Annotated in this window: 43 protein-coding genes (1 of these 43 running past the window's edge); 21 read left to right on the forward strand and 22 right to left on the reverse strand. The window is 63.6% G+C overall.

The genetic code is table 11. The features are described 5' to 3' along the window. On the reverse strand, nucleotides 1-375 hold the 5' portion of the coding sequence (gene pta / locus BUA41_RS02345) for a phosphate acetyltransferase (RefSeq protein ID WP_072819310.1). The gene continues 636 nt to the left of window position 1, outside the view; only the first 375 of its 1,011 coding nucleotides appear in the window; its start codon is at nucleotides 373-375; its stop codon lies off the left edge, out of view. 164 nt (nucleotides 376-539) lie between these two features. Further along, nucleotides 540-2,360: a sulfoacetaldehyde acetyltransferase gene (gene xsc / locus BUA41_RS02350; RefSeq protein WP_072819311.1), complete on the reverse strand. Its 1,821-nt coding sequence runs from the start codon at nucleotides 2,358-2,360 to the stop codon at nucleotides 540-542. A gap of 199 nt (nucleotides 2,361-2,559) precedes the next feature. On the opposite strand from xsc, the gene BUA41_RS02355 reads away from it, so the two are divergent. From BUA41_RS02355 to BUA41_RS02370, 4 genes are all read left to right on the forward strand, one after another. Beyond that, nucleotides 2,560-3,360, forward strand: coding sequence for an IclR family transcriptional regulator (locus BUA41_RS02355; protein WP_139249028.1), 801 nt, complete (start codon nucleotides 2,560-2,562; stop codon nucleotides 3,358-3,360). A gap of 253 nt (nucleotides 3,361-3,613) precedes the next feature. Then, the gene (locus BUA41_RS02360) at nucleotides 3,614-5,182 is read left to right on the forward strand and encodes an alanine/glycine:cation symporter family protein (protein ID WP_139249029.1); all 1,569 of its coding nucleotides are present in this window, start codon (nucleotides 3,614-3,616) and stop codon (nucleotides 5,180-5,182) included. A gap of 194 nt (nucleotides 5,183-5,376) precedes the next feature. After that, nucleotides 5,377-5,874, forward strand: coding sequence for a hypothetical protein (locus BUA41_RS02365; protein WP_139249030.1), 498 nt, complete (start codon nucleotides 5,377-5,379; stop codon nucleotides 5,872-5,874). A 190-nt stretch (nucleotides 5,875-6,064) separates the two neighbouring features. After that, complete coding sequence (locus BUA41_RS02370) at nucleotides 6,065-7,168, forward strand: malate dehydrogenase (RefSeq protein ID WP_072819314.1); 1,104 nt, start codon at nucleotides 6,065-6,067, stop codon at nucleotides 7,166-7,168. Nucleotides 7,169-7,180: 12 nt separating this feature from the next. On the opposite strand, the gene BUA41_RS02375 is transcribed toward BUA41_RS02370, so the two are convergent. Then, nucleotides 7,181-8,350: a hypothetical protein gene (locus BUA41_RS02375; RefSeq protein ID WP_084671052.1), complete on the reverse strand. Its 1,170-nt coding sequence runs from the start codon at nucleotides 8,348-8,350 to the stop codon at nucleotides 7,181-7,183. 140 nt (nucleotides 8,351-8,490) lie between these two features. Here BUA41_RS02375 and BUA41_RS02380 point away from each other — a divergent pair, with 140 nt between their 5' ends. Both BUA41_RS02380 and BUA41_RS02385 read left to right on the forward strand, forming a co-directional pair. Next, a complete protein-coding gene (locus BUA41_RS02380; RefSeq protein WP_072819316.1) occupies nucleotides 8,491-9,177 on the forward strand; it encodes an SDR family oxidoreductase in 687 nt (228 codons plus the stop codon). Between the two features lie 110 nt (nucleotides 9,178-9,287). Continuing rightward, nucleotides 9,288-9,584, forward strand: a complete 297-nt coding sequence (locus BUA41_RS02385) for an XRE family transcriptional regulator (RefSeq protein ID WP_072819318.1) — start codon at nucleotides 9,288-9,290, stop codon at nucleotides 9,582-9,584. 91 nt (nucleotides 9,585-9,675) lie between these two features. Here the strand turns inward: BUA41_RS02385 and BUA41_RS02390 are convergent, their stop codons facing one another. Genes BUA41_RS02390 through BUA41_RS02400 form a run of 3 tightly spaced genes read right to left on the reverse strand, consistent with a single transcriptional unit; the run spans nucleotide 9,676 to nucleotide 13,197 of the window. Further along, nucleotides 9,676-11,706: a TRAP transporter permease gene (locus BUA41_RS02390; RefSeq protein WP_072819320.1), complete on the reverse strand. Its 2,031-nt coding sequence runs from the start codon at nucleotides 11,704-11,706 to the stop codon at nucleotides 9,676-9,678. A 10-nt stretch (nucleotides 11,707-11,716) separates the two neighbouring features. Then, nucleotides 11,717-12,226 carry a DUF1850 domain-containing protein gene (locus BUA41_RS02395; RefSeq protein ID WP_072819322.1) on the reverse strand — a complete coding sequence of 170 codons (510 nt, stop codon included), beginning with the start codon at nucleotides 12,224-12,226 and terminating at the stop codon, nucleotides 11,717-11,719. A gap of 8 nt (nucleotides 12,227-12,234) precedes the next feature. Further along, entirely contained in the window at nucleotides 12,235-13,197 is a 963-nt protein-coding gene (locus BUA41_RS02400) for a TAXI family TRAP transporter solute-binding subunit (protein WP_072819324.1), read from the reverse strand. A 222-nt stretch (nucleotides 13,198-13,419) separates the two neighbouring features. On the opposite strand from BUA41_RS02400, the gene BUA41_RS02405 reads away from it, so the two are divergent. From BUA41_RS02405 to BUA41_RS02425, 5 genes are all read left to right on the forward strand, one after another. Continuing rightward, on the forward strand, nucleotides 13,420-14,778 hold the full coding sequence (locus tag BUA41_RS02405) for a DNA-3-methyladenine glycosylase 2 family protein (RefSeq protein ID WP_072819326.1): 1,359 nt from the start codon (nucleotides 13,420-13,422) through the stop codon (nucleotides 14,776-14,778). A gap of 1 nt (nucleotide 14,779) precedes the next feature. Then, a complete protein-coding gene (locus tag BUA41_RS02410; RefSeq protein WP_072819328.1) occupies nucleotides 14,780-15,265 on the forward strand; it encodes a methylated-DNA--[protein]-cysteine S-methyltransferase in 486 nt (161 codons plus the stop codon). 162 nt (nucleotides 15,266-15,427) lie between these two features. Continuing rightward, complete coding sequence (gene dsrO / locus BUA41_RS02415) at nucleotides 15,428-16,210, forward strand: sulfate reduction electron transfer complex DsrMKJOP subunit DsrO (protein ID WP_072819330.1); 783 nt, start codon at nucleotides 15,428-15,430, stop codon at nucleotides 16,208-16,210. Next, nucleotides 16,191-17,354, forward strand: a complete 1,164-nt coding sequence (gene nrfD / locus BUA41_RS02420) for an NrfD/PsrC family molybdoenzyme membrane anchor subunit (protein WP_072819332.1) — start codon at nucleotides 16,191-16,193, stop codon at nucleotides 17,352-17,354. The genes dsrO and nrfD overlap by 20 nt, the downstream gene beginning before the upstream one ends. Continuing rightward, nucleotides 17,347-20,442: a molybdopterin dinucleotide binding domain-containing protein gene (locus tag BUA41_RS02425; protein ID WP_072819334.1), complete on the forward strand. Its 3,096-nt coding sequence runs from the start codon at nucleotides 17,347-17,349 to the stop codon at nucleotides 20,440-20,442. The genes nrfD and BUA41_RS02425 overlap by 8 nt, the downstream gene beginning before the upstream one ends. 90 nt (nucleotides 20,443-20,532) lie before the next feature. Here the strand turns inward: BUA41_RS02425 and BUA41_RS02430 are convergent, their stop codons facing one another. The 6 genes from BUA41_RS02430 to BUA41_RS02455 form a co-directional block, all read right to left on the reverse strand. Further along, on the reverse strand, nucleotides 20,533-20,919 hold the full coding sequence (locus BUA41_RS02430) for a type II toxin-antitoxin system VapC family toxin (protein WP_072819336.1): 387 nt from the start codon (nucleotides 20,917-20,919) through the stop codon (nucleotides 20,533-20,535). A gap of 1 nt (nucleotide 20,920) precedes the next feature. Then, nucleotides 20,921-21,160, reverse strand: a complete 240-nt coding sequence (locus BUA41_RS02435) for a type II toxin-antitoxin system Phd/YefM family antitoxin (RefSeq protein ID WP_072819338.1) — start codon at nucleotides 21,158-21,160, stop codon at nucleotides 20,921-20,923. A 149-nt stretch (nucleotides 21,161-21,309) separates the two neighbouring features. Further along, a complete protein-coding gene (yddG, locus tag BUA41_RS02440) occupies nucleotides 21,310-22,203 on the reverse strand; it encodes an aromatic amino acid exporter YddG (RefSeq protein WP_072819340.1) in 894 nt (297 codons plus the stop codon). 17 nt (nucleotides 22,204-22,220) lie between these two features. After that, a complete protein-coding gene (locus BUA41_RS02445) occupies nucleotides 22,221-22,697 on the reverse strand; it encodes a metallophosphoesterase family protein (protein ID WP_072819461.1) in 477 nt (158 codons plus the stop codon). A gap of 9 nt (nucleotides 22,698-22,706) precedes the next feature. After that, nucleotides 22,707-24,395 carry a dihydroxy-acid dehydratase gene (gene ilvD / locus BUA41_RS02450; protein WP_072819343.1) on the reverse strand — a complete coding sequence of 563 codons (1,689 nt, stop codon included), beginning with the start codon at nucleotides 24,393-24,395 and terminating at the stop codon, nucleotides 22,707-22,709. A 75-nt stretch (nucleotides 24,396-24,470) separates the two neighbouring features. Beyond that, on the reverse strand, nucleotides 24,471-25,868 hold the full coding sequence (locus BUA41_RS02455) for a sodium:solute symporter family transporter (protein WP_072819345.1): 1,398 nt from the start codon (nucleotides 25,866-25,868) through the stop codon (nucleotides 24,471-24,473). 283 nt (nucleotides 25,869-26,151) lie between these two features. Between BUA41_RS02455 and BUA41_RS02460 the strand changes: the two genes are divergently transcribed. Next, nucleotides 26,152-26,829, forward strand: a complete 678-nt coding sequence (locus BUA41_RS02460) for a hypothetical protein (protein ID WP_072819347.1) — start codon at nucleotides 26,152-26,154, stop codon at nucleotides 26,827-26,829. A gap of 111 nt (nucleotides 26,830-26,940) precedes the next feature. Here the strand turns inward: BUA41_RS02460 and BUA41_RS02465 are convergent, their stop codons facing one another. From BUA41_RS02465 to BUA41_RS02475, 3 genes are all read right to left on the reverse strand, one after another. After that, nucleotides 26,941-27,528, reverse strand: coding sequence for a peroxidase-related enzyme (locus BUA41_RS02465; RefSeq protein WP_072819349.1), 588 nt, complete (start codon nucleotides 27,526-27,528; stop codon nucleotides 26,941-26,943). A 152-nt stretch (nucleotides 27,529-27,680) separates the two neighbouring features. Then, nucleotides 27,681-29,180 (reverse strand): CoA-acylating methylmalonate-semialdehyde dehydrogenase, encoded by a 1,500-nt coding sequence (locus BUA41_RS02470; RefSeq protein ID WP_072819351.1) that lies wholly within the window; start codon nucleotides 29,178-29,180, stop codon nucleotides 27,681-27,683. A gap of 109 nt (nucleotides 29,181-29,289) precedes the next feature. Further along, nucleotides 29,290-30,438 carry an ADP-ribosylglycohydrolase family protein gene (locus BUA41_RS02475; protein ID WP_072819353.1) on the reverse strand — a complete coding sequence of 383 codons (1,149 nt, stop codon included), beginning with the start codon at nucleotides 30,436-30,438 and terminating at the stop codon, nucleotides 29,290-29,292. A 187-nt stretch (nucleotides 30,439-30,625) separates the two neighbouring features. Here BUA41_RS02475 and BUA41_RS02480 point away from each other — a divergent pair, with 187 nt between their 5' ends. The 4 genes from BUA41_RS02480 to recD all read left to right on the forward strand — a co-directional run bounded on the left by BUA41_RS02480 (nucleotide 30,626) and on the right by recD (nucleotide 41,417). Then, the gene (locus tag BUA41_RS02480) at nucleotides 30,626-31,534 is read left to right on the forward strand and encodes a complex I NDUFA9 subunit family protein (protein ID WP_072819355.1); all 909 of its coding nucleotides are present in this window, start codon (nucleotides 30,626-30,628) and stop codon (nucleotides 31,532-31,534) included. A gap of 96 nt (nucleotides 31,535-31,630) precedes the next feature. Continuing rightward, a complete protein-coding gene (gene recC, locus BUA41_RS02485) occupies nucleotides 31,631-35,254 on the forward strand; it encodes an exodeoxyribonuclease V subunit gamma (RefSeq protein ID WP_072819357.1) in 3,624 nt (1,207 codons plus the stop codon). Further along, the gene (recB, locus tag BUA41_RS02490) at nucleotides 35,251-39,090 is read left to right on the forward strand and encodes an exodeoxyribonuclease V subunit beta (RefSeq protein ID WP_072819359.1); all 3,840 of its coding nucleotides are present in this window, start codon (nucleotides 35,251-35,253) and stop codon (nucleotides 39,088-39,090) included. Before recC ends, recB begins: the two co-directional genes overlap by 4 nt. Then, on the forward strand, nucleotides 39,087-41,417 hold the full coding sequence (recD, locus tag BUA41_RS02495) for an exodeoxyribonuclease V subunit alpha (protein WP_072819361.1): 2,331 nt from the start codon (nucleotides 39,087-39,089) through the stop codon (nucleotides 41,415-41,417). Before recB ends, recD begins: the two co-directional genes overlap by 4 nt. Nucleotides 41,418-41,630: 213 nt before the next feature. Here the strand turns inward: recD and BUA41_RS02500 are convergent, their stop codons facing one another. Further along, nucleotides 41,631-41,903, reverse strand: a complete 273-nt coding sequence (locus tag BUA41_RS02500; protein ID WP_072819363.1) for a BrnA antitoxin family protein — start codon at nucleotides 41,901-41,903, stop codon at nucleotides 41,631-41,633. After that, nucleotides 41,878-42,189, reverse strand: coding sequence for a BrnT family toxin (locus BUA41_RS02505; protein WP_072819365.1), 312 nt, complete (start codon nucleotides 42,187-42,189; stop codon nucleotides 41,878-41,880). The genes BUA41_RS02500 and BUA41_RS02505 overlap by 26 nt, the downstream gene beginning before the upstream one ends. Nucleotides 42,190-42,343: 154 nt before the next feature. Here BUA41_RS02505 and BUA41_RS02510 point away from each other — a divergent pair, with 154 nt between their 5' ends. Next, nucleotides 42,344-42,565 carry a DUF3820 family protein gene (locus BUA41_RS02510; protein WP_072819368.1) on the forward strand — a complete coding sequence of 74 codons (222 nt, stop codon included), beginning with the start codon at nucleotides 42,344-42,346 and terminating at the stop codon, nucleotides 42,563-42,565. 49 nt (nucleotides 42,566-42,614) lie between these two features. Here BUA41_RS02510 and BUA41_RS02515 read toward each other — a convergent pair whose 3' ends face one another. Beyond that, nucleotides 42,615-43,229 carry a LysE family translocator gene (locus BUA41_RS02515; protein ID WP_072819370.1) on the reverse strand — a complete coding sequence of 205 codons (615 nt, stop codon included), beginning with the start codon at nucleotides 43,227-43,229 and terminating at the stop codon, nucleotides 42,615-42,617. A gap of 13 nt (nucleotides 43,230-43,242) precedes the next feature. Continuing rightward, entirely contained in the window at nucleotides 43,243-44,076 is an 834-nt protein-coding gene (locus BUA41_RS02520) for an AraC family transcriptional regulator (RefSeq protein WP_072819373.1), read from the reverse strand. A 164-nt stretch (nucleotides 44,077-44,240) separates the two neighbouring features. Here BUA41_RS02520 and BUA41_RS02525 point away from each other — a divergent pair, with 164 nt between their 5' ends. Beyond that, complete coding sequence (locus BUA41_RS02525; RefSeq protein WP_245791832.1) at nucleotides 44,241-44,486, forward strand: DUF1499 domain-containing protein; 246 nt, start codon at nucleotides 44,241-44,243, stop codon at nucleotides 44,484-44,486. A gap of 399 nt (nucleotides 44,487-44,885) precedes the next feature. Here BUA41_RS02525 and BUA41_RS02530 read toward each other — a convergent pair whose 3' ends face one another. Both BUA41_RS02530 and BUA41_RS02535 read right to left on the reverse strand, forming a co-directional pair. After that, the gene (locus BUA41_RS02530; RefSeq protein ID WP_072819377.1) at nucleotides 44,886-47,474 is read right to left on the reverse strand and encodes a hypothetical protein; all 2,589 of its coding nucleotides are present in this window, start codon (nucleotides 47,472-47,474) and stop codon (nucleotides 44,886-44,888) included. A gap of 246 nt (nucleotides 47,475-47,720) precedes the next feature. Next, nucleotides 47,721-47,993 (reverse strand): hypothetical protein, encoded by a 273-nt coding sequence (locus BUA41_RS02535; protein WP_340641240.1) that lies wholly within the window; start codon nucleotides 47,991-47,993, stop codon nucleotides 47,721-47,723. A 204-nt stretch (nucleotides 47,994-48,197) separates the two neighbouring features. On the opposite strand from BUA41_RS02535, the gene BUA41_RS19685 reads away from it, so the two are divergent. Next, the gene (locus BUA41_RS19685) at nucleotides 48,198-48,416 is read left to right on the forward strand and encodes a hypothetical protein (protein ID WP_371829235.1); all 219 of its coding nucleotides are present in this window, start codon (nucleotides 48,198-48,200) and stop codon (nucleotides 48,414-48,416) included. Next, nucleotides 48,374-49,156: a sulfite exporter TauE/SafE family protein gene (locus BUA41_RS02540; protein WP_072819383.1), complete on the forward strand. Its 783-nt coding sequence runs from the start codon at nucleotides 48,374-48,376 to the stop codon at nucleotides 49,154-49,156. Before BUA41_RS19685 ends, BUA41_RS02540 begins: the two co-directional genes overlap by 43 nt. Nucleotides 49,157-49,171: 15 nt before the next feature. On the opposite strand, the gene BUA41_RS02545 is transcribed toward BUA41_RS02540, so the two are convergent. Beyond that, entirely contained in the window at nucleotides 49,172-49,648 is a 477-nt protein-coding gene (locus BUA41_RS02545; RefSeq protein ID WP_072819384.1) for a nucleoside deaminase, read from the reverse strand. Between the two features lie 136 nt (nucleotides 49,649-49,784). Between BUA41_RS02545 and BUA41_RS02550 the strand changes: the two genes are divergently transcribed. Then, the coding region (locus BUA41_RS02550; RefSeq protein ID WP_139249031.1) for a helix-turn-helix domain-containing protein at nucleotides 49,785-50,017 on the forward strand (233 nt) is incomplete at its 3' end.

The following is a 50,017-nucleotide window of genomic DNA, read 5'->3' on the forward strand; positions in this document are numbered from 1 at the left end:
CGCGCCGGCCACGGAGCCGTCCGCCTGCCCCAGACGCACCATCAGATCGGCGAAGACCAGCGGTTTCAATACCTCCTGCTCCGCAAGCTCCCGGGTCATGCCCTTCTTCTCGCGCAGCCGGTGAAGCTCTTCTGCCAGCGCCGGTGCCAAAGGCGACTCGGCCGGATCGATCAAGGCGACATCCTCGAGGGGCAGGCCCTTGCCGGCTGCCGTCGCCTCGATCTTCCCGCGATCGCCGACCAGGATGATGTCGGCAAGACCGTCCTTGGCCGCACGCACCGCCGCCTCCAATACCCGTTCATCGTCGCCTTCGCTGAGGACGATGCGCTTGCGCATCCGGCGGGCGTTCTTGAGGATGTTGTCGAGCACCTGCATCCCGGGCGTCTCCTTTCAATGTTATCTAGAATCGAGAAACCCCGACCCGATGAGAGCCTCTCATCGACATCGGGGTTCTTTCAGGCCGGAAAGAAAGCCTGTTCGCGGCGCGAGCGATACCACGTCATCGTCGGTATCGCTGCGCGACGCACAAGGCGTCTTTCTTACACGTAGTCCTGATACTTCTCGAGCATCCGCACCGGCTTCTTCAGCGCGTCACGGCGGAACGGATCGCCCAGCTCGCGGGTACACATGATCTCGAGAATGCAGGTCTTGCCTTCATTCATCTGCATGTCGACGGCCTTCTTCAGTGCCGGGCCCACGTCTTCCAGGCGGTCCACGGTGATGCCCTCGGCCCCCATGGCGCGACCGATTTCGGCGAAACTCTCATTGTCCAGCTCGCCGGCGACGAAGCGACGGTTGTAGAAGTCCACCTGATTCTTCTTCTCCGCGCCCCACTGGCGATTGTGGAACACCACCGCGGTGACCGGGATATTGTGACGCACGCAGGTCATGGTTTCCATCAGGCTCATGCCCCAGGCGCCGTCACCGGCGTAGGAGATCGCCGGGCGATGCGGCGCGGCCACCTTGGCCCCGATGATGGTGGGGAAGGCGTAGCCGCAGTTGCCGAAGCTCATGGCGGCAAACATGCTGCGCGGCTTCTCGAAGCGCAGGTAGCTGTTGGCCACGGAGTTGATGTTGCCGATGTCGGTGGAGACCATGACATCTTCCGGCATGGCTTTTTCCAGCTCGCGCAATACCTGACGCGGGTGCAGGTATTCGCCGCCGGAGAACGGCTTCTCCTGCTTGTTCTCCTCGATGATGTCGAGGCTGTAGTCGTCGCGCTCGTGGGTCCACTCGTCGAGCTCCTTCTCCCAGGCGTCCTTCTCGCTCTTGATGGTTGCAGCGCGCTCGTCCTTGTTGGCGTCGCAGGCCAGCTGACGATCCGCCAGACGCTCCGTCAAGGCCACCGCGGCATCCTTGGCGTCACCGCAGATGCCGACGGCGATCTTCTTGACCAGTCCCAGCATCTTGTTGTCGGCGTCGACCTGGATGATCTTGGCGTTGCTCGGCCAGTAGTCCATGCCGTGCTGCGGCAGGGTGCCGAAGGGCCCGAGCCGGGTGCCCAGCGCCAGTACCACGTCCGCCTGGGAAATGAGCTTCATGCCCGCCTTGGAGCCCTGGTAGCCCAGCGGTCCGCACCACAGCGGATGGCTGGCCGGGAAGGAATCGTTGTGCAGGTAGCTGTTGACCACCGGTGCGCCGAGACGCTCGGCCAGGGCCTTGCACTCGTCCACGCCGTCGGCCATGACGACGCCGCCACCGGAGATGACCACCGGGAACTTGGCCTGGGCCAGCAGCTCCGCGGCCTCGTCAAGGCTCCTGGAACCGCCGGGACCGCGATCCAGCCGCGACGGCTCGGGAATCTCGGCCTCGATCTCGCCGTAGAAATAGTCGCGGGGAATGTTGAGCTGAGTCGGGCCCATCTCGGACATGGCGCGGTCGAAGCAGCGACCGGTGAACTCCGCCATGCGCGCCGGATGCGTCACGTGCCCCTGGTACTTGGTGAACTCCTGGAACATCGGCAACTGGTGACACTCCTGGAAGCCCCCCAGGCCGATGCCCATGGTGCCGGTTTCCGGGGTGACGATGACCACCGGGCTATGCGCCCAGAAGGCGGCAGCGATGGAGGTCACGCAGTTCGAGATGCCCGGGCCGTTCTGGCCGATCACCACACCATGACGGCCGGAAACCCGCGAGTAACCATCGGCCATGTGGCCGGCGCCCTGCTCGTGAACCACCGGAATCAGGCGGATGCCCGCCGGGGCGAAGATATCCATGGCGTCCATGAATGCCGAGCCCATGATACCGAACATGTCGGTCACGCCATTGGCCACCATCGTTTCGACAAAGGCCTCGGACGGGGTCATCTTCTGCTTGCCTTGGACAACCTGGCGGTTGTCTGAAGTGTCCTGGGTGCTCATGAGGGAATCCTCCGGAGTGAGCGGTTGCATTATTCGTTATGCTTTATTCGGTACGCTTCATTCCATTTTATGGAATTGAAGGTGAATTTAGACACTCATTGCCTCAGCGTCAATATAAAATTTCAAAAAATGATATGCTTTCTACCAAATACAGGAATTGCTATATTCCGCCCATCCTCAGATTCGCGAGAGCTTCACCATGAAGTCCGAGATTGCCAAGATCGATGGCGATACCCCTGCCCTGAGACTCCTGTCGTTGCTGGAAGTGATTGCCGAGAAGGATCAATTCTTCACCCTCCAGGGGCTGGTGGAAGAGACCGGCTTGCCCAAGCCGACCCTGCATCGCATGCTGCAGCAGCTCGAGACCGCAGGCATGCTGCAACGTGACGGTGATAGCCGTCAGTATGGCACCGGCGTGCGCCTGCGCCGCCTGGCCGAGAATCTGCTGCTCAACAACACCGTGCAGGGTGCTCGTCACGCGGTACTCGGTCAGCTCGTCAAGCAGGTCGGGGAAAGCTGCAACCTTACCGCGCTATCCGGCAACGAAGTGCTCTACCTGGACCGTGTCGAAACCGAGGCGCCCCTGCGCTTCTATCTGCATCCCGGCTCCCAGGTGCCGGTGCACTGCTCGGCCAGCGGCAAGCTGTTCCTGGCCCAGATGACACCGACCCAGCGCAAGCGGCTGCTGGCCCATGTTCCTCTGGAGCGCTTCACCCCGAACACCCTCACCGACCTCGCGGCCCTGGAGAGCGAGATCGAGCGGGTGCGCCGCGAGGGATACGCCTTCGACGACGAGGAGTTCCTGCCCGGCCTCATCTGTCTGGCCGTGCTGGTGCCGGCTGCGAAGGGCCGGTCGAACCTGGGCATCGCCTTGCAGGCACCGACCATGCGCCTGACCCCCGAGAAGGCGTTGCAGTTCTTGCCGGCGCTACGCCAGGCAGCCGAGTCGATCGCCGCCATCGATGCCGAGGCAACACCCGGCAATACCGCGTCGGGATGAACCTAATCGTATCGCGGCCCTTCATGAGAAGCCGATTTTCTACCATGCTCTAGCAGTCTGTCGGGCTTGACCGATCGTCACGAGAAGCACGGATTTCGAGACAAGTTTATCGATCTGATGAGGCGAATAGTGGGCTATTTAACGAATCAGATCGCATGAAATTGGCCGAAAGGTCGGGTTTCGCAGTAGATCAGTGTTAAGTCCGACAGACTGCTAATCGCCACCTCGTTAACGACCACAAGACAGGCGTGCCATGGTTGATCGCATTCGCTGGCCGGGCGGCCTGTGTCGCTCACGCTGGATAATCGCCCTCCTGCTGCTCGGCGAGACCGCTCTCGTCCAGGCGGCGCCCCTCGAGCAGGGTGTCGAGACCCTGTTCGGCCCCGTTTCCAGCGTCGTCTCGTCGGTGATCTTCTTTAGTCTGCCCGTGCTGGGCGTCCAGTTGCCGATCGTGGTGTTGTGGCTGGCCTTCGCGGCGGTATTCACCACGCTCTATTTCAACTTCATCAATCTGCGCGGCTTCGGCCATGCGCTCAAACTGTTGCGTGGCGACTACTCCCACCCCGACGACGAAGGCGAGGTCTCGCATTTCCAGGCACTGGCGACGGCCGTATCGGGAACGGTGGGCATCGGCAATATCGGCGGCGTGGCCTTCGCCGTCTCCCTGGGCGGGCCTGGCGTGGTGTTCTGGATGGTCGTCGCTGGCTTTCTGGCCATGTCGCTGAAGTTCGTCGAATGCACGCTGGCGACCTACTACCGCCGTTACAACACCGATCGCTCGGTCTCGGGCGGCCCCATGTTCTATCTCAGGCAAGGGCTGGGCGAGCATGGCTTCCCCGCTCTGGGGCGTTTTCTCGGCGCCTTCTATGCCATAGGCGTCATCGTCGGCTGCCTGGGAATCGGCAACATGTTCCAGTCCCAGCAGGCCGTCATTCAACTCGTCAATGTCACCGGTGGGGCCGAAAACAGCTGGTTTGCCGATAGGAGTTGGCTGCTGGGCGTAATCATGGCGGGAATGATCGGGCTGGTGATTCTCGGAGGAATCAAGACGATCGCACGGGTCACCGAGAAGGTCGTCCCCTTCATGGCGATTCTCTACTGCCTCATGGCGCTTCTGGTCATCGCCATGAACGCCGACGCGCTGCCCTATGCCGTCACCGCCATCTTTCGTGGCGCATTCACCGCCGAAGGCGCCGCTGGCGGGGCTCTGGGGGCCTGCATCATAGGCTTTCAGCGCGCGGTCTTTTCCAACGAGGCCGGGCTGGGGTCGGCGGCCATCGCCCATTCGGCGGTGCGAACCCTGCATCCTGTCACCGAGGGCTTCGTGGCACTGGTCGAGCCCTTCGTCGACACCGTCGTCATCTGCACGCTGACCGGTCTGGTAATCGTGACCACTCTCTTCTACGATCCCGCCTTCACCGCCGGCCTGGGCGGCATCGAGATGACCTCCGATGCCTTCGCGCGCAATGTCTCCTGGCTACCGATACCCCTGGCGGTCGCCGCCTGGCTGTTCGCGTTCTCCACCGCTCTCGCCTGGTCCTATTACGGCCTGAAGGGCTGGTGCTACCTGTTCGGTGAAAGCCGATGGGGCGGCAACCTGTTCAAGCTGCTGTTCTGCCTCTTTACCGTCATCGGCTCGATGGTTCAGCTCGAATCCCTCATCTCGTTCTCCGATGCCCTGATATTCCTGATCGGGGTACCCAACGTCGTCGGTATCTATGTACTGGCTCCCATCGTCAAGCGAGAGCTCAGATACTACCGTGTCATGCTACGCAGCGGTGAAGTCGTCAATTACCGCGAGCAGAAGGAGTTGCTCAGATAAATTTCCTGGCACTTTCGCTTGGCCTCCCTCTCGTCCATCAGGCCGAACATTACAGGAACATGACCACGCAAAACCGTGACAGAAAGCCTGGCATCGTGACAAGAAACCCTGAAGAACTCTGAGCCTTGACGGGTCAGTATTTTCGTCTTGCACGTCTCGAGAGACGCTGGTCATACTTGAAACCGATCAGTGTCATGAGGTTCATGCCGATGCGGCAAAGGCAGAATAGGGATGATGTAAAGGAAGCCTTTCGGGTAGAACGCAACCGCTGGTATGCCTGGCAAAAGATCCCCGACGACCTGGACACCGAACTCCCCTACTACTCCCCTGTTTACGTCCTGAGCTCGACAAAAAAAAGAGAAAATAAATCACATATCGCTATCTCATTTTCGAACGTACTCTTCCTCGATGGGCCCCAGGATTTTCATGTGAACCTGCGGGTGCTGCGCCGCTACAGGGATTTTCTGGTAGCCGACCTGCTGCCCGACGGTGAGGACTCTCCGGGTGCCACCATTCTTGGGCGCATCAGCTTCGAGTGGCTGAACCATCACTGCCCGCACCTCGTCGACCAGTACCCGCCCAGCCTCTACGACCCGGACGCAGAGCAGGATGTCGCCACCTATCTGGACAGGGTCTTTCCCCATGTGCGATCGGGCGTGACGCGCCTCCGACAGCCCCCTCTCGGCAAATAGTCGCAATCCCCTCTCCAGCAGGCGTCTTGCCGACGTAACGGGCGACAGTTTTGTTATGCTACCCGAGCGGCGCGTTTGCCTAGCGCCTATGCTGGTCTATGCCGAATGTCGTACGGCCCTGTTTTCCTGCTCGCACGAGGATGCGAGCATGGGGTCGTGGTTACCATCGAACCTCAGGAGGGATCAAAACTTGAAACGCCCTTTCCGTATCGCTGTCACCGGCGCCGCCGGCAGCATCAGTAACTCGTTGTTGTTCCGCATCGCCTCCGGCGACATGTTCGGCAAGGATCAGCCGGTGATCCTGCAACTCATCGAACGCGCCGAGGCCATGCAAGCCTTGCGCGGGGTGGCCATGGAGCTCGAGGACTGCGCCTTCCCGCTCCTGCATGGCGTGCGCCTGCATGACAACGCCGAAGACGGCTTCCGCAACGTCAGCCATGCACTGCTGGTCGGCGCCAAGCCCCGCGGCAAGGGCATGGAGCGCAAGGATCTGCTGGCCGAGAACGCCGAGATCTTCAGTCGCCAGGGCAAGGCTTTGAACGACTTCGCCAATCCGGACGTCAAGGTGCTGGTGGTGGGCAACCCGGCCAACACCAACGCCATGATCGCCAGCCGCAATGCACCGGACCTGTCACCGGCTCAATTCACCGCGATGAGCCGCCTGGACCACAACCGCGCCAAGGGCATCCTGGGCAACCATATCGGCGTCAACGCCGGGGATCTCACCCACGTCGCGGTATGGGGCAACCACAGCCCGACCCAGTACCCCGACGTTCGCAACGCCAAGGCCTTCGGTGAGCCGGTCATGCCGAGCCTGGACCAGAAGTGGGTCGAGGAGACCTTCATCCCGCGGGTGCAGAAACGCGGCGGCGAGATCATCGAGGCGCGGGGCCTGTCGAGTGCGGCATCCGCCGCCCAGGGCGCCATCGATCACATGCGCGACTGGGAACTGGGCAGCCGGGATGGGGACTTCGTCAGCATGTGCGTCTTCTCCGACGGCAGCTACGGCATCGCCAAGGGCATCGTCTATTCCTTCCCGGTACGCTGCCGCTATGGCCGCTACGAGATCGTGCAGGGCCTGCCCATCGACGACGAAGCCCGCAAGCGCATGAAGGCCACCGAGGACGAGTTGCTCGAGGAGAAGGCCGCGATCGAGCACCTGCTGCCCAAGGAGACCGAAGCGGCGAGTCAGGAGCTTGGCATAACGCTGCGCTCAGGCGCCAAGCGCTACGCCGAGGAAGATGCCATGGACGACAGCGAGGCGAGCGTGCTGCGCACCGATCGTCTGATGTAATCTCGTCTCAGGCTAGGAAAGCCTGGCCGGATCACGCTCCTCGACGGTCATTCGGGCCGTCGAGGGCGCGATCAGCATGCGCAGGAGATGCCACAGCCCCGCCAGCATGGCCAGGGGCATCAGCAACGTCTCCAGAAGATACACCACCAGCAGTTGAACGAAACGATCGACCATGTCATCGGAAAACCGACGAACGCCCAGGGTCAGGTCCGAGGTGCTCTCCCGCAGATCGTTCAACCAGTTCGTCAAGCCATTGCCTCCCTCTTCCAGGGTGGCGGCATCCGCCTCCTGCAACTCGGCGGTGGCCACGTCCAGAGCCTGCTGCGCCTGACGCCGCCGCTCCTCCAGCACCACGTCCGAGACAAGCCCCACCCCCATCACCACCAGCGGAATCGCCAGTCGCGCCACCAGCAACAACACGACGACGGCGCGCGTCACCCTGGCCAGCCGTCGGGATACCTCGGGAAACACCAGTGCCGTCATCAGCAACAGGGCACCGAGACTCCCCAGCACCGTGACGGCCGCATTGTGACCCAGGTCCAGAAGTACCCGCTGGATGCCGATGGACGCCATGGCCACCACCATGACATCCGAATAGCGCTCCGCCATGTCCTGCAGTGGCTTGAACACCTGTCCCGGCTTGACCGCGACGCCGCCGATGAAAGGCAAGGTCAGCTCCGCTTCGGCGGCCAGGGCGATCCCACGATCGATCAATCGCGCCGAGCCATAGGAAGCGGCCGCCAGCCCCAGGGAGCGGTTGAGGGTCGTGACTGCCGAAGCCTCCACCGACGCCAATGCCGGCCCCAGTATACGCCGTTCTGCGAATCCGCTGGCCGAGGCGGTCAGAACCAGCCCGAGCAGGATCAACATTCCCAGGCGTTGCCGGGTGTCCCGACGATGAATCGTTCGCGGCTGCACTTCGGCGTCCTTCGCGGCCGGCGCGTTCGATCGACGGGATAATGCCCAGCTAGTGAAAGGCACGATCAGGCTGCCGGCCAGCAGGACGACCTGCCAGCCGTCAAGCGATGGCTTGCGCCACCACCGCCCTGCCGCGACGGCGCCGGATGCCAGCCCTGCCAGCAGCCCATAGCTCAGCCAGGGCCATTCGGGCACGGCCACGAATGCCATCAGATAAATCGCATCGAGCAACACGGCGCTCCCCAGGCCGACGTTCGCCCTCATATGGCCTCTCTCTCGAAGATGATAAGCCGCTCAAGCGTACTACACTCATCTCGGGTTGCACTGGTTTTGCCAACCGGCTGCTTCCCGAGCATGACGCATGCATGCATGAAATAAAAAATCGCAACCCTGAGGAGATAATAATGAATGATCGTGTCCTGCTGATCACCGGCGCTTCCAGCGGCATCGGTGCCGCCACCGCTCGTGCCGCCCATTGCGCGGACTACAACCTGGTGCTTGCGGCGCGCTCCACCGACAAGCTGGACGCCTTGGCCAGGGAGTTCGGCTCCGACAAGACCCTCACGGTCGCCTGCGACGTCACCTCCATGGAAGAGCAGCAGGCCATGGTCGACAAGGCGCTGGAACGCTTCGGACGACTCGATGCCGTCTTTGCCAACGCCGGTCGTGGCGGCTCTCCGGGCGGTTTCAGCGAGGCTGACCATGAGAGCTGGCGAGCCATGCTGATGACCAATGTCTATGGCGTCGGAGTGACGATCCAGGCCACGCTCCCGGCACTGCGCAAAAGCCAGGGCCATGTACTGCTCACCGGCTCCGCAGCGGGGCGCGCCACCATTCCCGGCTCGATGTACAGTGCCAGCAAATGGGCCGTCACCGGGATCGGCTACAACCTGCGCGAGGAACTGCGCGGCAGCGGCGTGCGGGTTACCCTGATCGAACCCGGCATGGTCGATACGCCCTTCTTCGATCAGGCGCCGGACAATGCTCTCGAGGACCGGGACGTCGCCAACGCGGTCATGTACGCCATCGGTCAGCCCGCCCATGTCGATGTCAACGAGATACTGATTCGACCGACGCCGCCTCAGGAATAAGCATCTGGACAATCGTTACAAAAAACTTGCCCCGAACCCGCTTTCGGGGCTAGCGAAATGCACAAAAATTTCGCATGCTGAACGCGACAGTAGCCAGGCACTGGAGCCTCATGAACGCGGCAAGACAAATGAACGGCAACGCCAGCGTGGCGCAGCCGTCGAAAGGCAAGAGCAGTTTCGATGTCAAGGACGATGTAGTAAGAGACATGGAAAAGCGTTCTCGCCTGATGCGCGTGGTCACACGCCGCATCGCCTTTTCAGAGCTGGACAATCGGGAAATCGCCCGGCGCGCCGGCATCCCCTCCCAGCGTATCAGTGACCTGCTCGCAGGACGCCTGGAACATTTCTCCATCGACGAGCTTCAAGCCCTCCGCGAGACCGTGGAGAGCGAAACCCCGAGCCCATGAGGCGACTCCCGCTCTACTGACCTTCCCCGGGACACTGCATTCGGCGATCGCCGTCACGTTCTTGACGGCGATCGCGGCAATGGCGATGCGTCTAACGGCTCTGGGATGTCGACCCGGCAGCATGCTGCTGCCGCCGATTCGCCAGCCAGTTCCCTCCCAGGAACAGGGCGATGGTCGCCACGCCGACGACCTCGCTCATCAGGTTGGGATAGAAGACCGCCGCCGAGGCCAGGGCGATCAGCACCCGCGGGATGAGCGAGATGCGCATGAACAGGTAGCCCTCCAGTGCCGCGGCGAAGGCCAGCAAGGCGGCGATGGCGATGATCACGTTCCAGACCACCACCATCACCGGCCCGCCCATGATGATTTCCGGGTTGAACACCATGAACAGCGGAATCAGATAGAGCCCCTTGGCGAACTTCCAGGCCTGCACGCTGGTTTCCATGGGCTTGCTGCCGGCGATGGCCGCCCCGGCGAAACCGGCCAGGGCAATCGGTGGGGTCACATTGGAATCCTGGGAATACCAGAACACCACCAGGTGAGCGATCAACAACGGGATGCCGAACTCCGTGGAGAGCGCCGGCCCTACCAGCACGATCAGCACGATGTAGCTGGCCGTCACCGGCAGCCCCATCCCCAGCACCAGGCTGGCCAGCAGCACCATCAGCAGTGCCAGCAGGATGTTGCCACCGGAAAAGGCCATCATCATCGCCGAGAACTTGAGCCCCAGCCCGGTCAGGCCGACGATGCCCACGATGATGCCTGCCACCGCACAGGCCATGCTGACCGCGACGGCGTTGCGCGCCCCCAGTTCGAGCCCTTCGACCAGCCTGACGACGCCGGTCCTGGTCACCTGCATGAGGCCGCCGGCGGTGACCTTCTGCCCTTGCTGGGGAGCAACGAACAGATACCACACCAGAAAGCGCAGCACCGCCACCGCAATGATGGTGAGAATGGCGTAGAAGCCCACCCGCATCGGCGACATGTTCATCACCAGCAGGTAGACCAGCATGGCAAGCGGAATGAGGAAGTGCCAGCCGTCGCGCATCACCTGGCGCAACTGGGGCAGCTCCGAACGCGGCATGCCCTGCATGCCACGCTTCAGGGCGATGACGTGCACGAACAGATAGACCGTGGCGAAATACATCACCGCCGGCAGCACGCTCACCTTCACTACTTCCAGGTAAGGCACGCCGGTGTATTCGGCGATCAGGAAGGCGCCGGCACCCATCAGCGGCGGCGTGATCTGCCCGCCGGTGCTGGCGGCGGCCTCGATGCCGCCGGCCTGGGCCGGTCGATAGCCCAGACGCTTCATCAAGGGAATGGTGAAGGCGCCGGTGGTGACCACGTTGGCGATCGCGCTGCCGGAGATGGACCCCATGCCCGCCGAGGCCAGCACCGCGGCCTTGGCAGGCCCGCCACGCTGGCGACCGGTGGCGGCATAGGCCAGATCGATGAAGAAGCGCCCGGCGCCGGTGCTTTCCAGGAAGGCGCCGAACAGCACGAAGATGAAGATGTAGGTGGCCGCCACCCCCAGGGGCAGACCGAACAACCCTTCCTGCCCCAGATAGAGCTGGCCGACCACGCGGTCGAGGCTGTAACCGCGATGGGACATGATGCCCGGCATCCAGTCCGACAACCAGGGCAGGTCGCCACGCGGGCCGGCGAAGGCATACAGGATCGCCACCACGCCGATCAGTGTCATGCCCAGCCCCACCGCCCGGCGGCTCGCCTCCAGCACCGTGACCACGGCAATGCAGCCGACGACGATGTCCGTCTGGTTCCAGAAGCCCGCCCGGTCGATGATCTCGTCGAGATAGAAACTCATGTAGAAGCCGGTGATGAAGGCCCCGGCCAGGAAGAGGCAGTCGATGATCCAGCCGACGACCCCACGCCGGCGCTGGGCCCCGAACACCGGAAACATCAGGAAGGCCAGGATCATGATCAGCGCGATATGAATACTGCGCTGATAGAAGAGCCCGAGCGGCTCGATCCCTGCCGCATAGAGCTGGAACAGCGATAGCCCCACCCCCACCAGGGTGATCAGCCAGAGCACCGCCCGCGGTTGAATGGACTTGGGCGTACCGGGATCGATGTCGGATTGGGCGGGAGCGTCGTTCATGGGAATCTCGTCAGGAGGTCTTGTTATAGGGTTGCAAACGAATGATGACCCGCTCACCCGCTGCCAGGGCACTCAAACTGATGAGCTTGCCATCATGAGAGAGCCGATGATCGACAGCCCTGCTGCCGACTCGAAGCAGATAGCGATTGCCGGGCACCGGCTCGTCGATCCGCTCGATCCAGTAGCCCCCCTCGCCGTCCGAGACCTGCACGCCGCGGCCGGGTATGTGGCCAAGCCCTGCCGCGAAGTCCGGTTGATGGCTGCGCACCAGCACCATCCGCCCCTGCCGGTAACGATAGCAATCCGCCACGCGGATACCGGTGACGGAATGATTCCAGATCAGGCACCAGTGCTCGTCGGGTTGGATGGGGATATCGACCAGCTTGTCATTCGTGGACGAGACCACCTGCAATCGAGCGCTGTTGTCGGCCGCCATCGTGACGGCAGGCAGCATCGCCACCAGCAGGAAAAGGGCGAGCACCCCGGCCCGCCCGTTGTCTAGCCCTGCCACGGATGGCATGTCACCGCTCAGGGACGCAGCTTGTCGGGAACTTCGGCGCCGACTTCCTCATAATAGCGAATGGCGCCGGGATGCAGCGGCACCGGGGTCGACCCGAGGCTGAACTCCACCGTGGTATCGTTGGCCGCCGGATGGATGGCGATCAGCTCGTCGGTCTTCTCGAACAGCACCTTGGTGACCTCGTAGGCCACCTCTTCGGGCAGGTCGGCGTTCACCACCAGCACGTTGGGAATGCTGATGGTCTGGACCGGTTCCTCCATGCCCTCATAGAGCCCTTTCTTCAGCTCATAGGCCGCAAACACCGGCTCGGCTTCCTTGGCCTTGGCGATCTCCTCGTCGCTCAGCCCCACCAGACGAATGTCCCGGGTCGCCGCCAGGTTGAGAATCGAACTGGTGGGCGGCCCAACACTCCAGAAGCCGGCATCGATGTCGCCATCGCGCAGCGCATCCGCGGTCTCGTTGAAATTCAGCCGCAAGGTTTCCATGTCGTCATAGGTCAGACCGTTGGCCTCCAGCACCGCCTTGGCATTGAGCTCGGTGCCGCTGCCCGGCGCCCCCACGGAGACCCGCTTGCCCTCGAGATCGGCCAGCGAGGTGATGCCCGAATCCGCCAGGGTCACGATCTGCACGGCATTGGGATAGATCGAGCCCAGGGCACGCGTGGCCTCGACCTGGCGCCCGTCGAAAGCCGCTTCCCCCTTGTAGGCCTGATAGGCGGTATCCGCCAGCACCAGGGCAAAATCCGAATCCCCCCGATAGATCAGTCCCATGTTCTCCACCGAAGCCCCGGTCACCTCGGCGACAGCGCTATACCCTTCGACATGATTGTTGATCAACTCGGCCAGACCGCCGCCATAGGGGTAATAGACCCCGCCGGTGCCTCCGGTGGCGATCGACAGGCGTTGCTGGGCGATGCTGGCGGGTGCGGCGACGATGAGTGACGCAGCAAGCAGTGCGGTAAACACGCGCATGGATGTCTCCTTGAATCGTTGTTGTTGGCGATGCGTGCCTAAAAGCTAGCACGTTGATCCGCCGGCCTGCCACACAGGCTGGCCAATCGAGCCCATCTCTTTGGTAGGATTTCGGGTCGCCGGTCATTCGGCAACGCCATCCTGTTCAGTTCCGATTCTGGCTAGTCATTCGCCCCGAGCGGCCTACACTGGGCATCATGTCATGCAACCGGACACATCATCGTGCTCGATCGGGAGACTTGTCATCAGGCGCGCCTGTCGCGGGACGCCCGCTTCGACGGCCATTTCTTCACCGCGGTGAAGAGCACCGGCATCTACTGTCGCCCGGTGTGCCCGGCCACACCGCCTCAGGAACACAACGTGGCCTACTTCACCACCGCCGTTGAAGCCGCCCAGGCCGGTTATCGCCCCTGCCTGCGCTGCCGACCTGACAGCGCCCCGGGTTCACCGGCCTGGAAAGGGGTCGACACCACCCTGGAACGCGCCTTGCGACTGATCAATGAAGGCGCCTTGCAGGAGGGCACCCTGGCGCAACTCAGCGATCGCCTGGGCATCAGTGATCGCTACCTGCGCCGGTTGTTCCAGAAGCGCTTCGGTGTCGCCCCGAAAACCTATGCACTCTACCAGCAAAGCCTCTTCGCCAAGCAACTGCTGCACCAGACCCGGCTGCCGATCACCGAGGTGGCCTATGCCAGTGGCTTTCGCAGCATCCGACGCTTCAATGATTGCTTCAGGCAGCAGATCGGGCTGAACCCGAGTCAATTGCGACGTTACGCAAGCCCCGACAGCAGTGAACTGATATTGACCCTTGCCTATCGTCCACCCTTCGCCTGGGATCGCTTGCACCGCTTCCTGGCCAGGCGTCTGATTCATGGCCAGGAATGGCTGGGCGACGACTTCTACGGCCGCACCTTCACCTGGCGCAAGGCCAAGGGGCATTTCACCGCCACCCACGCCCCCCGGCACCATTGCTTCCGGGTGGCGCTGGCGATCGACGACCTTTCCGTCCTGCAGGGCGTCGTCGGCAACATCCGCCGCCTGCTCGACCTGGATGCAGACACCCGGGCGATCGAAAGGCATCTCAATACGGTGGCCCCTGGATTGCCTCTGGTCGAGGGACTGCGCCTGCCGGGCATGTGGGATCTGTTCGAAGCCGGGGTACGGGCAATTCTCGGCCAGCAGATATCGGAGCTGGCCGCCCGCCGACTGGTCCAGAACCTGGTCGACGCCCTTGGCGACCCCCTTGGGGACCACCAGCGTCTCTTTCCAACCCCCGAAAGCATTGCCGGAAGCGATCTGGCCTTTCTCAAGATGATCGCAGCGCGCCGCGATACCCTGCGGTGTTATGCCGAGTGGTACCGAGACAGCGAAGCACCCCAGGACGCGGAGCAATGGCTGACGCTGAAAGGGATCGGTCGCTGGACCGTTGACTACGCCCGCCTTCGCGGCATCAGCGATCCCGACATCTGGCTGAGCGGCGATCTCGTGGTGAAGAAGGCAATGGACGCGCTGGGTAATGCTTCACCGGCCGACGCCGCCCCCTGGCGCAGCTATCTCACCCTGCAACTCTGGAGCCAATGACATGTATATCGACTACCTGGCCACTCCCAGCGACTCACCCCTCGGTTTCTTGCAGATAAAGGCTACCGAGGAAGGCATCACCCACATCGACTTCACCGACGAACGCAGTGAACCGATCGCCCCCCACCCGCTGATCGAAGACTGCAAGCACCAGCTCGAGGAGTACTTCCAAGGCCGGCGCCAAGCCTTCGATGTGCCGCTGGCACCGCAAGGCACGGACTTCCAGCAGCGCGTCTGGAGGCAGCTACGCGAGATTCCTTACGGGGAGACCTGCAGCTACGCGACGATCTCCCGAGGTATCGGCAACCCCAGAAGCCACCGCGCCGTGGGCGCCGCCAACGGGCGCAATCCATTGTCGATCATCGTGCCCTGCCACCGGGTGATCGGCAGCGATGGCCAGTTGACCGGCTATGCCGGCGGGCTGGAACGCAAGCAGTGGCTGCTGCGCCACGAGCAGGCGCATCGGGAATACCGGCTACAACCCTGAAGGGTATTTATACCCTTCGGGTATAAAGTGATTACTTTCCCGTCCTTGTTTGATCGATATCAATACCCCGCCCCCTCCGAAAGTCTAGGCTGCGCAAAACTCCTCATTTCCTTGCTGCGAAGCCTTGCTTCGTGCTGATTTTACCAAGCCACCGGAGGCGTCATGGACCCCATTCGTCGCACCCTGCTCGGCCAGCTGGCGCGCCTGAGTGCCGGCGCCGCGCTGATCCCCCTGTCCAGCGTGGCCACTGCCGGCATCAACGACCAGCCATCGCGCCGGGGAGGCGATCCCGAGAAGCGCTACGGCATGCTCATCGACCTGCGCCGCTGCATCGGCTGCCAGGCCTGCACCGTATCCTGTCATATCGAGAATGCCGCTCCCTTGGGCAACTTCCGCACCATCGTCTCCCAGTTCGAGGTCGAGCACGAAGAAACCGGCGAGCTGGCCACCTTCATGCTGCCCAGGCTGTGCAACCACTGCGAGGACCCGCCCTGCGTGCCGGTCTGCCCGGTGCAGGCTACCTTCCAGCGCCGGGACGGCATCGTGGTGGTGGACAGCGACCGCTGCGTGGGTTGCGCCTATTGCGTCAATGCCTGCCCTTACGACGCTCGTTTCATCAACAAGGAGACCCAGGTGGCGGACAAGTGCACCTTCTGCGCTCACCGCCTGGAAGCGGGGTTGCTGCCGGCCTGCGTCGAATCCTGCGTGGGCGGCGCCAGGATCATCGGCGACATGCGCGACCCACAAAGCGAAATCAGCCGCCTGATCGAGCAGCACAGGGATGAGCTGATGATACTCAAGCCAGAGAAGAACACCCGCCCCCAGGTCTTCTATCTCGGCATGGATGAACGTTTCACCACGCGCCCCGACGAGGCCAAGCCAGGCATCTGGGACGTGCGCAACCAGCAAGGCAAGGAGATCGGTTATGAATTTGCTGGCCACTGAGGTTCTCGTCCCGCGCTACGGCATCGCCTGGTACCCCTGGGCGGTACAGTACTTCTTCTTGATCGCCCTCTCCTACACCTCGCTGTGGCTCGCCGCCCCGGGGCTGATCTTCGGCAAGCGCAGCTGGATGCCGACGGCGAGGATCGCCATGCTGGCCTGTGTCAGCACCGCGCTGGTAGCCCCCGTGGCCCTGCTTGCCGACCTGCACCAGCCGCTGCGCTTCTGGCACTTCTACGGCTTCCCCACCCCCTGGTCCTGGATGTCCCTGGGCAGCTTCATCCTGCCCCTTTACCTCGGCGCCGTGCTGGTACTGGCCTGGATGTCCTGGCGCCCGGCACTCGAGGAGCGTGCCCAGGCGCCCGGCTGGGCAGGCAAGGTGGCGGGCAGGTTGGCCTGGGGTCGCTTCCGCATACCCCGGCCGCTGATCATACTGGTCGGGCTTGGCGCCCTGGGGCTTTCCCTGGGGATTGCCCTCTACACCGGTGCCGAGGTCGCCATCCTTCGCGCCCGCCCGCTTTGGAACACCTACTGGCTGCCCTGGATGTTCGTCGCCACCGGCGTGATCGGCGCCTGCGGCCTGGTCCTGCTGCTCAATCGCATCAGCCGGGCACGCAATGGCGCCACCAATCGCCAGATGCTCACCGTTCTGGTCATGGCCTGTCTGGCCGCCGGCCTGATCGCCCTGACCTGGTTCCTCGATGGCGTCAATGCCGAGACCGGCTCCGTCGCCATGGCGCTGGACTCCATCCGGCACAACCCGGAATGGCGGGCCACCGCGCTGTGGGGCAGCTTCGCCGGCACTCTCCTGCTGGCGACCGCCTTCTTCCTGCGCAAGCGCCCGGGATGGCGTGCCTGGGCCTGGCTAGTCGGGCTGCTGGCCCTGCATGTGGCCTGGATGTTCCGTTGGGTCGTGCTGATGAACGTGCAGACCGTGGCCCGCAACAGTGCCGGCATCCATGACTACCACGTCGCCTTCGGCTCCTACGGGCTTCTCGGTATCCTAGGCACCCTCGGCCTGTGGCTGGCCGCGATCCTGATCATCGACCTGTACATCCCGTGGCGTGGTAGCGAAGCCAAGGCTATCGACACGACAACATCCTCGAATCCTCTCGACTCGTCTCAAGGAGCCCCCAGCCATGGATAAGTCACGTCGCCGTCTGCTCAAGGGCGCTGTCGCCGCTGGCGGTGCCGCCACCTTCGCCGCCGGTTATTCCGGCCCCCTGGCCAAGATAGCCAAGGGCGTCACCGGCAGTGCCGGGGAAGAACCCGCTCACCAGATCTACGGCAACGCCCTGGCACCGGAATATACCGTCGATGCAACAAGCGGCGAACTGACCCTCAACCCGGACCAGCGCACCGCCTTCACCATCTGCTATGGCTGTACCACCAAGTGTGGTGTGCGAGTCCGCATCGACGACAAGAATGGCCAGGTGCTGCGGGTCATCGGCAACCCTTACAATCCGCTCTCCTCGGAACCGCACCTGCCCATGCGCACCCCCGTCGCCGAGGCCTTGAGGAGCGTCAGCGGCTATCAGGAGCAAGGCCTGGCCGGGCGCTCCACCGCCTGCGCCAGAGGCAACGCCATGATGGCCCAGATCACCAGTCCCTACCGGGTCACGCACTGCCTCAAGCGGATCGACGAGCGCGGCAATCGCCAATGGCAGAAGATCTCCTTCGAGCAGTTGATCGAGGAGGTCTGCGAAGGCGGCGACCTGTTCGGCGAAGGCCACGTGGACGGGCTGCGCGCCATTCACGATCATGACAACCCAATCGATCCGGACAACCCAGAATACGGCCCGCGCGCCAACCAGCTGCTGATGATGGAGGCCACCGACTACGGCCGCTCGGCGCTGCTCAAGCGCTTCGGCTTCAATGCCTTCGGCACCCGCAACTATGGCCACCACGGCTCCTATTGCGGCCTGGCGTTTCGCATGGGCTCCGGCGCGATGCTGGACGACATGAAGAAGTTCGCCCATACCAAGCCGGATTACGCCAACGCCAAGTTCGCGCTGTTCATCGGCACCGCCCCCAGCCAGGCAGGCAACCCCTTCAAGCGCCAGGGTCGCCTGCTTGCCGAAGCCCGTTCCCTGGGCACGCTGGATTACGTCGTCGTCGACCCGGCGCTCAACGCCACGGCCTCGCATGCCGCTTCCGAGCGCAGCCGCTGGGTGCCGATCCGCCCGGGCACCGACAGCGCCCTCGCCATGGCCTTGATCCAGTGGCTCATCGAGAACGACGGCTACGCCGCGGACTATCTGGCGATCCCCGACCAGGTCGCCGCCAAGGCCGCCGATGAGCTTGGCCACACCAACGCCACCCATCTGGTGATCGAGGACGTCGATCATCCGCGCCGTGGTCATTTCCTGCGCCGCTCGGATCTTGGCGAAGTGGCCGCCGGCGACGAGCAGGACGAGCTGATCGTGGTGGGCGGCGACGGCCAACTGGCCCCCGCGTCCCAAGTAGCCAGGGCCGCCCTGTTCGTCGACCGGACAATCGAATCGCCCGATGGTCCGCTGCGCGTCAAGAGCAGCCTGACCAAACTGCGCGAAGCGGCCAACGAACATACCTTCGAAGAATATGCCGAGCACTGCGGCATCCCCGCCCAGCACATCCAGTCCATCGCCGAACGCTTCGCCGCCTACGGTCGCGATGCGGTAGTGGACTGCCATGGCGGCATGATGTCCGGCACCGGCTTCTATGCCACCTACGGCATCCAGATGCTCAACCTGCTGGTCGGTAGCGTCAATCGCCAGGGGGGCGCCGCCCTGGGCGCGGGCAAGTTCAACGGCATGGGCACGGGGCCACGCTATGACCTCGCCCGCTTCCCGGGCATGCGCAAACCCCAGGGCATCTTCGTCTCCCGCTCACGCTTCGCCTACGAAAAGACCTCGGAATACAAGCGCAAGGTGGCTGCCGGGGAGACCCCCTATCCGGCCAAGGCGCCCTGGCGCTCCCTGGCGCCGCCGATCCTCACCGAGCAGCTCGCTTCCGCGCTCGACGGTTACCCCTACCCGCTCAAGGCGGTGATCGGCTGCATGGCCAATCCGATCTACGGTCAGGCCGGGCTAGAAACAGTCATCGGTGAGAAGCTTAAGGATCCCAGGCGCCTGGGGCTCTATGTGGCGGTGGACGGCTTCATCAACGAGACCAACCGCTACGCGGACTACATCGTGCCGGACTCGGTGATGTACGAGGTGTGGGGCTTCACCGGCGCCTGGAGCGGCAACGTCACCAAGATGACCACCGCCTGCTGGCCGGTCGTCGAACCGCTCCAGCAGAAGACCGAAGAAGGCGAGCCGGTGAGCATGGACAGCTTCTTCATCGCCGTGGCCAAGCGCCTCGGCCTGCCGGGCTTCGGCGAGAACGCCATTCCCGACGCCAACGGCAAGCTGCATCCGCTCGACCGCGCCGAGGATTACTACCTGCGCGCCGCCGCCAACATCGCCTTCACCGGCAAGCCGCTACCCGCGATCGATGAAAGCGATATCGCCCATGCCGGCATCGCGCCGTTGATGCCCAGAATCCAGCGCACGCTGCCCCAAGGCGAACAGGGGCCGGTGGCCTATCTCTACGCTCGCGGCGGGCGCTACGAGGAGTACGACGACGCCTACGTCGGCAAGGACAAGCTCGGCAATGCCTGGACCAAGCCGCTGTGCGTCTACAACGAACAGGTGGGCACCGCCATCGACAGCCAGAGCGGCAAGCCCCTGCGCGGTACACCCTGCCTGCAGATGCCACGCCTCAACGACGGCCGCCTGTTGCGCGAGGTGTATAGCGAAAACGACTGGCCGCTACTGGCCTTCTCGTTCAAGTCCAACATCATGAATTCCTACGCCGTCGGGCTCGAGCGGCTACGCATGATCAAGCCTTACAACCCGGTGCTGATGCATACCGATGACGCCAAGGAACGAGGGATCCTCCACGGCGACACCGTGCGCATCGAGAGCCCCGGCGGCGAGGTGATCGGGCTTGCCCTGGTCAGCGATGGCGTGATGAGAGGTTCGCTCGGCATCGAGCATAGCTATGGCCACACCGAGCTTGGAGCCAGCGAGCATGTCATCGACGGCAAGGCCCAGCCTTCGATGGAGTGGGTCGGTGCCGGGGTCAATATCAACGACCTGGGCTTCGCCGATCCCACCCGGGAGGTGATGGGCACCTGGCTCGAAGGGGTCAGCGGTGCCAGCATCCGCCAGGGGCTGCCGGTGCGGGTCAGGCGTATGGAAGAAGCCTGAAGGTGGCGTCACGCTACTTCAAGCAACCCGAGGCGGGCCGGCGGGCTCGCCTTTTCATTTTGCGAAATACGCCATCAACTCGTCTTCGCGTCAGAGTCGTCGTATCGGCCCCGGGTATTGCGCCACCAGGTCGTCCACGGTGAGCAGCAAGAACCCCTCGAACTCCGCCTGAGCGACGAGAATTCGGTCGAAGGGGTCCTTGTGTATGGGCGGCAAGTGAGCAACCGAGAGGGTATGTTGGGCAGTGATCGGCAGCTCTCGGTAACCATTCTCGATCAGGCTACGGCGGAGCAGGTACACATCCACATTGAAATCCAATCGCGGCAATCCTTTCTTTATCACGATTTCCCAAATGCTGGCGGCGCTGAAATATAGGTTATTATCGCGATCTTCCAGAAGCTCCAGAGCCTCGGCAGACAACCGCTGCGGCTCTCCTGCCGCCCAAAGTAGAACATGAGTATCGAGCAGGAGGTTCACGCTAGCCTCCGAACAGTTCGGAAATTTCCCGCTCGCCCATACGATCGAAGTCCTCGGGCACGGCTAACTGGCCTTCCAGGAAACCCAGCCGACGCTCCTTGCCAGGTTCGGGACTATCGATGGCCGTCACCCGGGCAATGGGCTTACCCGCCTTGGCGATAATGAAGGGCTCCCCTTGCGCGGCCTTGTCCACGAGCTGCGAAAGGCGGGTTTTGGCGTCATGCATATTGATGATTTCCATGGACAGCCTCCTGCAACCAAAAGTGCTTAGCCAACTAGACTTAGTTTAAATCTGAACTCTACGCCTTTGACCCGTTTTCTGCAAACGCGGAAGAGATTGGTCAATATCCAGCACCAATGCAAACCTCGGTCCTTGGCAGGAAGCCGAATCTATTGACCGGCGCTACGCGCAAACCGTCGACCGTTCAAGCGCCCGCTGCCCACCAGCATCCCCAGGGTGATCAGCGCGGCGGCCAACGCCAATAGCGGGGTGGCCTCGGCGTAGCCGGTCAGGATCAACACCACCGTGGAGAGCAGCGGCGTGAAGTAGGCCAAGAACCCCAGCAGGCGCAGGTCGCCATGCTTGACGCCGACGTCCCAGGTAAAAAAGGCGCTGCCCACCGGCCCCAGGCCCAGGCCGATCACCCCCAGCCAGCCGATGCCCTCCGGCAGGCGCGTCGGCTCGAAGAGCCAGTGGCAGAGCGCGGCGAGCAGCGCCGTGACCAGACAGAAGCCCCCTACTGCCGCAGTCGGCACACCGCGAGTTGCTCTCGAAAGCACCGAATAACCGCTCCAGACGAAGGCGCAGGCAAACGCCGCCGCATAGCCCAATGTACTGCCCCCGGCGTTCACGTCGCCGCCCACCAGCAAGGCTGCCCCGGCGAAGCCCAAGAGGCTGCCGATCACGTGAATGACACGCAGCCGTTCGCCAGGCAGCAGTGCGATGAACAGCACGATCAACAACGGCCATAGATAGCTGATCAGCCCGGCATTGGCCGGTGGCGCATTCTGCTGGGCCACGAAATAGAGCGCGTGATAGCCAAATAATCCACCAACGCCCAATGCCCATATCGCAGGCGGCTGCTTGAAGGACGCGAATAACGGTTCACCGCGTAGGCTCAGCCAGATCGTAAAACAGAGAAAGGCGATGCCGAAGGCCAGTGCGGTCAGCAGAAACGGCGGCACCGGCCCGGCAAGTTGTGTCAGAGCCGCCAACAATGCCCAGTTGAGCACCGTGGTGGCGCCGATGGCAGTGGCGCGATTATCGGGGGTAGGTTGCGTCATGAATGGCAGTGACCGATTCACGCATCGAGCGGCTGATGGATGATCGCACCCCGCAAGCCACGCTCATCGGCCCACAACTTGCCGAGGGTGATCGGCAATTTGAAACGGCGGCGACCACCGCCGCCGGGATTGAAGAATAGCCGGCCCTCGTGCCATTCGTTGCGCGGCTTGTGGGAATGGCCATGCAGCACCGCATCGCAGGATGTCCGTGCATCGAAATCGGCGATGTCGTGGACCAGGTGCAATCGCCAGCCGTTGACGAGAATATCCCGGGTCCAGGGAATATTCTCGGCCCAGAGCTGGGTATCTATATTGCCGCGCACGGTGAATAGCGGCGCCAATTCGGCCAGCCGCTCGAGAATGAACGGCTTGCCGATATCGCCGAGATGCAGGATCAATTCGCACCCTTCGAGCAATGTGAGCGACTCGTCGCGCAGCGTGCCGTGGGTATCGGCGATCACCCCGATCGGCGAATCGATGTCGAAGTGTGGCACGCCCACCGGCTATTCCGGCAAATCGGTAACCGCGCCGGTCGACGCCGAACTCACCGCCCGCGCATATTTCGCCAATACGCCACGGGTATAGCGCGGTGCCGGTTGGCGCCAGGCGGCACGGCGGCGTTCGAACTCCTGGTCATCGATATGCACGTCGATGGTGTCGGCCTGGGCATCGATGGTGATCTCGTCGCCGTCTTCGACCAGCGCAAGCGGCCCGCCTTCGAAGGCTTCCGGGCTCACGTGCCCGACCACGAAGCCGTGACTGCCGCCGGAGAAACGCCCGTCGGTGATCAATGCCACCTCGCTGCCGAGCCCCCGGCCCATGATCGCCGAGGTGGGGGTGAGCATCTCGCGCATGCCCGGGCCACCCTTGGGTCCTTCGTAGCGGATCACCACCACGTCGCCGGCCACCACGCTGCCATCGTTGATGCGCGCCTGGGCCTCCTCCTCGGAGCCGAATACCCTGGCCCGGCCGGAAAAGCGGGTGCCCTCCTTGCCGGTGATCTTGGCCACTGCCCCTTCCGGTGCCAGATTGCCGTAGAGGATACGCAGATGGCTCTCGGCCTTGATCGGCTCGTCAAGGGGCTGGATGATCTGCTGATCGCTGGGGTAAGGCGTCACATCGGCCAGGTTCTCGGCCAGGGTCTTGCCCGTGACGGTCAGGCACTCTCCGTGCAACAGTCCGGCATCGAGCAGCGTCTTCATCAAGGGCTGGATGCCGCCGATGGCCACCAGCTCGCTCATCATGTAGTGACCGCTGGGGCGCAGGTCGGCGACCACCGGCACGCGCCGGCCGATGCGCGTGAAATCGTCCAGGGTCAGTTCGACGCCGATGGCATTGGCCATGGCGATCAGGTGCAGCACCGCATTGGTCGAGCCGCCCAGCGCGATCACCAGGGTGATGGCGTTCTCGAAGGCCTCGCGGGTCATGATGTCGCTGGGTTTCAGATCGCGCTCCAGTAGCTCGAGCACCGCCGCCCCCGCGGCATGGCAGTCGTCACGCTTGTTCCGGGAGACGGCATTCTGCGCCGAGGAGTTGGGCAGGCTCATGCCCAGCGCTTCGATGGCCGAGGCCATGGTGTTGGCGGTGTACATGCCGCCGCAGGAGCCCGGACCGGGCACCGCCGTCTTTTCGATCTGCTCGACCTCGATCAGATCGAGATCGCCGCGGCTATGGGCGCCCATGGCCTCGAACACCGAGACCAGGTCAGTGTGGTTCGCCCCGGGGAGGATGGTGCCACCATAGACGAACACGCTGGGCCGATCGAGCCGCGCCAGGCCGATCAGGCAACCCGGCATGTTCTTGTCGCACCCGCCGATCGCCACCACGCCGTCGAAACCCTCGCAGCCGGCCACGGTCTCGATGGAGTCGGCGATCACTTCCCGGGACACCAGCGAATACTTCATGCCCTCGGTGCCGTTGGCGATGCCGTCCGAGATGGTGATGGTATTGAAGATCACCCCCTTGCCACCGGCGGCATCGGCGCCCTGGCGAGCATCCTCGGCCAGTTCGTTGATGTGGCTGTTGCAGGGGGTGACCTGGCTCCAGGTCGAGGCGATCCCCACTTGGGGCTTGGCGAAGTCCTCGTCACTGAATCCCACCGCCCGGAGCATGGACCGACTGGCCGCCTTGCCGATGCCATCGACGACCTGGCTGGAATAACGACGACGCTTGTCCTGCTGTTGTTCACTCATGGTCTGGCTCCTCGAAGCGGCGGTTTCTTGCCGAGTCTGAAACCTCGCCAACGCCGTTGCAAATCGGGTCCGGGATCAGCGGTACTGGACGATCCAGCGCGGACGTGCCAGCGCGACCAGCAAGCTGACCAGCGTCGAGGCCAAGAGCGCACCCAGGAAAGGCCAAAGGGTGGGCACGCCTCCCGGGAAGCTGGCCGCCATTATCCCAGCGATAACATTGCCCTGGGCGATCCAGCCCGGCAGGATCGCCCCCACCACTCCCGCCAGGCCGCCGCTCACCGCCGCTACGGTGCTCATGCGTGACCATAGCCCCAGCAGCACGGGCACCACTGCCGTGGCGCACAACAGATCGGCGATCAAGAACAGCCGCAGCACCGAGACACCCTGCAGGGCGATGGCCACGACCGGCACCATCAACGCCAGCGTGATCCAGCGTGCAGCGCCGAGGGACACCCCGCTTCGGGACAGGCTGTCGCCCTCGCCCACCACCAGCGAGGCGATACCGTTCTGCAGCGTATCCACGCTGGAGGCCACCAGGGTCACCGCCAATACCAGGGCCAGCAGCGTCAGCCAGGCCGGTGCACCCTCGAGCAGCGCAAAGAAGGGCATCGGTGGCTCGCCGAGGCTCAAGCCGCTCATCGCGGCCAGGATCCCCAGGCCACCGACCACGGCCACCACGATCACCGTGGTCATCCCACCCAGCAGTGCGCCACGGCCCAGCGCCGCGCCGCTCTTGGCCGCCCATACGCGCTGCCAGTAGCCCTGGTGGAACAGATTGGCCGCGGTCACCGCGATGACCAGAGTCAATGCCACGCTCAGGGCATCGGCGACCGGGATGCCGGGCACGGAGACCTCGCTGGAAAACGCCGGCAGACGATCCCAGGCCACGCCCCCCACTACCGCCAAGAGCGCGACGAGCAGCAATGCCTGCCAGCGATCGGTGACCAGGCTTGCGCGCAGGCCACCCCAGGCGGTATAGACCAGCGTGGTGAGGGCCACGCCGAGCACCGCCACGCTACCGGGCACATCGGACAACAGCGCCGTGATGCCGCCGATCGCGGTCAATTCCGCGGTCAGGAAGCAGGCCATGTAGAGCACCGAGATAAGCGAGACATAGCGGCGTGCCCCACCGCCGAAACGCGCGGCGGCGAACTCGCCGATACTGCGCCCCTCGGGCAGCCGGCGGCGAATCGCCGGACCACATAGCCCCAGCACGATGAAGGGCAATGCCGAACCGATGGCATAACCGCCCAACGCGATGGGGCCGACGAAGGCGCCGATTTCCGGGGGGGTGAACAGGATCCAGGCCCCCATGCCGGAGGCCAGGAAGGAAAGCCCCAGGGCCGAAGCGCCCTGGGAATTGCGGGCGGTGACGTAATCGTCGAGTGGGGTATCGGCGCGGCTCGCGCGCAATCCGAGAACGGCAAACAGCAACAGGGCCGCGCCCAGCGCAGCCAGGGTGATATACAGCATGTCGCGCTTCCTCCGCCGGTATTAGCCGGATCAGGTTCCAGGGTCAGCGCTCGGACATGCCTCGAAGACGTCTGTGCTCGACGACTTTCCAGGCACGTCTCGGGAGCGCACTCTCAGCCCCTTCCTCGGATAGCGGAGGTCGGGGCACCCCTGGCGACAGGGATGGATTGGATTGTGAAGATGCGGGGCCTCAAGTTGTGCCCCCACGAGTCGATAGCATATTCAATCGAGCACGATACACAAGCCAAGAATTCAAACGACCACTTGCGCCGGAAACTTACCGATGCCATTCAACGAAGCCAAGGAGCACGCGCCCGGGCGTCTGCATGCCATTTTCACCGACCCCTACTCCGCCTTCGACAACTCGGTCACCGAGCGTCAGCTACACCTGCATGTCGCTATCGAGGCACTCGTCGGCCGTCCCATGGCCGACCGCCGCCTGATGCTCGACGTGATCCATGGCTGGCAGAACGGTGAGTGCGACCCCAGCGACCTGCGACACAGCATGCATCGCCTCGATTCTCTCGATGAGCTGCGCCAGGTCGCGCAACGCTATCACCGGGCGATCGAGGCACAAGAGCCGTTGCCCAGCGATGCCACCTCCCTGATCGCCGAGCCATTGGCCGAGGCGATCGCCGCGGCGGAAGCAAACGGCCAGGAGCTCGACGAGGAAACACGCACCATTCCCGCCCGCTGGCCAGCCTTTACCACGGGCCTCACCCTCTACACCTTCTTCAAGGTCTACCATCGCCTGACCTACGGCGAGGACGACCCCTACCGCTCCATACGCTGCGAAACCTCGACAGGGATGAAGGAGGTGCATGAATTCCATCTGGAAGAGGGTGAATTCGCCGTGATCATCCCCAGGGCAACGACGGACGCCGACAGTATTCTCACCCTGCATGTCAGCCAGCTGGAGCCGGTGCTCGAGCTATTGGAGAAGTTTCAGTTGGGTAACTGATGCATTCAGCGAAAAACCGCGATACCCGATAGCAATGCCAGTCAGTTGGTGCTGACAGGCATTTGCTGTTGGCTTTTCCACCTATCAAGTTGAGCCATTCGATGCTCGACGCTATCCCTCCCGCGGCACCCGGCCCATCAGATAGAACTCGGCATTGGGTGGCGTGCCGGTGAGATTGACCAGCCGGTTGGACATGCCGAAGAAGCCGGCGACGGCACCGATGTCCCAGATGTCGTCGAGAGTAAAGCCCACCTCGAAAAGGCGCCGTTGCCAGGCGTCGTTGAGTTCGCCCTGCTCGGTGCCGATGTAGAGCGCGAAATCGAGCATGACGCGATGACGCTCGCTGATCGGCGCGGTGCGGTGGTTGATCGCCATCTGGTCGGCAAGCAATGGCTGCTTGCTGTAGATGCGCACCAGGGCGCCGTGGGCGACCACGCAATAGAGGCAGCGGTTGCGCGCGCTGGTAGCGACCACCACCATCTCCTTCTCGGCCTTGGTCAGGGTGTCGGACTCCCGCTCCATGAGGGCGTCGTGATAGGCGAAGAAGGCGCGAAACTCGTCGGGGCGGTGGGCCAGCATGAGAAAGACGTTGGGCACGAAGCCGGCCTTCTCCTGCACCGCGAGGATCGTGCTGCGAACATCCTCGGGCAGTTCCTCGAGGGTCTCGGGGAGGGGGAAACGACTGAGGGAAGCATTCATCGCGAATTCCTGGAAGGTTGTTGTTGTCGAGGTCTCGATCATTCTAGTTAACGTCAACGTCAATAAATTGTCCAACCCGGCACACGAAAAGGCACCGCCATGAACCATGACGGTGCCTCGGCTGCTGCTCGGCAAGCGATTAGTCCCTCGAGTCAGCCCATCGAGATCGTGCTGTTGATGCCGCTGGAGACGTTCTCCGGCTCGAACCAGCGCGAGGTGACGGTCTTGGTCTGGGTCCAGAACTGGATCGCCTGCTTGCCGTTGGGCCCCAGGTCGCCAAGCTTGGAGGCCCGCGAGCCGGTGAAGCTGAAGTAGGCCACCGGCACCGGAATCGGCACATTGATGCCCACCTGGCCGACATCGATGTCGCTCTCGAAACGCCGCCCCACCCAGCCGGAATTGGTGAAGATCGAGGTGCCGTTACCGTTGGGGTTGGCGTTGATGAAGGCGATGGCGTCGTCCAGGGTCTCGACCCCCACCACGCACAGCACCGGGCCGAAGATCTCTTCCTTGTAGATGGTCATCTCGGCGGTGACGTCGCTGAAGATGGTCGGCCCGACGAAGTTGCCGTCCGGATAGCCCTCGACGCTGATGCCGCGACCGTCCAGCGCCAGGGTCGCGCCCTCGGACTCGCCGACGCCGATCAGCTTGAGCACCCGGTCCCTGGCCGCCGGCGAGACCAGTGGCCCCAGGTCGGCATCGCGCTGGGTCCCGGGGCCGACCTTCATTTCCCGGGAGCGCTCGACGATCTCGTCCAGCCACTGGCGTGCCTCGCCCACCAGCACCAGCACCGAGTTGGCCATGCAGCGCTGGCCGGCGGCGCCGAAGGCCGAACCCAGCACGTTGTTGATCGCCTGGCTGCGGTTGGCGTCGGGCATGATCACGCAATGATTCTTGGCGCCCATCATCGACTGCACGCGCTTGCCGGCGGCGCCCGCCCGCTCGTAGATATGCGTCCCGATCGGTGTCGAGCCGATGAAGGAGAGCGCCTTGATGTCCGGGTGGTCGCAGATCTGGTTGGCGACGTCCGGTCCACCGTGGACCACGTTGAGCACTCCTTCGGGTACCCCGGCCTCATGCGCCAGCTCGACCAGGCGCATGGTCGATGACGGGTCCTGCTCCGAGGGTTTGAGCACGAAGGTGTTGCCGGTGGCGATGGCCAGCGGAAACATGAAACAAGGCAGCATGATCGGGAAGTTGAAGGCGGTAATGCCGGCGCCGACCCCCAGGGGCTGGTGCAGCGAGTATACGTTGACGTCGCTGGCGGCGTTCTCGGCGATCTCGCCGAGTTGCAGCGAGGTGATCGAGCAGGCGTGCTCGACCACTTCCAGGCCCCGGCCCACCTCGCCCTCGGCGTCCGGCAGCGTCTTGCCGTGCTCCTCGGTGATCAGTGCCGCCAGCTCTTGGGTGTGCTCGCGGATCAGCGCCTGGAAGGCGAGCATGATGCGCATGCGCTTGGCAAGGGGCACCTTGCGCCAGGTGGCAAAGGCCTGCCTGGCACTGGCGACGGCACGATCGACCTCCTCGCGCGTGGCGAAGGGGACCCGGGCCACCACCTCCTGGGTCGCCGGGTTCACGACGTCGCGCCACTGCTCGGCTTTCGATGGGACGGGTTGGCCGTCGATATAGAGCGCGATTTCTCGAACTGACATGGTGGCTGACTCCTTTGAAGATTCTGATTGTTGAATGGATACGGGCGCGTTGAGCCTATCCCTTGAGTCTAGCCGTGGGGGGAAGCGATGGACAATCGAGACCAAAGGGTCAGGTATCGGGGTAGCATTCGCGCAGTTCGGCGTCGTGGGCGCCGTAACCACGGCCGATGTACACCTTGGGCAGCCACTGCAGGTCGTGCCCCAGCCGATAGAGCCAGTCGTGCAGTTCGAGCGTGTCGAGCCACTCCCCCGGCAGACCCTGAAGACCGAAACGCAGGCCGAGCAGATTGCCGGCCAGCAGGCCCGTGCTGTCGCTCTTGCCACCGTGGTTGACCGCCCAGAGCACGCCCTGGCGATAGTCATCGGCACACAGCGCGCACCACAGCGCGATGGCCAGCGCCTCCTCCGCGGTTTCCCCCCGACCCAGTGCCTCGATGCCCGCCGGCGTAGGGAGAATACCCTGGGCGTGGAAGTCGAGCACCGTCTCGAGCAGAAAGCGGAGCTGCGCCTGGCTGCGGGGCAGGGCCTCGCGCTCCTCGGCGCGCTCGATGAAGAAATCGACCCAGGCATTGCTGTCCATGAACGCCAGGGCATCGGGAATGAGGGACGCCAGCCTTCTCCCGTCGTCGCTCATTCCGTTGACCAGATAGGCGAAGATGCCCGCGGCGAGATAGCCGCACGGATGGCCGTGGGTGCAGCGAGTCAGTTCGCAGGCCACCGAAAAGGCGCGATCACGATGGTGCAACAGGAAATCTCCCCAGGGGAACAAGCCGATCGGGGCCACGCGCACCAGGCCATCGCACTGCCTGCTGTTGTTGCGGGCCTCCAGGCCGAAGGCCGGTGCCCCGGCGAGCGCCTCGAGACTGGTCCTGGCCGGGGAGCGCCGGGCATGCAGAAGAGGATCGCCGACCAGGCCGATCTGCGTGTCGATGCGGGCATGAACGGGTTGCTCCCCCTGGGTGACCAGCCAGCGAATCAACCCATGATGCAGGGCAACGATGGGGGCGTAGATCTCGCACTCCTGAATACGCACGTAGGAGCGCAGCATCCCTTCGGCGACGAAGAGCATCATCTGGGTATCGTCCGTGACCCGCCCCAGGCCGCCATAGGCCGGGGCGAATGTCTCCAAGCCTTCATCGCCGAACTGCTGTTGGATCGTCTGCCAGTCCATGAACTCCAGCGGTGCACCCAAGGCATCGCCGATGGCCCCCCCGAACAGGCAGGCCTGGGAACGTTCAATCCGTTGCGCATTCTTCATGACTTCCTCCCTGACCGGCCCTCACCTTCTGTTTCCAGGCTAGGAAGGAGCATACGGTATTTGAAAGCCTGTTCGATGCCATGACATCGTATCCGTTCAGTAGAACATGACAGTGAAAAGCATTCGATAACGATTGTTTTAATGAAAGAATGTCCTGCCAACCACCATCGTGCAGCGAGGCACTGAAATGGCTCGATTCGGCGTGACCGTGTTCGGCGGCACCGGCTTTCTTGGCCGCGCCATCGTTCGGCGGCTGACAAGCAACGGCCTTGCGGTAAGGGTCGCGGCGCGCCATCCGGATGCCGCGGGCTTTCCCGAGACGGCCAGCGCCATCGAAGTCATGCCGGTCGACGTGCGCGACGAGGCGCAGGTGGCGCGAGCCCTCGAGGGCGTGGATGCGGCGATCAACGTCGTCAGCCTGTATGTCGAGCGACGCGATGTAAGCTTCGACACCATTCACGTCGGGGCCGCCGAGCGCATCGCGCGGCTGGCGGCCCAGGCCAATGTGAAGCGCCTGGTGCATGTCTCCGGCATCGGGGTCAGCACCGACTCATCCTCGTCCTACGTTCGCGCTCGCGCCCGGGGCGAGCAGGCCGTGAGAAGGGCCTTTCCCGAGGCGACCATTCTGCGTCCCAGCGTGCTGTTCGGCCCGCGTGGCGCCTTTCTTGGCAGCCTGGAGGCCGTCACTCGGCTCCCGGTGATTCCCCTGTTCGGCACAGGCAAGACCCGACTGCAACCCGTGCATGTCGAGGACGTCGCCGCGGCGGTGAAAAGGGCCCTGGAAACATCCTCAGCCAGGGGGCGTGTGTTCGAGCTTGGCGGCGCAGGGGCTTATCGCTACCGGGACATTCTCCGCGCCGTGCTGAAAAGCAACGGTCGTCATCGACCGTTGTTGCCCGTGCCGTTCGCTGTCTGGAAACTGCTTGCCGTACTACTGTCGCTGCTGCCGAACCCACCGCTGACCCGGGATCAGATCATCCTGATGCAGGAGGACAACGTCGTGAGCGACGGAGCCAACACCTTCAAGGATTTCGGCATCGAGCCGTGCAGCCTTGCAACGATGCTGCCTCCGCTGGTCGACACGTCATGTCGGTGAAGCGAGCGCGGCATCTTCCATCCGTTCTTTGCAGCGGTTCGTCACTCGGGCACCATAGATCGCCAGCCGTTCCAGCGTTGCCGTCAAGGAATCATCATGCCGTCTGCCAGCACCTCCCCTCTCCAGCCCGGCTTCATGGTCATCCACGGCAATCGCCTGGAAGACCTGCGCGGCGTGGCGGTGGAGTGGATGAAGCGTCACCCGCTGGCGCCCCTGGAGAACGAGACGATCCTGGTGCAGAGCAACGGCATCAGTCAGTGGATGAAACTGGCCCTGGCCGCGAACGCGGACGATACCGGGTCGGGCGGCATGGGCATTGCCGCGGCGCTGGACGTGACCCTGCCGGCGCGTTTCCTGTGGCAGTCCTATCGTACGGTGCTCACGCATTGCGAGAACGATCCCAATGCCGTACCGGCCACTTCGCCCTTCGACAAGTCGCGACTGACCTGGCGGTTGCTGCGCCTGCTGCCGGAACTGCTCGAAGAGGGCACCTTCGCCCCTCTCAAGCAGTTTCTGGAAGATGACGACGATCTGCGCAAGCATCATCAGCTCGCCGAGCGCCTGGCCGACCTGTTCGACCAGTACCAGGTCTATCGCGCCGACTGGCTGGAGGCCTGGGGGCGCGGCGAGGACGTGCTGATCGGCGCCCACGGTGACGCCACCCCGCTGGACGAGGGCCAGTGCTGGCAGCCCGCCCTGTGGCGCGCCCTGCGCGAGGACGTCGGCCGCGAGGCCATCGATTCCAGCCGCGCCATGGTGCACCAGCGCTTCCTCGCCGCTGCCAAGCATCTGACGCCGGATAATCGTCCTCCCGGCTTACCACGACGCATCCTGGTGTTCGGCATCTCCTCGCTGCCCCAGCAGGCCCTCGAAGCCCTGGCCGCCCTCGCCGCCTGCTGCCAGGTGGTGTTGTGCGTGCATAACCCTTGCCGGCATTACTGGGCCGACATCATCGAACACCGCGATCTGCTGCGCGCGCGTCGCTACCGTCAATCACGCAAGGCTGGCATGCCCGAGCGGCTCGATATCCTGGGTGACGGCGAGGGCGAGGCCGATCTGCATCTGCATGCCCAGCCGCTGCTCGCTGCCTGGGGCAAGCAGGGTCGCGACTACCTGCGCCTGCTCGACGAGCACGACGAACGCCACCAGTACGAAAGCCTGTTCGCCGCCGAATCGCTGCGCATCGACCTCTTCGAGCCGCACGGGGGCGATTGCCTGCTCCACCAGTTGCAGGACGACATCCGTGAGTTGCGTCCGCTGCCCGAGACCCGGGATCACTGGCCGGCGGTGGCCTGCGAACAGGACGATTCCATCGTCTTCCACGTCGCCCACGGCCCCCAGCGTGAAGTCGAGATCCTCCACGACCAGCTACTTGCCGCCTTCAGCGCCGACCCGGAACTGCGTCCTCGCGACATCATCGTCATGGTGCCGGACATCGATCGCTATGCGCCGCACATCCAGGCGGTGTTCGGCCAGTTCGGGAGAGACCAGCGTGACCGCGACGACCCACGCCATATCCCTTTCACGCTCTCGGATCAGGGCCGGCGTCATCGCCTGCCCCTGCTGATCGCCCTGGAAAAATTGCTGCGCCTGCCGGAGCTGCGCCTGTCGGTGAGCGACCTGCTCGATCTATTGGAAGTGCCGGCACTGCGCGCGCGCTTCGGCATCGAGGAAGATCATCTGCCGACCCTGCACCGCTGGATACAGGGGGCGGGCATTCGCTGGGGCCTGAACGCCGATCAGCGTGCGAGCCTCGACCTGCCCGGCGGCCTGGAACAGAACACCTGGCGTTTCGGCCTGCGCCGGCTGCTGCTGGGGTATGCCGTGGGGGATGCCACCGAGGGCGCCTGGCAGGGCATCGAACCCTTCGATGACATCGGCGGCCTGGAGGCGCAACTCGCCGGCCCATTGTCGGCCCTGCTCGACACCCTGGAACGCCAATGGCACGCCCTGCACGAGGAGACCGACGCCAATGATTGGGTCAGACGACTGCGCCGGTTGCTCGAGGAGTGCTTCCGCGCCGAGGCGGCCGAGGACAGCCTGATGCTCGCGCAGCTCGAACAGGCCCTGCAAGCCTGGCAGGAGAGCACCGAGGAAGCCGGCCTGACCCGCGACCTGCCGCTATCCATCGTGCGCGAACACTGGCTTGCCCAGGTCGACGAGCAGGGGCTGTCCCAGCGTTTCCTGGCCGGGGCGGTCAACTTCGCCACCCTGATGCCGATGCGCGCGATCCCCTTCAAGCACGTCTGCCTGTTAGGCATGAACGACGGCGACTACCCACGCAGCCATCCGCCGCTGGATTTCGATCTGATGGGCAACGACTACCGCCCGGGGGACCGCTCCCGCCGCGAGGACGACCGTTACCTGTTCCTCGAGGCGCTGCTCTCCGCCCGTCGACAGCTCTATATCAGCTGGGTCGGCCGCAGCATCGTCGACAACGGCGAGCGGCCGCCCTCGGTGCTGGTCGGCCAGCTGCGCGATCATCTCGCCGCGGGCTGGCGGCTAGCCGATCATGAGGGCGACGATGGGGGCCCGGCCCTGCTGAAGGCGCTGACCAGCGTGCATCCGCTGCAACCCTTCAGCCGCACCTATTTCCCGACACAGCAACAGTTCGCCGAGCGCAGCGTGCCCGACCGACGACTGATCACCCATGCCCAGGAATGGCGCGAGGTGCATTCCGACACTCGATCTGCCCCGGGCATCGGCGAACTCGGTGAATTCCTGCAGGACACACCCTTGACCCTGAATCAGCTGGGGAATTTTTTGCGCGACCCGGCCAAGGCGTTCTTCAATACCCGCCTCCGGGTCTTCTTCGAGCAGGAAGACGTCACCAGCCTCGATCAGGAGCCCTTCACCCTGGATGGCCTGGAAAACTGGCAACTGCAGGACACCCTGATACAGGCCCAGCGCCGCGCCGTGGAGGAAGGTCTTTCTCGGGAAGCCGCCATGCACGACACCCTGGAACGCTTGCAGGGCCAGGGCGTGCTGGCGATGGGCGCCTTCGGCGAGCGCATGCGCCGGGCCCTGGTCGAACCCATGGACGACCTGTTCGCGGCCTATCGCGAGGCGCTGGAGCAATGGCCCCAGGCCATCGACGAGCCGGCACCGGTACGCCTGGCGTTTTTCGATAAAGAGCTAGCCGGCACACCGGCGCTGGAAGACTGGCTGGACAACCTGCGCACCAACGACGAGGGCCAACGCTGCCGCTTGCTGCTCACCAGCAGCAGCCTGATCCGCCAGGGCAGCGGGCGCGGCCAGTACCAGTGGCACCATCTATTGCGCCCCTGGGTGGCGCATCTTGCCGGCCATCTCGACGACATGCCACTGACTACCCAAGTGCTCTCCAAGGCCGGGCATGTGACGCTGCCACCGCTGGAACCGGAGACCGCCCGCGCCCATCTGCGCGAGCTGATCGCCGCCTGGCAACTGGGCATGCGCACGCCGTTGCCGTTGGCAACAGCCACCGCCTTCGCCTGGCTGGGCAAGGAGGGCACGCCGGAGAACGGAATGGACAGCGACGCCTGGAAGGCCGCCGCCGGCGCCTACGAAGGCGACGGCTTCAATGCCGGCGAGGTCGGCCGCAATCCCTATCTGGCGCACCGCTGGCCGAGCTTCGCCGTGCTGTTCGACGCCCACCGGGGGACACCTGACGACTTCGCCTCGCTGACCGAGCGCTTGCTGGCGCCGGTCTATCGAGCGGTCAAGGGAGGCGGCCAATGAGTGATGTCACCCAACTAAACCCGCTGGTGTTTCCCTTGCAGGGCAGCCGCCTCATCGAGGCCAGCGCCGGCACCGGCAAGACCTTCACCATCGCTCTGCTCTATGTGCGCCTGGTGCTCGGCGCGCGTTCAGCCGACGACGACGCGGCCTTCGCCCGGCCCTTGACGCCGCCGGAGATCCTGGTGGTCACCTTCACCAATGCCGCCACCGAGGAGCTGCGCGACCGGATTCGCTCGCGGTTGGTCGAGGCTGCCGGCGTCTTTCTACAGGCGCCCGAAGCCGCGCCTAGCTCCTTACAGTCGTCCGAAGACACGACTAGCTCCTTACAGGCGCCCGAAGCCGCGCCTAGCTCCTTACAGTCGTCCGAAGACACGACTAGAAGCGCAGTTGACGGGCTCGACCCGTTGCTGCTCCAGCTCCGCGACGACTATCCCGAGTCGAGCTGGCCGGCCTGCGCGCGGCGCCTGCAACTCGCCGCCGAATGGATGGACGAGGCCGCCGTCTCGACCATTCACAGCTGGTGCTATCGCATGCTGCGCGAGCACGCCTTCGACAGCGGCAGCCTGTTCTCGCTGAACCTGGAAACCGACCAGAGCGAACTCGAAAGCGAGGTGGTGCGCGACTACTGGCGCTGCTTCTATTACCCCATGAATGCCGACGAACTGGCCATCGTCACCCGCTACTGGGCATCGCCCGAGGCGTTGCACGCCCAGGTACGCCGCCTGCTGCCGGAATGCGCGGCATTGCCTCAAGGCGTTTTGCCCCCTGGCCAAACCCTCCAGCAGACCCAGGCAGCCATCGACGAGCGGCTCGACGAACTGAAGGCCCCCTGGAGGCAGTGGGTCGACGAACTACAGGAACTGTTCGAAGAGGCCGCCAGGAACAAGGCCTTCAAGGGGCAGAGCTTCAACAGCAAGAGCCGCACCAACTGGCTGGGCGCGCTGCGCGACTGGTGCCAGGGCGAGGCGCTTCGCCCGGCCCTGACGCCCGCCGCCTGGAAGCGCCTGACGCCGGACGGCATGGCCGAGATATGGCTCAAGGGCGAGCCGCCTGACCACCCGGCGCTGGTGGCGCTGGCCGGACTTCCGGCCCAGCTCGACGCCCTGCCCGCCCCGCGGGCCGATCTGCTCACCCACGCCGTGCACTGGTGCCGCGAACGCCTGGATCGCGAACAACAGCACCGCGCCGAGATGGGGCCCAACGAACTGCTGAGCCATCTCGACCGGGCGCTGGCCGGGGCCAACTGCGAGGCGTTGGGGCAACAGATTCGTCGCCAGTTTCCCGTGGCCATGGTCGACGAGTTCCAGGATACCGACCCGGTGCAGTACCGCATCTTCGACTGTATCTACCGCATCAAGGAGAATCGCCCCGAGACCGGGCTCTTGCTGATCGGCGATCCCAAGCAGGCGATCTACGCCTTCCGCGGCGCCGACATTCATACCTATCTTCAGGCGCGCCGCGACACCGCCGGGCGGCACGTCACCCTGGGCACCAACTTCCGCTCCGCCGCACCGATGGTCGAGGCGGTCAATCGTTGCTTTGAATTCGCCGAGCAACATCCGCCCGGGGCGTTTCTATTCAAGCAAGCCGACGGGGGCAACCCGGTTCCTTTCCAAGGGGTGAAGGCCAAAGGCCGCAAGGACGCCTTCACCCTGGACGGCGCGCCATGCCCAGCGCTGACCCTGTGGCAACTCGATAGCGACGAGCCGCTTTCCAAGACCGCCTATCATTCCGAAATGGCCGAGCGCTGCGCCTCGGCCATGGTCGCGCTGCTGGAACAGGGCCAACGCGGCCGCGCCGGGTTTGTAAACAGCCGCGGCGAGAACGGCTTCGACCCGGTGAAGCCCTCGGACATGGCGGTGCTGGTCAACGGCCTGGGGGAAGCCCGGGCGATCCGCCAGGCGCTGGCCCGGCGCGGGGTGAAGAGCGTCTACCTTTCCGACAAGGACAAGGTGTTCGCCTCACCCATGGCCGGCCAGCTCGATGCCTGGCTGCGCGCCTGCGCCGAACCCGACGATGACAGGTTGCTGCGCACCGCCCTGGCAATGCCCGCCCTGGGGCAGGACATCGCCGAGCTGGATGCCCTGAACGAGGACGAACTGGCCTGGGAAGCCCGGGTCATGCAGTTCCGCGACTATCATCGCCTGTGGCAGCGCCAGGGCGTGCTGCCGCTGGTGCGTCGCCTGATGAACGACTTCGCGGTGCCCGCCCGGCTGCTGGCCGGCGGCCCCGTCTCCGAGGGGGAACGGTGGCTGACCGATCTTCTGCACTTGGGAGAGCTGTTGCAGCAGGCCAGCCAGGAGCTCGACGGCGAGCACGCGCTGATCCGCTTTCTCGCCGAGTCCCGGGCCAACCCGGACGACCAGAGCGATGCCCACAAGCTGCGCCTGGAAAGCGATGCCGATCTGGTGCAGGTGATCACCATCCACAAGTCCAAGGGGCTCGAATACCCGCTGGTATTCCTGCCATTCATCTGCAGTCACCGCCCGACCAAGGCAAGCGACTCGCCGCTGCGCTGGCACGATGACGAGGGCCGGCTGCATGTCGGCCTGGAAGCCGACGAAGCGATCCTGACCGTCGCCGACCGTGAACGCCTCGGCGAAGACCTGCGCAAGCTCTACGTCGCCCTGACCCGCGCCCGCCATGCCACCTGGCTGGGCATGGCGCCGCTCAAGGGGCTGGAAGGCAGCGCCACCGGCCATCTGCTTGCCGCTGGCGAGCCGATGGCCCCCGGCGCCTTCGCCAATGCCCTGGCGGCACTCAAGGGCGACTGCGAGGCGATCTCCCTTGCCTCGGCACCGCCGATCGAGCAGCGCACCGTCACCCCGACCGCCAGCGACGCCCCCATCGGCGATGCCCTGATACCGGCTCGCAGAGCCCGGGAGCACTGGTGGATCGCCAGCTACTCGGCGCTACGCTTTTCCGGGGAGGCGGTCGCCACGCCCGATTTCTCATTTGAGGTAACGAGCGACGCCGCGGCGCTGCCCGAGCCCGCCACGTCCTTGGAAGCCACCATCTTTGAGGTGATAAACGAGCCTCATAACGACTTGCGGATTAGCCTGGAAAGCCCTCGACTGCATCGTTTCCCACGCGGCCCCAGCCCCGGCACCTTCCTGCACGGGTTGCTGGAGTGGGCCGGCCATCAGGGCTTTTCCCGGATACGCGAACACCCGGCGGCACTGCAAGATACCCTGGCACGGCGCTGCAACCTGCGCGGCTGGACCCAGTGGATTCCCGTGCTGCAGGAGTGGCTCATGACGCTTGTGCGCACCCCGTTGCCCCTGCCGGAACAGTCGCCATCCACGGCCCTGCGCCTCGACGCCCTCTCGGTCTACCAGGTCGAGCTGGAGTTCTGGTTCGCCGCCCACCAGGTCGACACCCAGGTGCTGGACGACCTGGTCTGTCGTCATACCCTGGACGACACGCCCCGCCCCCGTGCGGATCGCGACCGACTCAACGGCATGCTCAAGGGCTTCATCGATCTGGTCTTCGAATTCGAGGGCCGCTACTACGTGGCCGACTGGAAATCCAATCACCTGGGGCCGGACGATGCCGCCTACACCCCGGAGGCCATGCGCCAGGCGGTCGCAGAGAAGCGCTACGACCTGCAATACGCGCTCTACCTGCTGGCACTGCATCGACTGCTGAAATCGCGCCTGCCGGACTACGATTACGACCGGCATATCGGCGGCTCGCTGAGCGTCTTCCTGCGCGGCACTCGGGCGCCCAGCCGTGGTGTGCATGCCGAGCGGCCACCCCGCGAGCTGATCGAAGACCTCGATGCGCTGTTCCAGGGCGCCACACCCCTCGAGAGCGACAGGGAGGCGATGGCATGAAGGACCTGTTCGAGGGGCTTGAAGACGATGCCTTCGAGGCCACCAGCGACAACGCATTGGGCGCTTTCGGTGATGCGCTAGACACTGCCGGCATGCTGCTCGACCTGCTCGACCGCTGGGTGGAGCGCGGCTGGCTGCGCGCCCTGGATCGCGCCTTGGCAATGTTCCTGCATCGCGAGGTGCCGGAGGCCCCGCCGCTGCTATTGCTGGCCGCCGCGCTGGCCAGCCATCAGCTCGGCCGAGGGCATGTGTGTCTCGATCTCGGCATGACGCTGCAGGCACCAGACCTGGCTCTTTCACTGCCCCCGGAAGGCGACGACTTGAGCGACCCGCCGCCGCTGCCCGGGCAGGTGCTGGCCAACGTGACCCTCACCGACTGGCGGGCCGCCCTGGACCAACCCGCGCTGGTCGGCCGCGGCTCGGGCAGCACGCCCCTGGTGACATCCGAGATCGCCGACAGCACCCGGCTTTATCTGCGTCGCTACTGGCAGTACGAGCAGGATATTCGTCAGGCGCTGGCGGCACGCATCGATGATACGCATGAAGGCGCGAACGCCGACACGCCTGCCGCCGAGTCGCTCCGCAGGGCGCTGGAAGCGCTATTCGGCACCCCGGACGACCAGCCGGAACACCTCGATTGGCAGAAGCTCGCCTGCGCGCTGGCCGCCCGTTCGCGATTTGCCGTGATCACCGGCGGCCCCGGCACCGGCAAGACCACCACCGTGGTCAAGCTGCTCGCCCTGCTGCAGGCACTACAATTGGGCCATTCCGACGGCCGCGCTCTGCGCATCCGCCTCGCCGCCCCTACCGGCAAGGCCGCCGCGCGACTCAATGAATCCATCGCGGGGCAGGTGGAAACACTGCCCCTGGCGGCGCTAGTCGAACAGTGCGATCTGGCCCAGCGCGTAGCGAGCGATGGCGAGGCAAGGCGAAGCCAGACGAAAACGCGGAGTTTACAAGCGGTAAATGAGCAGCTTGATGAGGGCTTCAACACTGCATCGTCGAGCGCAGTAGCGCTGCTGATAAAAGAGACGATTCCGACCGAGGTCACCACGCTCCATCGGCTCTTGGGCTCACGCCCGGATACCCGGCGTTTCCGCCATCATGCCGACAACCCCCTGGCGCTGGACGTGCTGGTGGTGGACGAGGCCTCCATGGTCGATATCGAAATGATGGCCAGTCTGCTCGCCGCCCTGCCGCCTCGGGCTCGATTGATCCTGCTTGGCGACAAGGACCAGCTCGCCTCGGTGGAAGCCGGCGCGGTGCTCGGCGATCTCTGCCAGCGCGCCGACGGCGGCCACTACAGGCCCGAAACCGCCGTCTGGCTACAGGCCGCCACCGGCGACACCCTGCCCGAACGCTACATCGATACCCACGGCCAGCCGCTCGACCAGGCCATCGCCATGCTGCGCGTCAGCCATCGCTTCGACGCCGCCAGCGGCATCGGTCAGCTCGCCCAGGCGGTCAACGCCCCGCTCGGCGACAATCTGCTGCCCAAGGACAAGCGCCGCGCCATTCAGCGGATATTCGATCAAGGCTATGCGGATATCAGCCGGCTGCGACTGAAGGACAGCGACGATACGGCTCTCGATCGACTGGTCATCGACGGCAACCCGGAAGGCTTCCTCGATGAGGGCCGCGGCCGCCGGTCCCGGGATGGCGTACTGCCGCCGCCCACCGGCTACCGGCATTACCTCGGCGTCATGAAGGAACAGCGCCCCCCGCCGGATGCCGATCTGGAGCACGATCGCCAAGCCTTCGATGACTGGGCTCGCGCCGTGCTCGAGGCCCACGGCCGCTTCCAGGTGCTGTGCGCCCTGCGCAAGGGGCCCTGGGGCGTGGAAGGCCTCAACCGGCAGATCGCCGGCGCCCTCAAGCGCCAGGGGCTGATCGATGCCGAGCATGGCTGGTATCCCGGCCGGCCGGTGCTGGTGACCCGCAACGACTACGGCCTGGGGCTGATGAACGGCGATATCGGCATCACCCTCGCCCAGCCGCACCCGGAACATGGCTGGCTGCTGCGCGTTGCCTTTCCCAGCAACGACGGCAGCGGGCGCATCAAGTGGGTACTGCCCAGCCGCCTGCAAGCAGTGGAAACCGTCTTCGCCATGACCGTGCACAAGTCCCAGGGCTCGGAATTCACCCACACCGCGCTGGTGCTACCGGATGCCCCCAACCCGATACTGACCAGGGAACTGATCTACACGGGAATCACCCGCGCCAAAGACTGGTTTACCTTGGTGGAAAGCGGTCGCGGGGTATTGGACGAAGCGGTGCTGCGGGAAGTGACGCGGGTGAGTGGGTTGGGAGTGTTGGGTGACTCTTAACGACCCAAAGCGACCGATCCGGCAAAGGCAGCAAGCACGTTCATCTATGTTATATGTAGCCGGCACAATGATTGGTGTTATACAGCAGAGCTATAATTAAATTTGATAAATTTCAGCCAGTTAGGCTGCGAGCGGCAAGCGGTGTAGCACGAATGAACGCGCAGGCCCGTTCAAGTCAATAAACTAGCAGGCAGTCTAATACCTGTTACCACCTCAGCCCCGACGGCTGTCGCTCACGTCGTCCGCAAGCCAAGCCTTGATCAGTGACTGGTAGGGCATGTCCCGCTTGTTGGCTTCGATCTTGATCCGATCAAGCAGAGTTTCGGGCAAGCGGAGTGAGATTGTCTTGGTGGAAGGTTTCAGCTTAGGGAACGAAGCTGGTTTGCCCTGGCTCCAATCCAGGTAGTCGGTGGAGTCGTGGTTCTCCCAGAACTTCCGCTCCTCTGCTTCAGTTTTGAACTCAGGTCTCTTTTTTAGCTTGCTCATAAACAGCCCTCTCTTTTCGGTGCATGTCGCGAGCGGAAATTACCCGAATTAGCGTACCTTTCTGTCTCAGTGTGAACGCGATGTGAAGCAGCCTTTCATCATCCGTTTCACCAAGGGCATGAAAACGGGCCTCGGTCTGGCTGTGCTTGGCGTCTTCCAGCACCAGAAGCGGCTCATTAAAGAAAATTTCTTCCACCTCGGACTTGTTTACGTCGTGTTTCTCCGCGTTTTTTCGGGAGTTGCCGTCGTCCCAGTCAAAGCCAGTCACTTGCGCCCAATTGATCATGAAAGTATATTACCAGCATATACACAGGCGTCAACAAGTGTTGTCCAATGTCTGGCTTTTATCAGATCTTGGCTATTGCTCATGATCGTCGACGCTGCTGTACTGGCTTGGCAGGCCTTAACAAGGCGCTGTTGCCGGACAAGGAGCCACGCAAGTGAATCCCGAAGACCTGGAAAAGCTGGTCACCCATCGCATGCCCTTCGGCAAGTATGAAGGCCGGCTGATCGCCGATCTGCCCGGCCCTTATCTCAACTGGTTTGCCCGCGAAGGCTTTCCGCAAGGGGAGATCGGCCAGTTGCTCCATCTGATGCACGAGATCGATCATAACGGCCTGGGCCCGTTGCTCGATCCGCTGCGGAGGAAGAACGCTGACTGACGCGGCGGCCACCAGAGCATCGCGAGCAGACATGCAGGATAATGCTCCATCAATCCATCCTCGCCGCGAGCGGCAGCCACACGTGTTCGTAGCCGATCGACAGGGCCACACCCGCCAGCAATATCGCCATCGCCAAGTTGAACCCTTTGAAAATTATTGGATTCTCGATGCGCTTGCCGAGCAAGGCGCCGATCAGCGCATAGCTGCCCGGTGCGCCGACCGCGAGCATCGCCAAACCGATTGACCAGAGCACCAAGCTGACGCCGTGAATCTCCGCGGCGGGAAACTGGATCGTGGCGATCGGCAGTGTCGCGACGATGCCCTTGGGATTGCACAGCTGCATGATCAGGCCATCGCGAAAGCGCATTACCCTCGGCGCCTGGCGAACGGCCCCCAGGTCGATGCTCGACCCGGCGATCTTGATGGCGAGGTAGCCGATATAGCCGCACCCCAGTGCGCTCAGCACGATGAGGGTATCGCCTTGCACCCAGGCAGCACCGGCCCAGCCAAACAGCAAGAACAGGGTGAGCATGGCCAGCCCTACCCCGAGATAGAAACCGAACGAGGCCTTGGCTTGCCCATTCAGCCCGGCATTCAGGCCGAGCAGATTCACCGGCCCGGGCGTATACATGACGCCCAGGGCATAAATGATGATCGCTGACATGGCGGGGTCTCGATTACGGAGCGATGCTGCGCTGGTACTGATACGGCGTCATGCCATGGATGCGCTTGAAACGGCGATTGAAGTGGCTGAGATCGGCAAAGCCATAACGCATGGCGACCTCATTGGGTGGCGCACCGTCGTCGAGCGCCTGGCGCGCGGCGTTGATGCGGCAATTGAGGACGTACTGGTGCGGCGTCATGGCGAACTGGCGACGGAAAAGTCGCAAGAAATGGTATTTCGAGAGATGGGCCTCCTGGCTGAGATCGTCCAGCGATACATCCTCTTCCAGATGCGCGAGGATGTAGTCCTTGGCACGCTTCAGCAGCGCCTCCGGGCGACTGACGGTACCACTCGACTGGAACTTGCCCTGGTGCTGAACAAGCCGAGCAGCGATCCGATAAAGGGCATGCTCTTGATCGAGGCGGCTGCCGACCCGGTGCGTCACCAAACGGACCAGTTCCAGGATGGCGCCGCGTAGCGCTTGGTCCTGGATCAAGGTGTCACGGCTTCTGAAGCGGCCGGCGGCCTCACGCCCAGCTGCATCGGCGAACAGCGTCTCGAGCTGGACTGGCGGCACGTAGACCATCACGTACCCCAGGGGGCCATCGCCACCCGAGTGTCCATCGTGCACTTCCTCGGGATTTAGCAGGATGACGTTGCCGGGCGGGCTGCGGTGAAACCGACCGCCACTGAAGAAATCCTGCCGTCCGGCGAGGGTGACGCCGAAGGCATACTCTTCATGAGCATGGCGGTCGTAGTGGAAGTCGTCCATCGCCGCATGCAGCACCGTGACCTCGGGAATCTGCCGACTCTTCAAGAACCGAAACTGACCAGGCGGCTTCGTCATGCCACACCTCCACGAACGCTGATTTACCTAGCGTAGATCGATCATCCTGCCGGCGGCTTGGACGTTATTGCTCAAATGAATCAGCCATGGATGTTCCTTGAACGATCGGTATGCCGAATCCACGGCAAGACGAACGGAGCGCATACACCCATGACGCACTCTTCATGGATGCAGCGACGGCGCGGGATCAAGGCTGGGAGATAGCCGACGTCGGCGACACGACGCTGGAGGCTACGGCGACCACTCCCTGGTTCGGTTTCAAGGATGATGTAGCGATTCGCCTGAGCGATGCCGAGGATGGCATACGGGTAGACATGTGCTCGGCATCGAGGGTCGGGCGCAGCGATGTGGGCACCAACGCCGAACGCATTCGCGAGTATCTGGCGAGGCTGCGGGAGCGAACGCAATGAATGCATGTGTCGGCTGGAAACATGAGTGCAATTTAGTAATATTGAGAATCACGCCTGCCACGCGGTTATTTTTAATATCAGATGGTTAAAATTTCCTACTACTTACACTAGCCACACCGCCCACCCTTCAATAGCGTTGCGCTTGAAACTTGAGACCGCCTGGTCTTATGCGAATGCTTTTCCGACGGCGGCTCTGACGGGGAGCCCAATCCCCCTACCGGTATCCTTGCCACCATTAGGTTGTTTGCTGCAGATCGCCCCCTTCGTTCCACACTCAACTCCCTTTTCCTCCCTGAGTCCCTGAGATCGTAAATGTCCTGAGAATGGCGCATGACCCTTCCCCTTGCCGGCGCCAGGCAAAGAGGGGCATCCATACAGGGCGATCCATTCGCCCTCGTCTTATTCGTGCCGCTTCTTTCTCCCGCGGCGCAGACGCTCCGACAATTCACCAGCAACCCCCTGCATCTTGCTACGAAGGTCGTGCTCCTCAGCTAGATTGCTTGCAGACTGCCAAACCTCTTCGGCGAGATCTCGTCCCTTGGAAGCCACACTCTCGAGTTGACGCTTGTCCAACCACTCGGTGATGCCGGGACGCGCCTTGAGCCTGTCGTTCACAGCTCGCAGCTCCACCTGGTAGATCGCCGGATGGACGCCGCACATAGCCATCACCCGCAGAGTATCGGCTAATCGCTGCTCCGGGTATGGCTGAGCCGAGGCATCGAGAAGGCTCAGTCGCTGATGGCACTCGCCGCTGAAAACATGGTCATCCTGGAGCCTCCAGCGCAAGTAGCCTCCTACCGGATTTTCGGGCAGGCAGCCAAGTTTATCCTCCAACTGCGCCTGCTTACGGGTCAGCGCCGCCATGACGAGGCTCTGCAGAGCATCCAATTCTCGGTGAGCTTGCGATTCCCACCCACGATGTGTCTTGCCCTTAACCCTCTGACGCAGCTGCTCAGTCAATCGGGTGGTCATCATCTGGGCCAGTACAGGCGAGCCGGCACCCAATATCAGGGCCCCGGCCGGGCCGAACAACAGCATTCCGACACTGGCTCCTGCCATGCTGCCACTGGCCGCTAGGCCGGTGCGCACCATGCCATCAAGCAAGACCTGCTCCACGGCCTGCTTCCCGGTTAGTTGATCACGCCGATAGGCGATCAGGCCACGTGCGGCACTGATTGTGCCGGCAATGCTGATCACGCTGGGATTGAGCAGTTCCACCCCGGCGCCCAGGGTGTCCCGAGAGACCTGGTCTACCAGCTCGTTGCTCAGCCCCTCGACGAAAAAAACGCTATCGGCCCATTCCTCAGGTATCTTGGAGGCCAGTTCAGCGTTAGCGATAACGGGATAGTCGTAGCGCTCAAAGTGTTCTCTTAGTCCATCCAAGGTGGCATGAAACTTGACCTGGAACGGCTGGCCATCGACGAAGAGATCCCACCCCGGCTGATTGGCGGCCTCCGGAAGGCTGACGGTGTGACCCTCTGCCGTCAGTTGAGCAGCGACGGCCTGCTCCGCCACATAGCCTTTGAGCTGACTGATACCACCCAGTATTTCCTCTTCGCTACCGGAAAGAAGTTGGGCGGCCATCTCGGCGAAGCTGAATACATTGTCGATGTCATCGCTGCGGACAATGTCCGCGGCCTCGACCACGGTAGGATCGACGGCTGCACTAGCGTAGAGCACGTCGCCCACGGTGAGCGTTGCCATGGCGGCTGCCGGCTGGCGCTCACTGGCCTGGCGCGACTCACCAGTTAGCCGAGGGTCGATGGCCACTCCATCGTAGGAGAACTCTGGCATCGACTGGGCCATGGCCTCGAGAATATCATCGGGCGGCAAGGTGGCGGAGCGGGTGGCGAGCGACGCAAGGCGCTGCCACTCGTCTCTATAGCGCTGAAGCTCGTCTGCACTGATGCCCTCTCCGCGGGGCAAACGCAGTGCCTGAGCGAAACTGCGCCTAGCACCCTCGAGCCCGACGCTGCCATGCAGCTTGCCCTGCAGCGTGAGCATAGCCATCACTCTCGCTGCCACCGCTGCCCTAACCTTGTCGCCAGCGGAATGGATGAACCACCAACCCCCGCCGCCGGCGGCTCCCAGAATGGTAATCGGGTTGGACAGTACCGCCACGAAGGAGACCAGGCCAGGGCCGCTGACTAAGGGGATGAAGGCGGATGCCTGAGCGGCCAGAATGTAGGCAGAAAAGCCCGCTGCGCTGACGCCAACACCAAGAGTGCCTAGAGACCCGCCGAGCAGTAGCGCGTTACGTAGCGCGGCATCATTGTGGCGATTGGCCTGGGTCTCCTCCAGCAGCCGCTGATGGCTCTGCTCATCCAACGCGTCAAGCGAGGCCACAGCCCGTCTCAGCAGCTCATGGCGCTGCTCTGTGCTAGGCGCCGCCTCGTCCTTGAGCGTCTGCTCGAGCAGCTCATCCAGTATCGGCAGCACCACGTCATCCAGCGTGGTGGCATGCTGCCCCTTGGCCAGCCAACCTCGCTGATGAAGCCATCGGCGACCGGAGTCGACCAGCTTGGGGGGATCCAGCACGTGAATCAGCCGTGCTGCCATATCATCCGCCAGGAAGCCGCAGCCACGGAATGTGGTCGTCAGCCGCGCGGGCAAACCCAGGGCATTTCTCAGCCGTATCCACAGCAGTAGCCGAAGCAGGTCATCGCTGTAACCGGACGCCAGCCAGTAATGCTGACGTTCACTGAGCTCCCGGGCCCCTTCCTCGGCCTCGGGCGCGCTTAACCGTGGCAGAGCATCCTTCTTCAGGCCCACACGCCACCCGTCGAGACGCTGGCCAAGCTGCTGACCAAAGGCCTCCCTCCATTCGGCAACCTGCTCATTGAGCTTTTCCAGGCGGCGCTGCCATTGGCTGTCATCAAAAAGCGCTAGGCAGGTGGCGAGCAGCTCCCGGTTGGCGCCTCCCAGCCCCGACAAGATGTCGGAGGGCGAGAAGGAGATGTCAGAGGGTGGTTCACATCGATCAGCCATGAGCTTCCTTTCTGGGTTGAAGCACAAATTGGCAGCCGTTATCGGCAACCACGATGAAGTCTATCTTACCCTGCACCCAGAGACTCATGACCGCAGACTTTTCCACTCCCACTTTGGACCCTTCAGTATAAGGCCTGAAGGTATCTACGAAACCCGGGGCGATTCAGTCAGACGGTGACGGAATGGCCAGATTTTACCCCGTCGGAGGCGATCAGGCAGCAGCGGCGGGATTTATTCAGTGTTTCCCTACCCCCGCTGCGCCATGGCTCGCCGAAACTCCTCCCGATAGGCTTCGGCATGCCGCGACGGATCGGCAGGAAAGCGGCCCAGTTCCACGGCAAGGTCGAAGAAGCCCTGGGCAGGCAGCTTCGCCCCTTGCCGGCTGACGACCAGGGCGGCAATAAAGGGCCGATCCTTCGCAGCATCTTCACGCATCAGCGCTTCCAGCGCCTGGGCGACGCGCTGAATGGTTCGCGGCGGTGACAATGCGAGCACTTCAGCGAGCTCTTGATAGGTCATCGGCAGTGCCTCGCGGGGCGCTGTTGCGAGTATGCGACGTGCTTTGGCAGAAAGCGGTGTCTGGCTTTGGGTCATGACGTAGGTTTGTCGTTCGGATCGAACAGGCGAATATCGACATGCTCCCAAAGGGGCGCCCGGTGAGACAAGCAGAACAGGAATAAGCACGTGAACCCCGAAGACCTGAAACGGCGCGTCACCCTGCGCATGCCTTTCGGCCGGTATGAAGGCACGCTGATCGCCGGTCTGCCGGTTATTACCTCAATGGGTTCGCCCGAAAAGGTTTCCCGAGGGCCAGATCGGGCGACTGCTGTAGCTCATGCAGGTAGGCTCCCTGGTCGATTCTCGTTTACTCTGTTCGGCCGACTCACCGTGGGACTCTTATGGCCGACCTCGTCTGGTACCAATATGCGCTCATCGGGCTGATCTTCGTCTGGAGCGGCTTCGTGCGCTCGAGCCTGGGCTTCGGCGGCGCGGTGCTGGCCCTGCCGTTTCTATTGCTGGTGGTGAACGAGCCGCTGGCCTTCTTGCCGATCATCGCCGTGCATCTGCTGATCTTCTCGAGCTGGATCGCCTGGCGCGGTCATCGTCAGGTGCAGGCCGCCGGCGGCGCCTCGACGCCGCACGACAGCAACATCGACTGGCATTACCTGCTCAAGGCGCTGAAGGTCATGATCGTACCCAAGCTGGTCGGCGTGGTGGGTCTGCTCACCCTGCCGGGCAACATCATGACCACGATCATCTTCGTCATCGTCATCGTCTACGGCATCAGCTACGCCCTGAACAAGCCGTTCCGCAGCAACAACAAGGTCGTGGACTACCTGCTGCTGGGGCTGGGTGGCTACGTCAGCGGCACCTCGCTGATCGGCGCGCCGCTGATCGTCGCGGTGTTCGCCAGCCACGTCGCCAAGCACCAGCTGCGCGATACCCTGTTCGTGCTCTGGTTCATCCTGGTGGTGATCAAGATGGTGTCGTTCATCATCGCCGGGGTGGACCTGCAGCTGATCCACCACCTCTGGCTGCTGCCCTGCGCCCTCGTCGGCCACCTGCTCGGCGAGCGCGTGCACCGCTACATGATCTCCGCCGGCACGGGGGTGTTCTTCCGGGTGCTGGGCGTCGTGCTGGTGCTGGTCAGCGTGGCGGGGCTGATCAGTTCACCGGGATGAGAAGAGGGAGGTGGACTAGCCCCCATGCAGCCGACGGTGCAGGTCGCGCACCTGCTTGTCGAGTCCGGCAATCGGACCTTCCACGGCAACGCCAGGGGCGATGTCCTGAATAGGCAGCGGTCGTACCGGCGGTAGCGCAACCCCCAGATCGGTGAGCCAGACCGTCAGTTGCTCGGAAGAACTCACGTAGACGATACGCCCGAGCCCGACCCAGCCGTGGGCGGCGGCACACATCGGACAGTGCTCGCCAGAGGTATAGACGGTGGCTTGCGCTCGCTCCTCCGGGGTCATGTGCTCGGCCGCCCAGCGCGCCAGGAAGAATTCCGGATGTCGCGTCGCGTCGCCACCGGCGATGCGATTGCGATCCTCCGCGAGCACTTTTCCGTCACCCGAGACGAGCACGCTGCCAAAGGGCTCGTCGCCCGCCTCAAGGGCCTCGGTTGCCAGTTCCACACAGCGACGCAGGTGCTGCATCTCGCTCTTGTCGATCATCGGGCCTTCCTTGTCATCGAGGCGTCGTTCGCCGACCGGTCACATGAATTGCAGCTCAAGTGTGGACTGCCCAACAAGAGCATTGGCGGTCTCAATGACCAAATGCAACACGTGACCCATCAGGTACGGTGCTGCCATGACTCATTGCTATCGCCATCTCTCTGCTGAAGACCGAGCCGCCATCATGATGATGCGAGCCACTCATTCGATCCGGGCCATCGCCACTCATCTGGGCCGTGCACCGAGTACCGTGTCGCGAGAAATCGCTCGCCACACGGTCGATCCCATCAAGGGCTACGATGCCGGCCTGGCGGGCTACCGGGCCCGTCTGACGCGACATCGACCTCGTCAGCGTCCCAAGCTGCATCC

Origin of the sequence: Modicisalibacter ilicicola DSM 19980 (genome assembly GCF_900128925.1) — a bacterium.
GTDB lineage: Bacteria > Pseudomonadota > Gammaproteobacteria > Pseudomonadales > Halomonadaceae > Modicisalibacter > Modicisalibacter ilicicola.

Bases quoted from the DNA above. Each gene is read 5' to 3' on its own strand.
- BUA41_RS02500 (WP_072819363.1), bottom strand. From the start codon at position 41,903: ATGAGCAAGCTAAAAAAGAGACCTGAGTTCAAAACTGAAGCAGAGGAG.
- BUA41_RS02540 (WP_072819383.1), top strand. From the start codon at position 48,374: ATGGCCGACCTCGTCTGGTACCAATATGCGCTCATCGGGCTGATCTTC.
- BUA41_RS02410 (WP_072819328.1), top strand. From the start codon at position 14,780: ATGTATATCGACTACCTGGCCACTCCCAGCGACTCACCCCTCGGTTTC.
- BUA41_RS02465 (WP_072819349.1), bottom strand. From the start codon at position 27,528: ATGAATGCTTCCCTCAGTCGTTTCCCCCTCCCCGAGACCCTCGAGGAA.
- BUA41_RS02400 (WP_072819324.1), bottom strand. From the start codon at position 13,197: ATGCGCGTGTTTACCGCACTGCTTGCTGCGTCACTCATCGTCGCCGCA.
- dsrO (WP_072819330.1), top strand. From the start codon at position 15,428: ATGGACCCCATTCGTCGCACCCTGCTCGGCCAGCTGGCGCGCCTGAGT.
- BUA41_RS02380 (WP_072819316.1), top strand. From the start codon at position 8,491: ATGAATGATCGTGTCCTGCTGATCACCGGCGCTTCCAGCGGCATCGGT.
- BUA41_RS02545 (WP_072819384.1), bottom strand. From the start codon at position 49,648: ATGATCGACAAGAGCGAGATGCAGCACCTGCGTCGCTGTGTGGAACTG.
- BUA41_RS02505 (WP_072819365.1), bottom strand. From the start codon at position 42,189: ATGATCAATTGGGCGCAAGTGACTGGCTTTGACTGGGACGACGGCAAC.
- BUA41_RS02375 (WP_084671052.1), bottom strand. From the start codon at position 8,350: ATGAGGGCGAACGTCGGCCTGGGGAGCGCCGTGTTGCTCGATGCGATT.
- BUA41_RS02515 (WP_072819370.1), bottom strand. From the start codon at position 43,229: ATGTCAGCGATCATCATTTATGCCCTGGGCGTCATGTATACGCCCGGG.
- BUA41_RS02355 (WP_139249028.1), top strand. From the start codon at position 2,560: ATGAAGTCCGAGATTGCCAAGATCGATGGCGATACCCCTGCCCTGAGA.
- BUA41_RS02435 (WP_072819338.1), bottom strand. From the start codon at position 21,160: ATGGAAATCATCAATATGCATGACGCCAAAACCCGCCTTTCGCAGCTC.
- BUA41_RS02520 (WP_072819373.1), bottom strand. From the start codon at position 44,076: ATGACGAAGCCGCCTGGTCAGTTTCGGTTCTTGAAGAGTCGGCAGATT.
- BUA41_RS02470 (WP_072819351.1), bottom strand. From the start codon at position 29,180: ATGTCAGTTCGAGAAATCGCGCTCTATATCGACGGCCAACCCGTCCCA.
- BUA41_RS02365 (WP_139249030.1), top strand. From the start codon at position 5,377: ATGAGGTTCATGCCGATGCGGCAAAGGCAGAATAGGGATGATGTAAAG.
- BUA41_RS02455 (WP_072819345.1), bottom strand. From the start codon at position 25,868: ATGCTGTATATCACCCTGGCTGCGCTGGGCGCGGCCCTGTTGCTGTTT.
- BUA41_RS02385 (WP_072819318.1), top strand. From the start codon at position 9,288: ATGAACGCGGCAAGACAAATGAACGGCAACGCCAGCGTGGCGCAGCCG.
- BUA41_RS02530 (WP_072819377.1), bottom strand. From the start codon at position 47,474: ATGGCTGATCGATGTGAACCACCCTCTGACATCTCCTTCTCGCCCTCC.
- BUA41_RS02395 (WP_072819322.1), bottom strand. From the start codon at position 12,226: ATGCCATCCGTGGCAGGGCTAGACAACGGGCGGGCCGGGGTGCTCGCC.
- BUA41_RS02525 (WP_245791832.1), top strand. From the start codon at position 44,241: ATGGATGCAGCGACGGCGCGGGATCAAGGCTGGGAGATAGCCGACGTC.
- BUA41_RS02475 (WP_072819353.1), bottom strand. From the start codon at position 30,438: ATGAAGAATGCGCAACGGATTGAACGTTCCCAGGCCTGCCTGTTCGGG.
- yddG (WP_072819340.1), bottom strand. From the start codon at position 22,203: ATGACGCAACCTACCCCCGATAATCGCGCCACTGCCATCGGCGCCACC.
- BUA41_RS02390 (WP_072819320.1), bottom strand. From the start codon at position 11,706: ATGAACGACGCTCCCGCCCAATCCGACATCGATCCCGGTACGCCCAAG.
- BUA41_RS02535 (WP_340641240.1), bottom strand. From the start codon at position 47,993: ATGACCTATCAAGAGCTCGCTGAAGTGCTCGCATTGTCACCGCCGCGA.
- BUA41_RS02480 (WP_072819355.1), top strand. From the start codon at position 30,626: ATGGCTCGATTCGGCGTGACCGTGTTCGGCGGCACCGGCTTTCTTGGC.
- xsc (WP_072819311.1), bottom strand. From the start codon at position 2,360: ATGAGCACCCAGGACACTTCAGACAACCGCCAGGTTGTCCAAGGCAAG.
- BUA41_RS19685 (WP_371829235.1), top strand. From the start codon at position 48,198: ATGCCTTTCGGCCGGTATGAAGGCACGCTGATCGCCGGTCTGCCGGTT.
- BUA41_RS02425 (WP_072819334.1), top strand. From the start codon at position 17,347: ATGGATAAGTCACGTCGCCGTCTGCTCAAGGGCGCTGTCGCCGCTGGC.
- recB (WP_072819359.1), top strand. From the start codon at position 35,251: ATGAGTGATGTCACCCAACTAAACCCGCTGGTGTTTCCCTTGCAGGGC.
- BUA41_RS02460 (WP_072819347.1), top strand. From the start codon at position 26,152: ATGCCATTCAACGAAGCCAAGGAGCACGCGCCCGGGCGTCTGCATGCC.
- recD (WP_072819361.1), top strand. From the start codon at position 39,087: ATGAAGGACCTGTTCGAGGGGCTTGAAGACGATGCCTTCGAGGCCACC.
- ilvD (WP_072819343.1), bottom strand. From the start codon at position 24,395: ATGAGTGAACAACAGCAGGACAAGCGTCGTCGTTATTCCAGCCAGGTC.
- recC (WP_072819357.1), top strand. From the start codon at position 31,631: ATGCCGTCTGCCAGCACCTCCCCTCTCCAGCCCGGCTTCATGGTCATC.
- nrfD (WP_072819332.1), top strand. From the start codon at position 16,191: ATGAATTTGCTGGCCACTGAGGTTCTCGTCCCGCGCTACGGCATCGCC.
- BUA41_RS02360 (WP_139249029.1), top strand. From the start codon at position 3,614: ATGGTTGATCGCATTCGCTGGCCGGGCGGCCTGTGTCGCTCACGCTGG.